Source organism: Bradyrhizobium sp. CCBAU 45384 (assembly GCF_028128665.1).
In the GTDB taxonomy this organism is placed as follows: Bacteria; Pseudomonadota; Alphaproteobacteria; order Rhizobiales; family Xanthobacteraceae; genus Bradyrhizobium; species Bradyrhizobium manausense.
In genome coordinates this window covers 1-56,684 of record NZ_LBIZ01000115.1, presented here as the reverse complement: position 1 = coordinate 56,684, position 56,684 = coordinate 1, and the positions used below count along the sequence as shown (strand labels likewise).

Genomic DNA, 56,684 nt, shown 5'->3' with positions numbered 1-56,684 from the left:
GCGGCACGTGCGGAGGCAAAGGGCGGCACAAGAAAGCTGTTCTCACTGTCGCAGGCCATGCCGAACATCGTGCACATCTTGGAAGCCTGCCGCGCCGATTTCGTCGACAAGAATCCGGACCTGGTGAAGGCCTATGTTCGCGATATCACTTCAGGCATGAAGACGGCACTGGCGAACCGTGAAGAAACCTTGAAGGTCGTCAATGAAGTCCTGAAAGCGCCCATTCCGGTGCTCGAGACCTACCTGCTCAAGGACAATGATTTTGGTCGCGATCCCGGCGCTGCGCCAAATTTCCCAGCAATTCAGAAGATGCTGGACATTTATGCGGACACAGGAATGCTGCCAAAACTGGATGTCGCGCAGTTCAAGCACCCGACCATCGTCGCGCCGCTGCAATAGGCCAGAGGTCGTTTGCAGGATCAGCGAAGTCGCAATGTCCCGCCATGTGTGGGGCAGTGCATCGAGACAGTGCAAGCATGAAGAAGTTGCGATCACGGATCACCACTGACGGGCTCGACCGCGCTCCGCATCGCGCCTTTATGCGCGCGATGGGTCTGGATGATGCCGCCATCGCCAAGCCAATGGTGGGCATTGTCAGCATGAAGGGCGAGCAGACGCCCTGCAACATGACCCACGACTTTCAAGTGGCTGCCGCCAAGACCGGGATCGAGGAGGCTGGCGGCACGCCGCGTGAATTCTCAACCGTCTCGGTGTCCGACGGGATCAGCATGAATCACGAGGGGATGAAGTTCTCTTTGTTTTCGCGCGAGCTGATCGCCGACTCGATTGAGGCTGTCGTCCACGGTCTCGCTTATGATGCACTGATCGGGTATGGCGGATGCGACAAGACGCTTCCGGGCGTGATGATGGGCATGGTTCGTTGCAATGTGCCTTCCATCTTCATTTATGGCGGCAGCTCGTTGCCGGGCCGCGTGGACGGGCGGACGCTGACGGTGCTCGACTCCTACGAAGCCGTCGGCAGCTTTATGACTGGAGAGATCGACGCCGCGACGCTCGAGCGGATCGAGCGCGCGTGCCTGCCGACCATTGGTGCCTGCGCTGGCCAGTTTACTGCGAACACCATGGGGATGGTGTCGGAGGCGATGGGCTTGACTATCCCCAACGTGTCGATGGTGCCCGGCGTCTATGCCGAGCGGGCGCAGATCTCGCGTCGCGCCGGGCGGCTGATCATGGAAATGCTGGAGCGTGGTGGACCGCTGCCGCGCGACATCGTGACGCGGAAATCGTTGGAGAACGGCGCGGCGATCGTCGCCGCGACGGGCGGATCGACCAACGCCGCTCTGCATCTGCCGGCGATTGCGAACGAGGCAGGTATTCGTTTCACGATCGATGATGTTGGCGAGGTCTTTGCCAGGACGCCCCTGATCGGAAACTTGCGGCCAGGGGGCAAACATACCGCCAAGGATGTTTACGACGTCGGTGGTGCAGCCGTGATAATCCGCGAATTGATCCAGAGCGGGCATATTGATGGCAGCTGCCTGACGATCACGGGACGTACGCTCGCGGAAGAAAATGGCGCGGCCAATGCGCCCGACGGGGAGGTCGTTTACGCGGCCCGCGCGCCGATCATGTCTGACGGCGGCGTTGCGGTGCTCAAGGGCAATCTCTGTCCCGATGGCGCCGTCATCAAGGTGGCGGGTCTGAAGAGCCAGCTCTTCGAGGGTGCGGCGCGTGTCTTCGAGGATGAGGAAGCCTGTGTCGAAGCGGTTCGCGACCGCAGTTACAAGGCCGGCGAGGTCCTGGTAATCCGCAACGAGGGGCCGGTCGGCGGTCCCGGCATGCGTGAGATGCTCGGCGTCACTGCGTTGATCTACGGCCAGGGCATGGGCGAGAAGGTCGCCCTGATCACGGATGGGCGGTTTTCCGGTGCCACGCGCGGCATGTGCATCGGGTATGTCTCGCCGGAAGCGTTTGTTGGTGGCCCGCTGGCGCTGGTCCGCGACGGCGACAAGATCCGGATCGATGCCGCTGGCCGCCGCATGGACCTGCTGGTCGGTGAGCAGGAACTCGCTGCACGCCGACGCGATTGGAAGCAACCTCCGCCGCGTCATCGCGCGGGTGCGCTTGCAAAATATGCGCGTCTGGTCGGTCAGGCCCCGGACGGAGCAGTCACGCATGAGGGCCCGGTGGAGTGGCCGTGGTTCGACTGAGTGGCAAGTTTCTTGCTAAGCTCGTTCCGCTGTTGAAGGCCATTCGGCAGATCGGCTGCGTGACGTTCGCGCGTGAGTGAGGCGAGAGGCGGGATGAAGGTAGTGCCTTCAAGATCAACCGAATGGGTGCGACCGGTGACGTTACAGCAACCGGCTTCTGCGATCATCGAGATCGAACGCGTCTCCCAGGTTTTCCAGACCTCGGCGCGCAAGGATCATTTGGCGCTATCGGACATCTCCTTGACGATTGACGAAGGTGCATTCGTCTCCATCCTCGGTCCCTCCGGCTGTGGCAAGTCGACGCTGCTTTACATCGTCGGTGGTTTCGTCAACCCAAGTAGCGGCGCGGCGAAGATGAAAGGACAGGCGATCACGGGCCCGGGTCCGGATCGTGGACCGGTCTTCCAGGAGTTCGCGCTGTTTCCCTGGAAGACCGTTCTCGGCAACGTGATGTATGGGCCGCGCCAGCAGGGCGCGCGAACCAACGAAGCCGAAGCGCAGAGCCGCGCGCTGATCGAAATGGTCGGCCTCAAGGGCTATGAGAACTTTTACCCGAAGGAGCTGTCGGGCGGTATGAAGCAGCGCGTCGCGCTGGCCCGGACGCTGGCCTATCATCCGGAAGTCCTGTTGATGGACGAGCCGTTCGGTGCACTTGATGCGCATACGCGTACGCGCCTGCAGAATGATCTCCTCAATATCTGGGAGCGCGACCGCAAGACGGTGCTGTTTGTCACCCACTCGGTCGATGAAGCCGTCTTTCTCTCGGATAAGGTCGTGATGATGTCGAAGTCTCCCGGCCGCATCCGGCAAGTCATCGATATCGACCTGCCACGACCGCGGCGCCGCAACGAGCTGTTGCTCGATCCGCGCTATCAGAAATACGTCGTTGACATCGAACGCATGTTCGACGAAAGCGACGAAGCCGGCTCGCCCTCGTGATCTCCCCGACTACCATGGCCAAACGTGCTGCGCCGGCCCTGGCCTGCATCGGATTGCTGGCAGTGTGGCAGGTTGCCTCGCTTGTGCTGAAGAGCGACAGCTTTCCAACGGCGATCGAGGCGATCCGCGCAATCCCGGATATCCTCGGCGACAGGGAATCCCTGATCAATATCCTGGCCTCGCTCCGTCGCATGGCGATCGGGTTCAGCATCGCGGTACTGGTCTCGATGCCCCTAGGCCTGTTGATGGGCCGTAGCCGGGCCGTCGCAGCCTTTTTTAATCCACTGCTGATGGTAATCTATCCGGTGCCGAAAGCGGCCTTGATGCCGATCATCATGCTGTGGCTCGGTGTCGGTGACATCACCAAAACCCTGGTGATCTTTCTCGGCGTCAGCCTGCCGGTGATCTATCACAGCTTTGAGGGGGCGAAGGCCGTGGAAGAGAAGATGCTGTGGTCGGGTGCGGCGATGGGACTTTCGCCGTTGCAGCGCTTGGTCCGGATTGTGCTGCCCGCAGCGCTGCCTGAGATTCTGACTGGATGCCGCACTGGCCTGGTGCTTGCGCTGATTACCATGATTACCAGCGAGATGATCGCGCGCCAATCGGGCGCCGGCAATATCCTGTTCAACGCGCTCGATATGGGCCAATACGACACGGTCTATGCGATGATCATCATCGTCGGCGCGATGGGCATCTGCCTTGATGCGGTCTTCGAGCGCGTCCGCGCAAGGCTTGTGCGCTGGTCCGAGCCTCAGTTCGACTTGCCGCTGAGCTTCTCATGATGTCGCGTTTCCTCTCAACGAACATCCTCTTGGGGGTCGCACCAATCGTGCTCGTGATCGCGCTCTGGCAAGGTTTGGTGTCGTTCGGCGTCGCGCCCGCCGTGTTGCTGCCGCCGCCAGGTTTGGTCTTCGGCCGACTGGTCCAGCAGCTTGAGACCTGGACTTTTCAGCAGGAAATCGCGGCGACCCTGGTCCGGTTGTTCGCCGGATTTGCTATTGCAGTCGTGCTCGGCGTCAGCATTGGGATTGCAGCTGCTGCCAGTCCCGCGATGAACGCCTTGGTTCGGCCGATCGTGCGGGTGCTTGCGCCATTGCCGAAGGTCGCGCTCTATCCAGCGCTATTACTGTTGCTTGGCTTCGGTCACGGATCGAAGATCACGCTGGTGACTGCGGACGCCCTCTTTCCGATCTTGCTTTCCACCTATTACGGGGCGTCGACGGTGGAGCAAAAGCTTATCTGGTCGGCCATGGCGGCAGGAACGCCGCGCTATGAGATCCTGTTCAAAGTCGTTTTGCCGGCGGCGATGCCGGCGATCCTGACTGGATGCCGGATAGGCCTTGTCATTTCCTGCATCGTGGTGTTTCTGGCCGAGATGATCACGTCGACGGACGGGCTTGGCCATGCGCTTGTCACGGCAGCGCGAACATTTCAGGCCGTTGACATGTTCGTGCCGCTGATCACCATCTCATTGCTTGGGTTGATCCTCAACGCGTTGTTGGGTGCGGTACGGTCGTATCTCTTGCGAGGCTTCCCCGAAGCGTGACCTGACGAAAAAGAAACCAGAGGACCGGGAGTGAACCATGCTGGCTGATCGCATCGAGGCAAAATGGATTGACGCATTTTGCGAGATCTTTGAGCGTTGCGCCGTCAAGTCCGGCGACACCGCGGCGATCCTCTCGGAAACTCAGTCGCGGGCATTGAACGTGCATTTGGCGGAGCTGGCGCTGTTGCGGATGGGCGCGCGGCCTTTTCATGTCGTGATGCCGACGCCGCGCAATCGAAATGTCGTTCCGGTTCGCTCGACGGGGGCGAGCGAGGCGATCCAGCGGTTGGGTCCTGTCATCAGCGCGCTCCAGCAGGCTGGCTTCGTGGTGGACTGCACCATCGAGGGCCTGATGCACGCGGTGGAAACACCGGAAATCCTGAAGGCCGGCGCGCGCATCCTCGTGATCTCCAACGAGCATCCCGAGGCGCTGGAGCGCATGGTGCCGGACCCCGCGCTCGAGAAGCGCGTTCGTGCGGCCGCAAAGATGCTGCGGGGAACTAAGCGAATGCGGGTCACCTCTAAAGCCGGCACGGCGCTCGATGTGGACATGGTGGGCGCTTCCACGGTCGGCGTCTGGGGGTGGACGGACAAGCCGGGTACGCTGGCGCATTGGCCAGGCGGCATCGTTGTGAGCTTTCCGAAGAGCGGGACGATCAACGGCACGCTGGTCATGGCGCCCGGCGATATCAACCTCACCTTCAAGCGCTATTTGACGTCGCCGGTCAAAATGACCTTGAAGGACGATTACGTCGTCGAGCTGGAGGGCGAGGGCACCGATGCCGCGCTGATGCGCGCCTATCTCGCCGCCTGGGGGGATCGGGAGGCCTATGCCGTGTCGCATGTCGGCTTCGGCATGAATCCGGCTGCGCGCTACGAGGCCCTCTCGATGTACGACCAGCGTGACACCAATGGCACGGAGATCCGCGCCGTCTCGGGCAACTTCCTGTTCTCGACCGGCGCGAACGAATTCGCCGGACGTTACACTGCAGGCCATTTCGACTTGCCGATGATGGGAACGACCATCGAGCTCGATGGCGTCGCGGTCGTTCTGGAGGGTGTCCTTCAGGACGTCTTCGGCTAGTTGCGGTCGAGCACAGGCGGACGAGCCAGGTCGAAATGCCGGAGCAGGTCGACCATGGCCTGGAGCCGTTTTGCGCGATATGCGTCTACGTCCATCCCTGAATAATCGAGGAAGCCTGCACCGGTGCGCAGGCCGATCCGGCCTTCACGCATGTTGCGCGAAATGACCTCTGGCGCGCGATAGCGGTCGCTGCCGAGCGCGCCTTCGAGATATCGACTGGCGTAGTACAGAATATCGCCACCGCCCCAGTCGATGAACTCGAGCAACCCGAGCACGGCATAGCGAAAGCCGAAACCATAGCGGATCGCCTTGTCGATCTCTTCGGCGCTCGCGACGCCTTCCTCGACCATGCGGGCGGCTTCGTTCATGGCTAGCGCCTGGATGCGCGGAACGATGAAGCCGGGCGTCGCCGCACAGACCACCGGCACCTTGCCGATGCCTTCGAGCAACGTCTTGACCGCGTTGATGATGGCTGGGTCGGTTGCCTTCCCGGGCGACACCTCGACCAGCGGGATCAGATAGGCCGGATTCAGCCAGTGCACGTTGAGGAAACGGCGCGGGTTCACGATGGCATCCGACAGATCGTCGACGAGGATGGTTGACGTCGTGGAAGCAATGATTGTGTCCGGGCCGATCTGCCGTGAAGCCGTCCCCAGCACGTCGCGCTTGAGCTCAACGACCTCGGGAACCCCTTCGAAGATGATTCCTGCCTCGGAAAGGGCAGGGCCGCTCTGGCTGGCCGGCACCACCGAGACTCTCGCGATCAGCGGATCAACGTCCGCCTCGGTCAGCAGTCCCAGCTTGGACAGGCTTGCGAACGTCTTTCTGATCTCTCCGAGTGCATCGGCCTCCAGCCTGGCAAATTCCTCTGCCGAGCGGGCCTTGATGTCGATCATCGTGACCGTGTGTCCCGCATAGGCAAACGCGACGGCAATGCCGCGCCCCATGCGACCGGCTCCGAGACAGGCGATCTTGGCGCGGCTGGTCATCGGCTAGAATCCTTCACGAAGCAGCGTCTGCAATTCAGCTCGGTGAAGCTTGCCAAGCCCCAAGGTCTGCAATGTTCGGCCGCCTTGCGTAAAATCCTCGCCGCAGATGGCGCCGCCGATAGCCAGGAATGCCTTGGCAAGCGGCGTGGCGACTGCAGCAACCCCCGCGACGGACACCAGCAGCGACAGCCCCAGCCGCAAATCCTCGCGCATGTAGCGGTGATCGGTCAGTACGATCCGCTCGCGCCAGTCGCCGGAATCAGTCAGCCGGTCATGCGAGCCGCGGCCATACATCCAGATCTCGCCTTCCCGCGCGTAGTGATGAGCGAGGGGAAAATGCGGGGCGCCATATCCCAGCGCCTCGCGCACGGCGATCCGCTCGGCGTCGAGCGTGTCAGTCACGCGCCGGATCGCGGCTTGGGTGCCCTCCTTGTGGATGTCCCAGCGCTCGAAATGCTCGATCGGGCCCGCGTTCATGACAATCAAAGGTGGATGAATGATGCAGCCCGCATTCATCAGCGCGCCGGAGAGCGCATCACCGCATGGCTCGATCACGTCAGGGAAGGCGCGGCCGATAATCTCAAGCGCATGCGGGGCCCGATCGAGAGGGAATACGCCGACCGGCAGCCGCTTGGCGCGGATGGTGATTGCGACTTCGAATGGCCCGTGCTTGCGGGTGAGCCATGGCAGTGTGCCGGTTTCGGCGAAGCTCGCTTTGGCGCGATTGCCAGCCTCCTGTGCGGCTTGCGCGAAGATCATCGAGCCGAATGTCCCGGGTGGCAGGAACACCACCTGGCCGTCACGCAGATGCGGCGCGAGGAGCCGGCCGATATCCGGCTGAGCGAATGCGGGGGCGGGACACAGGATCAGATCGACGCTATTGACGGCTTCGGCGATGTCGGTAGTCACCAGCGCCAACTTCACGTCGTGGCGGCCATTGTGATCCTTCACCAGGATGCGAGATCCCGCGGCACGGTGTGCTTCGACCTGCGCTGCGTCGCGACGCCAGAGCCGGACCTGATGCCCCGACAGAGCAAAATCGCCCGCGGCCGCGAAAGAGCCGTTTCCCCCACCCAGAACTGCGATCTTCAAGATGCTTCTCCTTGCGCGCGCGACTGCGCATCAAGCTGTTTCAGCAGAAAATGCTGAACCTTGCCGAGCGCCGTACGCGGCAAATCGGCAACGAAAATGATGTCGCGGGGAACCTTGTAGCGGGCAAGCTGTGTCTGAACGTGCGCTTTCAGCTCGTCTGCTTCGAGACGGCAGCCGGATCGTCGGATGACATAAGCGATGGGCACCTCGTCCCAGCGTGGGTCCGGCCGGCCGATCACGGCGCATTCGCTGACATCGGGGTGTTCCAGCAGGACGCGCTCGACTTCGGCTGGATAGATGTTCTCGCCGCCGGAAATGATCATGTTCTTCTTGCGGTCGCGGACCCAGAAATAGCCGTCGGCGTCGCACAGGCCGACATCGCCGGTGCGATACCAGCCGTCGCGCAGCGCCTCGCGCGTGGCCTCGGCATTGCCCCAATATTCGAAGAACACGTTGGGGCCGCGTACTGCGATCTCTCCGGGCGTGCCGGCCGGCGTCTCATTGCCGGCCTGATCGATCACCTTCGCTTCGCAGCACAGGCCGGCTAGTCCGGTCGATCCCGTCCGAGACAGGTCGCCGCCGAGGCGCGTATAGATTGCGATGGGAGAGGTTTCCGTCGAGCCGTAAACCTGCAGCACCGGCACACCGCGTGCGACGAAGCGCTCGATCAGGTGCGGCGGGACGATGGTCGACCCGGTGGCAACGGCTTTGAGCGACGAGAGATCGGTGGTGGCCCAGGCGGGATGCTCACTAACGGCTTGGAGGATCGTGGGCACCATGACCGTCAGGGTCGGCCGCTCCCGTTCAATGGCCGCAAGCGCCGTATCCGGTGTGAAGCGCGCGTGGATCGTAACGGTCGCACCAAGCTGGAGCGCTGCCGTCGTCTGGATGTTGAGGCCGCCGACGTGAAAGAAGGGCAGCACCGTCAGCACATGATCGTCCGACGTCATGTTGTGCATGTGCTGGCTCATGACGCCGTTCCAGAACAGCCCCTCCTGGCGCAGCACCGCGCCCTTTGGCCGTCCGGTCGTTCCTGAGGTGTAGACGATCAGCAGTGGGCTGGAGAGATCGGTGTGCGGATTGCGTGCGCTTCCCTTGCTGGCAGCCAGCAAGTTTTCGTAGCTCCTGCCGCGGGGCGGCGTAAAATCGAAGCCGACGACGGCTGTTCCGGGCGCGACCTCGGGAAGAACGCCTTCAAATGCCTGCTCGAGCACCAGCACTTTGGCGCCAGAATCGGTGAGGATGAACAGCTGCTCGGCGACCGCCAACCGCCAGTTCAGCGGCACCAGCATCGCGCCTAGACGAGCACAGGCGTAGAGCAGGACCAGATAGTCCGGCCGATTCAGGCTCAGGATCGCGACGCGGTCGCCGCGCCCGACACCGAACTCCTGCTTCAGGGCCGTGGCGGTCCGTTCAATCCGACGGGCGAGCGTCGCGTAGTCCAGCCGCTGCCGCTCGAAGGCGATGGCGGTTTTGTCTGGCGCGAACGCCGCATTGCGATCGATCAGACTGCAGAGATCCACCGTTAATCGTCCGTCTCGCCAGTCTCGTACAGCGCCTCGCGGCCGATCCGGTCGAGGCAGAGCTCGGCCGTCCAGGGCAGCATCAGCGAGCCGCACCGGCTGTCGCGATAGATCCGCTCCAGCGGAAGCGATCGCAGCATGGCCTGACCGCCGCAGGTGCGGATCGCGAGCGCAGCGAGTTCATTGGCGCCTTCCATCACCGAATATTGCGCTGCATAGGCGCGCAGCACCTGCTCCTTACTGGGATTGGCGCGCGCCTCCGTGACGGCCTGGAACCAGATCGCCTTGATCTGTTCCAGCTTGATCTGCATTTGCGCCACCGCGATCTGCTTGGTCGGATACATCCGCCGCTTAACCGCCGGCATGCCCGGCACCTCGCCGCGCAAATAGCGCACAGTGAAATCATAGGCGGCTTGGGCCAGGCCCATATAGGTCGGCGAGAGCGTCAGGAACATGTGCGGCCAGCGCATCGCCGCCTGGAAATAGACGCCGCGCGGCATCAGCGCAGCATCCTCCGGCACGAACACATCCTTGAATAGCAGCGTGCGCGAGACCGTTCCGCGCATGCCCAGCGGATCCCAATCGCCGACGACGGAGACGCCGTCCGACGCCGCGGCGATCGCTAGATAGAGTGTGTTGCGGCGCGAGGCCTTCTCGCCTTCCGGAATCTCGGTGCAGAGCACGCCGTAATAGTCAGCATGGCCTGACAGCGATGCAAAGATCTTCTTGCCGTTGACGATCCAGCCACCCTCGACAGGCTTTGCTTCCGTGCCGAATGCAACGCCGCCGGCGGCGGCCGCGCCGCCTTCCGAGAAGGGTTGCGAATAGATCGCGCCGTCTTCGACGATGCGTTTGTAGTGAACCGCCCGTCGGCGCTCGTGCTCCGCGCGGGTCTCTGCATCCATGTCGAGATCATCGGCCAAAGGCCCCGACCACAGCGTGGAGCAGACATGCATGTTCCAGGTGAGGGCGGTTGCGCCACAATAACGGCCGATCTCCGCAGCGGCCAGCGCGTAGGTTTGATAATTGGCGCCCAGCCCGCCATGCTTTTTAGGCACGGCGATGCCAAGCAGGCCGACGCGATGCAGGTCGCGATAGTTCTCGGTCGGAAAGATCGCCTCGCGATCGTAGGCCGCGGCACGACCGGCGAACACGCTCTGGCCGATCTCACGCGCTCGCGTAATTATGCTCGCCTGCTCGTCGCTCAGCCGGAACGCCACGGGATCGAAGATCGGTGCATCCAGTGCGACCTTGTCGGTCGCGCCGATCGTCTTGCTGACCTGCATGGTCATGGTGCAATCATCCGTGTTTGGCGGCAACGGAATCGACGAAGCCCCTAAGGGTTCTATCGAAGGCGTCAGGCCGCTCAAGATTGGCGAGATGTCCGACGCCAGCAAGTTCGATGTATTCCGCCGAAGGAATATAGCTCGCCATCTTCGCCATCATCGGCGCCGGTGCGTTGTTGTCTTTGGAACCGGAAAGCAACAGCGTCGGAACGCATATATCTTTGAGCGTGCTGCGTTGATCGAAACCGACTAACGCCAACATCATGGCGCGATAGCTCGCCTCCGGTACGCTTCCCATGCACTCGCGCGCAAGCTCCATTCCCCTGGGATCAGGATCGTCACCGACGAGCTCCTTCACCAACGAAGGTGCCAGCGATTTCATTGTCTCGCCGCGATCAAGCGGGCCCAGCCGCGCCGCGATGAACGACTTTTGCCAATCGCCGTCGGCCTTGCCGAAGGCCGGGCTTGTCTGTGCCAGAACCACCGCGCGCGCAAGTTTTGGCGCGTGGACGAGCCATTTCTGGACGATCATACCGCCGATCGAATGGCCGACCAGAATGGGCTTTGTCACACCGAGCTGCTCGATGAATTGCTGGAGCGCTTCGGCCAGGGCAGCGATACTGACGCTGGCGAGCGGCGCCGACCCGCCATAGCCCGGCATGTCCCACGCGATCACGCGGAAACGATCACCGAATGTCGCAAGCTGCTGCCGCCAAGCCCGCGCCGCACCGCCGATGCCATGCAGGAAAATCAGGGGTGTTGCGCCCGGATCGCCCGCGGCTTCATAGGCGAAGCGTCCGTCCTTTGTTATCATTGGCGAAGGCTGCGACACGCGACATCCTTTGGCTTGACCCCGCGATGCTAACAGGCCTGTCGCAGATGGGAAGCAATAATTTTATACTTAAAGCAATTTTCGGGCCGCTCTTCCGCGTAATGGCATGCGCAGCATCAATCGGCGCTTTCGTTGCAAAAGCTTGAAGGTTAAAATATATCGGGGGAACGATTGGCAGATCTTGAGGGAGCAAGCGCATGTCCGGATTGCCGCATTCGCCGCACGCGCTGGTGACCGGAGGCGGTCGCGGCATCGGCCGGGCGATTGCCGCGGCTCTTGTCGGCGCCGGCGCCACGGTGACCGTGCTTGGCCGGAATGCTGCGTCTCTCGAGGAAACGATCAAAGCCGGTGCTGCGCATCATTCCGCCGTTGCAGACGTCTCGGACGAAGCTGCGATGAGGGGCGCCATCGCCGCGGCGAACGCGCGAAAGCCGATCGATATCCTGATCGCGAATGCCGGCAGCGCCGAATCGGCGCCGTTCGCGAAATCCGACAGTGCCCTTTTTGCGCGGATGATGGATGTCAATTTCATGGGCGTTGTCCATGCCATTAGCGCTGTGTTGCCTGACATGAAGGACCGTCCCTATGGACGCATCGTGGCGATTGCATCGACGGCCGGCCTCAAGGGTTATGCATATGTGAGTGCGTACACGGCGGCAAAGCACGCTGTGGTCGGTCTTGTACGCTCGCTTGCGCTGGAGATCGCCGGCAGCAGCGTGACCGTGAATGCTGTCTGCCCTGGCTTCACCGACACGGATCTCGTCGCCGGCAGCATCGACAACATCATGAAGAAGACCGGGCGAACCCGCGAGCAGGCGATCGCCGAGCTCGCGAAGCACAATCCGCAGGGGCGTCTGATCACGCCGCAGGAAGTGGCGAATGCCGTGCTCTGGTTGTGCAGCGAGAACGCCGGCGCGATCACCGGGCAGGCGATCGCGGTCGCTGGGGGCGAAATCTAGCGTCGTGGCGCAGGTGCGGAACAAGGAAGCCAAGGAGATCGCATGAGCAGACCAGCCAATCCCGTCACCGTGCCGCTCGCGGACTATTCGCCGCAACACTTCCTGCTGGCCGTTGTCGAGGGCGTTGCCACCGTGACGCTCAACCGTCCGGAGCGGAAGAATCCACTGACATTCGAGAGTTATCGCGAGCTGACGGATTTTTTTCGTGCGTGCGCGTTTGACGACGCGGTGAAATCCATCGTCGTCACCGGCGCGGGCGGTAATTTCTCGTCTGGCGGCGACGTGTTCGAGATCATCGGCCCGCTGGTGAAGATGGATACAAAGGGGCTGACCGCCTTCACACGGATGACAGGTGATCTGGTCAAGGCGATGCGGGCCTGCCCGCAGCCGATCGTGGCCGCGGTCGAAGGCATTTGCGCCGGTGCCGGCGCGATCATTGCCATGGCGTCGGACATGCGGCTCGCTGCGAGCGGAGCCAAGGTGGCGTTCCTGTTCAACAAGGTCGGTCTTGCCGGCTGTGACATGGGCGCCTGCGCGATCCTGCCGCGGATCATCGGCCAGTCCCGCGCCTCCGAGCTTCTGTACACCGGCCGGTTCATGACCGCGGAAGAGGGCGAGCGCTGGGGCTTCTTCAGCCGCATTGTCACGCCTGAGCAGGTGCTGGCCCAGGCGCAGCTGCTGGCCAAGCAGGTCGCGGAAGGGCCGACCTTCGGCAACACCATGACCAAGCGCATGCTGGCGATGGAATGGGCGATGTCGGTCGAGGAGGCTATCGAAGCGGAGGCCGTTGCCCAGGCCCTGTGCATGACGACGGCCGATTTCGAGCGCGCTTTTCATGCCTTTGCCACCAAGGTCAAGCCGGTCTTCAGGGGCGACTGAGCGGCGGTTTCGGCCGCAATTAAGGCTAAGCCCAAGACCCGGGCCGAGATCGAGGCGGAGACGACAAAGCCGCTTGCGGCAGGGTGACCGGCCGTGCGACGCTAACCCGGTTGCCTGTGTATCGTGTGGAGTTGAGGGCGATGAAGGCGATTATCGTCGGTGGCGGTATCGGTGGTCTCACCACGGCTTTGATGTTGCGGGCTCGCGGCATGGGGTGTGAGATCTTCGAGCAATCCGATACGATCCGCGAGCTCGGCGTCGGCATCAACACGCTGCCGCATGCCATGCGTGAGCTTGCCGGCCTTGGTCTGCTGCAAAAGCTCGACGACGTCGCGATCCGTACTGACCAGCTCTACTACCTCAACCGCCATGGCCAGGAGGTCTGGCGCGAAGCCCGAGGCATCGATGCCGGGCACGACGTGCCGCAATTCTCCATCCATCGCGGCCGCCTCCAGGGCGTCATCCATCGCGCCGTCGAGGAGCGGCTCGGTCCGGAAGCAATTCACACCGGTTGCCGGCTCGGCGCGTTCACGCAAGACGAAGGCGGCGTGACGGCTTACTTCTTCGATCGTGCGGGCTCGCACATCCACACCGCGTGTGGCGATATCCTCATTGGTGCCGACGGCATTCATTCGCGCGTCCGCGACACGCTGTTCCCAAAGGAAGGGCCGCCCTGCTGGAACGGCCTGATGCTCTGGCGCGGTGCGCGCGATTGGCCGCTGTTCCTCACCGGAAAATCGATGATTGTAGCCGGTGGCCTCAATGCCAAGGTGGTCGTCTATCCGATAGCGGAGGGATCGAGCCCGGCGAGCCGCCTCACCAATTGGGCGGTACTGGTGAAAGTGGGTGAGGGCAATGCGCCGCCGCCACGCAAGGAAGACTGGTCAAGGCCGGGCCGGCGTGAGGAGCTGATGCCGCATGTCGCGCGCTTCTCGGTGCCCTACATCGACGTGAAGAGCCTGATCTCGGCGACGCCCGAATTCTACGAATACCCGACCTGCGACCGCGATCCATTGCCATATTGGTCGTCCGGGCGCGTCACGCTGCTTGGCGATGCAGCGCATCCCATGTATCCGGTCGGCTCCAACGGCGCCTCGCAGGCGATCCTCGATGCGCGCTGCCTCGCCGACGCGCTTATTCGCGCCGAGCATCCGCGCCAGGCGTTGATGGAATACGAGAAGAAACGCCTGCCGATGACGGCAGACATTGTTCGCTCCAATCGCCGTGGCGGCCCCGAGGGCGTCATCGACGCCGTCGAGCAGCTCGCGCCCGACGGCTTCGACAATATCGACAACGTCCTGAGCTATTCCCAGCGCGAGGCGATCGTGCGTGGCTATGCCACCAAGGCGGGCTTCGCCGCGGTCCCGGGACTCGCGGCGGTGCGTGCCTGAAGTTGCTGCTAGCCGGCGCCGGGAGGTGGTGGCAGAAAATGGATGTTGTACTCGGCGGCCATCGCCACAACGTCCTCCGGCTTCTGCTCCTTCATGTTGTGAAGGCCCCAGAACAGGTCGAACAGCTTTTTGGTCGGCGATACCCAGAACAGTACTTTTGCGGTTTGGTCCGACTTGTTGAAGATGCCGTGCGGCACGCCCATGCCGAGACGGATCAGGTCACCGGGCGTCGCTTGCGCCTCTGAATTGCCAAGCACGAAGTCGAGCTTGCCCTCCAGCATGTAGAGATATTCGTCCTGGTCGGGATGGATGTGCGGCGGCACGAATGTGCCCGGTGGCAACGTCGCGTGCCAGGAGAAGCTGTTCTCGCTGTTGCTCTTCGGCACATAGGTCTGGCCCAGGATGTTCCAGGAAATGCCCTGGATACCCTCGTTAGCCCGCGTGATGCCGGTGATTTCGCTCTTCATCGTATTCCTCCCTTGATGCGACGTGCGGCTTTAGTTCACCGCCTTGCAATCCTTGGCGTAACGGTCCCCGTAATTCTCGAAAACCTTCTGAACGATCTCGGTCTGGAACTTGCCGTCCGGACGCTTGGCGACCTTGGTCAGGTAAAAATCCTGGATCGGATAGCCATTGGTGTTGAACTTGAACGAACCGCGCAGCGACGTGAAGTCTGCCTTCTTCAGGGCAACCCCAACGGCATCCTTGTTGGAGAGGTCGCCCTTCGCTCCCTTGACCGCGCTGTCGATCAGCATCGCAGCGTCATACCCCTGCATGGCATAGGTACCAGGCACGCTGTTATAGGCGGCCTCGTAAGCGGCCACGAACTTCTTGTTCTGGGGATTGTCGAGATTGGGTGCCCAGTTCGCGCCGCCGAACATGCCGACGGCCGCATCCTGCTGCGCCGGCAGGGTGGATTCATCCACCGTGAAGGCCGAGAGCACGGGGATGCTGTCGGCGAGTCCGGCCTGCTTGTACTGCTTGACGAGGTTGACGCCGAGGCCGCCCGGCATGAACGTGAAGAGCGCATCAGGCTTCTGCGACGCAATTTTGGACAGCTCCGGTTGGAAGTCCAGCGTGTTGAGCGGCATGTAGGATTCTTCGACGATCTCGCCCTTGTAGTCGAGCTTGAAGCCGGCGACCGAATCCTTGCCCGCCTGATAGTTCGGCACCATCAGATACATCCGCTTGTAGCCGCGATCCTGCGCGACCTTGCCGAGGATCTCGTGAACCTGGTCATTCTGATAGGACGTCACATAGAAGAACGGGTTGCAGTCTTTGCCTGCAAAGGTCGACGGACCCGCATTGGGGCTGATCAGATAAGTCTTGGATTCCGTGACCGGTCGGTGGATCGCCTGGAGGATGTTAGAGAAGATCGGTCCGACCACGAAGTCGACCTTATCGCGCTCAAGCAGGCCCTTCACCTTGGTTACAGCCGCATCGGGTTTGAGTTCGTCGTCGACTACGACCACTTCGACATCACGGCCCCCCATCTTGCTGCCGAGATCCTTCACCGCGAGCGCAAAGCCGTCGCGAACTTGCTGACCAAGGGCTGCGGCGGGTCCGGAGAGGGTCACGATCACGCCCAGCTTGATCTTCTCCTGCGCGAGCGCCGGGCTCATCGCGGTGCCGAGAAGAAATGCGGCTGCGGCCAAGGTCAGTTGCGACTTCATGATTGATCCCCCGTAACGATTTGCGCCTTCAGCTGCAAGCTGCGTACTCCGAGCCAAGCTTATGCCGACGACGGCGCTCGCGGCAAGCCAAGCTCAGGCGCCGCCATCGTGCGGGCAGCGGCGCATGCAAACGGCGCGCCAATTATTTGAAGCCTAAAGAAATTCGTGTGCGATCGATTGTTGCAGCTTTGGGCTTGCGGGCGGCGTCGATTTATTTGAAGCTCAAAACGTTGGGGAATCCGGGCCGGCGCCAATGCCGGCCGCGAGTGATTGCATCAAAATGCTCGATTCCGAGACCAAGGCCGTCGAGACTCCGGAGGACCATGCCGAAGAGCTCCGGCTGTGGTTGCGTCTGCTCACCTGCACGACCCTGATCGAGGGCGAGGTCCGCGGCCGGCTGCGGCAGCGGTTCGACGTCACTCTTCCGCGTTTCGATCTGATGGCGCAGCTCGACAAGGCGCCCGACGGCATGACGCTGTCGGACGTCTCAAAGCGCATGATGGTGTCCAATGGCAATGTCACTGGCCTGGTCGAACGCCTCGTGGAATCCGGCCATCTCGACCGCCGCACCTCGGAGACTGACCGCCGCGTCCAGGTGATCCGCCTCACCAAGCTTGGTCGTGCCGAGTTTCGCAGGATGGCCTCGGAACACGAGACCTGGATCGCCGATCTCTTTGCCGACCTGACGCCCAAGGATGTGCGCGAGCTGATGCGGCTGCTGGCCAAGACCAAGGCGTCGGCGCAGAAATCTGCTGTGCGTCGCAAGCCTTAAGTCCACCGGCCGGCGCGTCCGCCCATTTCGCTTTGCCGCACGAAAATGGAGGGATGCCCAAAATCCGCTATTGCGCAAAATTGTTTTAAGCATAAAATGTTTTCCAGATGGTGCTGCCGGGTGCTTTCCATGCGCAAAGGAGCGTGCGATGGCCAACGCTGCCAAGGTTCAAGTCTCGGGCTCGCATGACGGCGATGCCACGACCGCTCATGTCGATAGGTTTGCGCGGCAGCATCTGCCGCCGTCTGAGCTCTGGCCGGAGTTCATCTTCACGCGTCCGGAGCTGCACTATCCGGCGCGATTGAACTGCGTCAGCTATTTCCTCGATCGCTGGGTCGAGCAGGGGCACGGGGATGCGCCCTGTGTCATCAGTCCCGCCGTCAGCTACACCTATCGCGAGTTGCAGGCGCTCGTGAACCGCATCGCCAATGTGCTGGTCGGCAAACTCGGACTCGTCACCGGCGGGCGCGTGCTGCTGCGCTCCGCCAACAGTCCGATGATGGTCGCGACCTATCTCGCAGTGATCAAGGCCGGCGGCATCTGCGTGGCGACAATGCCGTTGCTGCGCGCCAAGGAGCTATCCTATCCAATTCAGAAGGCGGAGATCGCGCTCGCGCTCTGTGACGGAAAGCTTGCCGATGAGATGGAGAAGGCGAAGCTGGTCGCACCAGGTCTCAAGCATGTGGTCTATTGGGGTAATGGCGCCCCGGACTCGCTAGAGGCGCTGATCGCGGATGCCAGCGCTGAGTTCACGGCGGTTGATACTGCAGCCGATGATATCTGTCTGATAGCCTTTACGTCGGGCACGACCGGCGATCCTAAGGGCACCATGCATTTCCACCGCGACATGCTGGCGGTGTGTGACGGCTATGCACGCAACATCTTGCGGGCCGAGCAGAGGGATCGCTTCGTCGGCTCAGCGCCGCTTGCGTTCACCTTCGGTTTCGGTGGCGTACTATTCCCGATGCATATCGGCGCGTCGTTTGTTGTGCTGGAGAAGACGACGCCCGATGACATCCTTTCGGCGATCGAAAAGTACAAGATCACGGTCTGCTTCACGGCGCCGACGGCTTACCGCGCCATGATCGGCAAGCTTGCAGGCCGCGACATCTCTTCACTGCGAAAGTGCGTCTCCGCCGGCGAGACGTTGCCCAAGCCGACATTCGACGCCTGGCTGAAAGCGACCGGCATCAAGCTGATGGACGGCATCGGCTCGACCGAGCTGCTTCACATCTTCATCAGCGCGACCGAGGACGAGATTCGTCCCGGCGCCACCGGCAAGCCCGTTCCCGGCTATGAGGCAAAGATCGTCGATGACGATGGCAACGAGTTGCCGCCAGGCACGATAGGGAAGCTCGCCGTGCGCGGGCCGACCGGCTGCCGTTATCTCGCCGACGAGCGACAACGCAAATACGTTCAGAACGGGTGGAACATCACCGGTGACACCTATTTGATGGATACCGACGGCTACTTCTGGTACCAGTCGCGCTCTGACGACATGATCGTGTCAGCCGGTTACAATATCGCGGGCACGGATGTGGAAGCGGCCTTGCTCACGCATCCTGCGGTTGCCGAGTGCGGGGTCGTCGGTGCGCCGGACGAGGCGCGCGGAATGATCGTGAAGGCCTATGTCATAGCCGCCCCCGGCGTGACGCCGGATGCAAAGCTCGCGGCCGAGTTGCAGGAACATGTCAAACGCGAGATCGCGCCGTACAAGTACCCGCGCGCGATCGAGTTCGTGACACAGCTGCCGAAGACCGAGACCGGCAAATTGAAGCGCTTCGCCTTGCGACAACTGGCGCAGGCGGCTGCTACGTCCTCGGGCGTCGCGGCAGAATGAGATAAAGGATCAAGAATTGTCCGTGACAACGCCGAAAGGCCCCCAGCTTGCAGTGCTACCAACTGCTGCCGAGGATGATGCCGGCCCCAGGGCGCAGGTGCTCCAGCCCTCCGGCTGGCCGATGCCGAAGGGTTATGCCAACGGTATGGCCGTTGAGGGACGCATTGTCGTCACGGGTGGTGTAATCGGTTGGGATGCCCAGGAGCGTCTCGCCGCCGGGTTTCTAGCGCAGGTGCGCCAGACCCTGACCAACATTGCCGAGATTTTGGCCGAGGCCGGTGCGCGGCCCGAGCATCTGGTGCGCTTGACCTGGTACGTCGTCGACATGGAGGAGTACCTGACAAACCTGAAGGAGCTCGGCAAGATCTACCGCGCAATCTTCGGTGCGCACTATCCAGCGATGGCGCTGGTCCAGGTCGTGCGTCTGGTCGAGAAGGCGGCGCGCGTCGAGATCGAGGCCACCGCCGTCATTCCTCGCTGAGTAGATTCTCGCGCGCAAGTTCCCTCAGCTGGCTTTGGCGAGATCATCATCCTCGGGCGAGTTCAGATAGACGCCTGACATGGTGTCGACCCAGCAGAGATGGTCATGCACCTTTTTGACGCCGTCGACGTTCTCGGCGGCGACGACCGCTGCCTGTCGTGCCCGCTCCTCGGTGATGACGCCGCTCAAGTGAACGATACCGTCGCGCACGATGACGTTCAGCCCGAACGGGCACCAGTCGTTCTTCTCCATAGCATCGATGATGCGACCGCGGATGTGATCGTCGTCGGCAGTCGGATCCGGCACCTCGCGGGCGAGGCCAGCCACTGCCTGCAGCAGGTTGGCGCGCGACACGATACCGACGACCTTGTCGCCGCGGACCACCGGCAGGCGCTTCACGTTATTCTGTTCCATCAGCTCGACGATCTCGGCGAGCGCAGTATCCTCGGTGATAGTTACGGGCGATGCGGTCATCACCTCGGAAACCTTGCGGCCGTGCTCGTGGACGAAGTCGCTGGCCGACTTGCCGGGCCCGAGGATGAACTGCAACCAGCGTCCGCGTTTGCGCCCGGTACCGATCTCGCTTCGGCGGATGAAGTCGCCCTCCGAGACCACGCCGACCAGCTTGCCACCGTCGTCGACTACGGTAAGGCCGCTGACATGACGCTTCAACATGATGTTGGCCGCTTCGACGATGCTGGTATCGGGTGTGACCGAGATAACCGACCGGGTCATGATCTGGTGGGCTCGCATGGAATGCTCCGCTAGCTTGTCAAATTGATAGCTGAAATCTAGATCGTGCACGGCGGTATGGTTTGACGCATGTCAAGTCATGAGTTCGGTACGTCAATGGCTGAGCGATTGTGATCAACCTCTGCAATTGATGCAGCTCAACGTTTCCCGGGCGGGAAGCCGTATCCTGCTGCGCAATCAGCAGAAGCGCACGAGAATCCTTGCCCATGAGCATCGTACAGACCCTTCCTCGGACGGCAGAGCCGGTGTTGCCAGCGTCATCCGTCGAGCCGGTTGTTGGCGCCGCCTCGTCTGCGACAAGCACAAATTCAACCGGCGAGACGTCGACCACCGAGCCGGCATCGGAATGCTATCCTCTAGACCGCATGTTCCATGCGATGCTGGCGCGGTTCACGGGCGGGCTTTCGCCGACCGCCTTGATGCTGGCCTGGCTCGATTGGAGTTCCCATCTCGCGTGGGCGCCGCAGCGACGGATGGAGATCGCCAACAAGGTCATTCGTGATAGCAGCCGGTTGCTGGAAGCAGCTACGCACGCGACGGCAGCGGGGCTAGCACCCTGGTCGGTAATCCGGCCGGAGAAGCGGGACCGTCGTTTCAGGGAGCCGCAATGGGAAGCGCCGCCCTTCAATCTTCTTGCGCAGGCGTTTCTGCTTGGCGAGCGCTGGTGGCACGATGCTACGTCGGGTGTGCGAGGCGTCTCGCATGCGAACGAAGCCATCGTCGAATTCTCGATGCGCCAGGTGCTCGACACGCTTGCCCCGTCGAATTTCGCCGCAACAAACCCAGAGGTGCTGGAGAGGGCGTTTCAAAGCGGCGGAGAGAATTTTGTCTTTGGCTGGCAGAATTGGTGCGGCGATCTCATGCGGATGCTCTTGGCCGCAAAGCCTGTCGGGAATGATCAGTTTGTCGTCGGCCAGACGGTTGCTGCGTCGCCTGGCAAGGTCGTCTACCGCAATGCGCTGATCGAACTGATCCAGTATCATCCGACGACGGCAAGAGTGCGGCCGGAGCCGATCCTGATCGTGCCGGCCTGGATCATGAAATACTACATCCTCGATCTGTCGCCGCAGAATTCGCTGGTCAAATTTCTCACCGAACAGGGCTTTACCGTGTTTGCAATCTCCTGGCGCAATCCGGACGCCAGAGATCGGAATGTTGCGTTTGACGACTACCGCAAGCTGGGGGTGATGGCCGCGCTGGATGCGATTGGCCGTATCCTGCCCGGGCAGAAAGCCCATGCGCTCGGTTATTGTCTTGGCGGCACTTTGCTGTCCATTGCTGCCGCTGCAATGGCGCGCGACGGCGATGATCGCCTGGGCACCATCACGCTTCTGGCGGCGCAGACCGACTTCACCGAAGCCGGCGAGCTGACGCTCTTCATCAATGAGAGCCAAGTCGCCTTCCTTGAGGACGTGATGTCGCAGCGAGGCTATCTGGATACGGCACAGATGGCCGCCGCGTTCGCGCTGCTCCGTTCCAACGACCTGATCTGGTCGCGGCTGTCTCGCGACTACCTGATGGGCGACGCGGCGCCGCCGAGCGATCTGATGGCTTGGAACGCGGACGCAACACGATTGCCCTATCGCATGCATTCGGAATATCTGCGTAAGCTGTTCCTTGACAATGATCTCGCCGAAGGACGTTACCTTGTGGAAGGCCGGAACATCTCGCTCTCCGACATTCATACGACGATGTTCGCGGTCGGTACGATCACTGATCACGTGGCGCCGTGGCGATCTGTGCACAAGCTCCACTATCAAGTCGATGCTGATCTGACCTTTCTGTTGACTAGTGGCGGCCACAACGCAGGCGTCGTCGCGCCCCCCGACGAGCCGGGGCACAGCTATCAGGTCATGACCAAGGCTGCAGACGAGCCCTATGTCGGCCCGGATGAATGGCTGAAGCTGGCGCCCCATGTCGAGGGATCGTGGTGGCCGGAGTGGACCCGCTGGCTGGTCGCGAGATCCGGCGCGCTCTGTGATCCGCCGCGGATCGGATATGGCGATCTCAGCGGCCTGCCCGATGCTCCCGGCGACTACATCCGCACCTAGTCCTCAGGCTCCGCGTCCGGCGTCAGATCGGAGGAGCGGAAGGGCTTGGCCTTGTTCAATTTGCGATACGCGGTCGAAGCAGTCTGCAACAGTTTCTTCTCCCGGTTGCGGTCGAGAAAGCGGATGCCGGCTTCGGGAACGGCCTCGTTCAACGACGCGGCCAGTGTCTGGCCGCGCGCATCGTCGTTCAGCTGTCCGAGGGACTTTTGCGCCTTGCGCAGTTGCTTGAGGATCGACTTCTGCTTCGTCTGTGACGTGCCCGCGAACAGATCCTCGAGCGACTCGATCGAATAGGTCAGCCGCTTGTTGAGAATCCGCAGCTTGTGCCGCTTCTCGACATCAAGCTTGTGTAGCCTTTTGGCCTTCCTGAGCAGCGTCCTTTCCCATTCGGTCAGCTGTGCCGTCGCGTGGTCGGCGAGCGGGCAGCGGCGTAGCCGGATGGCCACTTTGCTACGGCGCGTCGACCAGGGGCCGCTCTCGATCCAGTTCGAGGTCTGTTCGACCAGCCGACGATACCGTGCCGATTGCAGCGCACGGGCCAGCAGACGATGGCTTTCGGCGCGCTTCTCCTCCCAGTGCCGGAGTTCGGCGATGACGGCGAGCTCGCCGCCGGCCTCGGACGTAATGCGTTCAATGGCGACGTCGAGGTCACGCACCATGCCGAGCTGACTATTCAGCCACTTCAACTCGGCCCAGACTTCGGGGCGCAACGCATCGTCGATCATAGGCGAAAAGAAGCGAATTGCAGTCCGCAAATGGGTCAGCGCGATTCGGATCTCGTGCAGTGCGTCCGGATCGCCACGGCAGGTGCCGTCGTGCTGGGCAAGGACGGCTGCGAGGTGACGGCGCGCGATGATCCGGAAGGCTGTGTCGCAGGCCATGCCGGGGCTCAGGCGGCCGGGCAGCGTGCTTGCCTTCGGCTTCGCACCGGCGGTCGCCTTCGAACTCCTAGTGGGTCGCGCCATCCTAGCCCGCGCTAATCAGATTGCCTTGCTATCCTTAGCGATCGCGTCCCGGCAGCTCTGGAGCGTCTGCGCTTGCGTTCCGGACGCGTCGATGGTCGCCCAACCGATGTGGCCGATATTATAATGCTCTTGCAACGCGGCAACCTGTTGCGTGGCATCCGATGCATCACTGCTGCGACCACCGATTCGGGCCTGCCGTGTCGCCAGGTCGGCGACCAGGAAAAGGCCGGTGAAAGGCACGTGGCAATCCCGGGCTAGCTTGGCGAAAGCGTCTCTTTCGAAGTCGCGGGCAAATACGCCGTCGACGACCACGGAATGGCCCTGTGCCAATATGCGGCGGGTGTGCCCGGCCAGTGTTGCGTAGACCCGTTCGGCAAGCTCGGGCGTATAGGCAGATGGCGGCAGCCGCTCCGTCTCGGCGACCCCGAACATCTGCTTGCGAATGACGTCGCTCCGCAACACGACGGCCCCCGGCTGCGGCGCGATGCGAGTGCGCGCGCTAGAACTGACTTGCCGGTGCCAGACAGTCCGCCCACCGCGATCAGGCGGGGAGCGGCAGGCTGGATCAGCTTACGCGCAAGGTCGAAATAGCGGCGAGCATCATCGAGGATATCGGGCTCGCTGGCATGCGGGCGCTTCAACCGCGCCACGGCTACCTGGGCGCGGATTGCAGCCCGGATCGACATGAACAACGGCAAGGCGGCAAGCGCGTCCAGATTTCCGGGCGGTGTCGCGGCAAGATACCCGTTCAAGACGGCGTTGGCGGCAACGGGCTGGTCGTGACGGAGCAGGTCCATCAGCGTGAATGCCAGGTCGTAGAGCACGTCGACTGTTGCCATCCGTGCGTCGAATTCGATGGCGTCGAACAGCACGGGGCGCTGGTCGATCAGCACGATATTGGCGAGATGCAGATCGCCATGGCAGCGCCGTACGAAGCCCTGACGATGGCGTTCCTCGAGCAGGGGACGTACGCGCACAAATGCCTCGTGCGAAGCTTTGCCGAGTTGTTCGATCGCTGCCGCGTCGAAATGGTTGTCGCTTCGCAGGCCGTCGCTGTTGCCATCGATCAGCGCGGGGATGGAGGAGACCCACTCTTCCCGGTTGGCGGGCGATGTCGCGGTGTGCGAAGCTGCGATCGCCGCGGCGACGGCCATGGAGAGGTCTGCATCCAGCGGACCGGCCTTGGCCAGATGGTCCAGCGTCCGGTTTTCGTCGAAGCGCGACATGTCGACCGCATACTCGATCGGTCGTCCACGGCCGTCGACCGCCACCGAACCGTCGGGCTCCTCGGTGATCGCGATGACGCCGTGATAGATCTGCGGCGCCAATGGCCGGTTGATCCGGATTTCCTCCTCGCAGGCCGCCTTGCGCTTCTCGAGCGTCGAATAGTCGAGGAAGGGAAATCGCACGGCTCGTTTGATCTTTAACGCGCGATCGCCGTCGAGAAAGACCGAGGCGCCGTGCGTATCGATCCGCGTCACGCCTGGATGCCCAGCCAGTGCTTGGAAGATCCGTTCCTGGATGGTTGTTTGATCTTTCGTCGAGGCAGGCATTCGAAGCACCCTCAGGGCGTCAGGACGGCCGCACCCAGAATCTGGCCATTCCGTAGCATGCTGAGGACGTCGTTGGCTTGATCCAGCGGAAATGCCGTCGTCTCGGTGCGCACGCCGGCCTGCGGTGCGATCCTGAGAAAATCCAGGCCATCTTGCCGGGTCAGATTGGCAACCGAGACCAACTGCCGTTCCTCCCAGAGCAAACCATACGGGAAGCTCGGGATGTCGGTCATGTGGATGCCGGCGCACACGACGCGTCCGCCTTTTCGAACGGCGCGCAACGCGGCCGGAACGAGTTCGCCGGCTGGTGCGTAAATGATCGCGGCGTCGAGCGGTTCGGCGGGCATCTCGTCAGACGCCCCCGCCCAGACCGCACCAAGACGTCGCGCGAGGGTTTGTGCGGCATCATCGCCGCGCCGCGTGAATGCATAGACAGATCGTCTCTGCCAGACCGCGACTTGCGCGATGATATGGCCGGCCGCGCCAAAACCATAGAGACCGAGCTTCTCCGCAGGACCAGCCAGCACCAGCGAGCGCCAGCCGATCAGCCCAGCGCACAGCAGAGGGGCGATCTCCACGTCATTGCTGCCTTCGTCCAGTGGAAACGCGTAGCGCGCGTCGGCGATGGTGTGCGTTGCGTAGCCGCCGTCGCGCGTGTAGCCGGTGAACAGCGGAGTGTCGCAGAGGTTTTCCATGCCGTCCCGGCAGAATCGACAGATTCCGCACGTAGAGCCGAGCCAGGGAATGCCGACCCGATCACCAGGCGCATGTGTTGTAACATTGGGGCCGACGAGGTCGACCCGGCCAATGATCTCATGCCCAGGCACAATCGGATAACGAATACCAGGCAACTCGGCGTCGACGACGTGCAGGTCGGTCCGGCACACCCCGCAAGCGCTGATCTTCACCCGGATCTGGCCATTACCGGGGACGGGGTCAGGCCGCTCCTCCATTCGGAGTCGCGCCCGTGGGGCCGGCAACACCATTGCACGCATAAGTCTCTCCGGGGCGAACCGCTCCGATTGAATATCCATAGAATGACGGAGTGGCTAGTCCTTGACCTCGGTCAACGTCTGCCGCTGCCCGACCGGGCGGAGTTCCCGCCTTGACCAGAATCAAGAGGCCTAACGAAAACCAGCCTATTTTGGTTGCCAAGGAGAATCCCGATGCCCATCAAAGACGTCTTTCTGCCGCTTTTTGGCGAGCCGCGCGCCCCCACGTTGGCCGCGATCGAGAAGTGCGTCGCCGTTGCCGCCGATCTCGGCGCCAGGATCACCGGGCTCGCGCTCGAGGAAGACGCCTTCGTGCGGCCGAAGGTGGTGCTCCCCGATGACCCGGAGTCCGCCGAACTCGATCATGTGGGCAAGGCGGGCGAGTTGCAGCAACTCTTGAACGCCTTCACCAACGCGGCCTCACGTGTCGGCATTCGAGCTCAAAGCCGATCGGGCAGGGTGCCGCCGGACCAGATCGCATCGACCTTGGCCGAACATGCGCGCTTCAGCGATCTCGCTTTGATCCCCGTGAGGCCGCACGACAGCCGAACCGAAAATCTCATTGAAACGTTCCTGTTCCAATCCGGGCGGCCGCTGCTGCTGTGTCCGGAAGAGCCCGCGGCGACGTTACGGCCCGAATTCGAGAATGTCATGATTGCCTGGGACCACTCGGCGTGCGCCGCACGCGCTGTCGGCGACGCATTGCCGATCCTGCAAGCGGCAACCGTGGTACACGTCGTCACCGTGGCAGACGATCAGGACGAAGCGATTGCGCAATCCGGCGATAGTCTCGTCCACCATCTCAGGGAACATGGGATTTATGCGTCCTTCGCGACGGTGAAGGGCGACGGGAGTTCGACCGGCAAGGTGCTCGGGAGCTGGGCACAATCTCATGCCGTCGACGCCATCGTCATGGGTGCCTATCACCATTCGCGCCTGAACGAGACTGTCTGGGGTGGCGTGACCAAGACCGTCATCGGCCAGCCACCATGCTGGGTGATGATGTCGCACTAGGTGGGTTTCAACTCATATCCTATCGGGCTAGCTTCTGTCGGACCCTTTGCCCGATCGGACGATTGTGATCATGTCGACTTACCGCCTGAAAAACCTGTTGTCGCCCCGGTCGGTCGCGCTGGTCGGCGCAAGCTCCCGCCCGGTCTCTGTCGGACGTGCGATCCTGGAGAACATTCGCAAGGCGGGGTTCAAGGGGCTGTTCGGCTTGGTGAACCCGCGCCATGCGGAGATCGACGGCATGACTGCCGTAGCCAGCCTGGCGCAACTGTCCTTCGTGCCTGAGCTCATCGTCGTCACCGCGCCGGCACGCGAGATTCCCGACATCATCGATCAGGCCGGCCGTCTTGGCGCGGCCGGGGCCCTGATCGTTTCAGCGGGGCTCGGCCAGGGACCGGGTTCGCTCGAGGACGCCACCATCGTCGCCGCCCGCAAATATGGCATGCGACTGATCGGACCCAACTGCCTCGGCATCATGATGCCTGGCACAAGCCTCAATGCGACCTTCGCGGCGCACATGCCGGCGGCAGGCAACCTCGCGCTGATCTCCCAATCGGGCGCAATCGCAGCCGGCATGGTGGACTGGGCCGCGCAGCGTGGCGTGGGCTTCTCGGGCATCGTTACGATCGGCGATCAGATCGACGTCGACATCGCGGATCTGCTCGACTATTTCGCGATGGACCACAAGACGCGGGCGATCCTGCTCTACATCGAGGCCATCAAGGACGCGCGGAAATTCATGTCGGCGGCGCGCGCCGCGGCGCGTGTGAAGCCGGTCGTCGTCGTGAAGTCTGGCCGCATGGCGCAGGGGGCGAAGGCGGCTGCCACGCATACAGGCGCGCTCGCTGGCGCCGACGCGGTCTATGATGCGGCCTTCCGCCGCGCCGGCGTCCTTCGGGTATCCGATCTGCGCGAGTTGTTCGATTGTGCCGAGACCCTGGGCCGGGTCGGGTCGCCGGCGGGAAAGCGCCTTGCGATTCTGACCAATGGTGGTGGCATCGGCGTCCTCGCGGTCGATCGGCTCGCGGACCTTGGCGGAATTCCCGCGCCCATGACACCGGAGGCGCGCCAGAGGCTCGACGCGGTGCTGCCGCCGACCTGGTCCGGCGCAAATCCCGTCGACATCGTCGGTGACGCCGACGCGCCGCGTTACGCTGCTGCGCTGGAGGTGCTGCTCGACGATCCCGGCAATGATGCGGTCCTGGTGCTCAATGTGCAGACTGCGATCGCATCGGCCGCCCAGATCGCGACGACTGTGACCGATCTCATCGGCAAATATCGCGAGAAGCACCGCAGTTGGGCCAAGCCTGTGCTTGCGGCCTGGGTCGGGGCTGATCAGGAGATCATCGCGACGCTATCCGCCGCCGGCATTCCGAACTATCCGACTGAAGATGATGCCGTGCGCGGCTTCATGCACATGGTCCGACATCGCGAAGTGGTCGACGAGCTGAGCCAGGTTCCCCCGGCGATGCCCGACACTTTCGTGCCCGACGTTGCGGCCGCGAAGCAGATCGTCACGGCGGTCATCGCCGACGGGCGCAAATGGCTGGAGCCTGTCGAGATCAAGCATCTGCTTGGGTGTTATGATATCGCCATGGTGCCGACCTACGCGGCCGAAGATGTCGAGCAGGCGGTCGCCTGCGCGGATGAGATATTCGCACGGGGGGCCACCGTCGTGCTCAAGATCCTGTCGCGCGACATCGTGCACAAGTCCGACGTCGGCGGTGTCGTGCTCAATCTGACGACGCCGGCCGCGGTACGCGCGGCCGCCGCCGAGATTCTCGCGCGGGCGAAGAGGTTGCGGCCCGAAGCCCGCATCGATGGCATCATTGTGCAGGCAATGGTGGTCAAGGCCAAGGCGCGAGAGCTGATCTTGGGTCTCGCCGATGATCCGACGTTCGGCACCGTCGTCGTGTTCGGCCGCGGCGGGACGGCGGTTGAGATCATCAATGACAAGGCTCTGGCGCTGCCGCCGCTTGATTTACAGCTTGCCCGCGATCTGATTGAGCGTACGCGCGTGTCACGGTTGCTACGTGCCTACCGGGACGTGCCGGCTGTCAAGCAGGACGCCGTCCCTTTGGCCTTGGTCAAGCTGGCGCAGATGGCGGCGGACATTCCCGAGATCCGTGAGCTCGATATCAACCCTCTGCTCGCCGACGAAACCGGCGTAACGGCGGTCGACGCCCGCGTGGCCGTGGGGCCGCCGCAGCGGAAATTCGCGGGCTCCGGGCCTGCAAATTTCGCCGTCCGTGCCTATCCGTCGCAATGGGAGCGTCGCCTTACGCTCAAGGATGGCTGGCGCATCTCGGTGCGTCCCCTGCGCCCCGAGGACGAGCCGACCATTCACGAATTCCTGCGTCACGTCACGCCGCACGATCTTCGCCTCCGGTTCTTCGCGCCGATGAAGGAGTTCACCCACGAGTTCATCGCGCGCCTGACCCAGCTCGACTATGCGCGGGCCATGGCGTTCATCGCGTTCGACGACAGCAATGAGATGGTCGGAGTGGTGCGGTTGCACTCGGACTCGATCTACGAGAGAGGCGAATACGCGATCCTGCTGCGCTCCGACCTCAAGGGCAGGGGCCTCGGCTGGGCCTTGATGCAGCTGATCATCGACTATGCCAGATCGGAAGGCCTCAAGACCATCTCGGGCGACGTGCTCAAGGAGAACGTCGTGATGCTCGAGATGTGCCGGCAACTCGGCTTCGAGATCAAGCCGGATCCGACCGAGCCTGACCTCTGCGACGTCCGGCTGAAGCTCTGAGGCGGCTCGCTACGAACGCGCTTCGGAACTTACGTCCGGTGCGCTCTCTCTCGCGGTCTTCCGCATGTTCCTGACGATGATCGCAATGAGCGGCACCAGCACCGGCACGATTGTGCTCAGCGGATGATGGACTGCGCCGGTCAATTCGGCCTGAAACGCTCGGGCTTCGACCTGAAGCGCCTCGATCGATGTGCCGTGGATCTCATTGGCGAGCTCAATGTCGCGGCCGGATGGCGGGCGCCCGGCGACGATGAACAGGGCCGCCGCGATAGCGAAATTGATCGCTCCGAGGACCGCCGCCGCGGTGATCGCGCTCCAGATCTGGACCAGGGCGAAATAGGCCGACAGCTCCAGCATCAAGAGACCGAATGCGGCGATCAGCGCGGCGAAGGCCCGCAGGCCAAGTCCGACCAGCAGGTGGCGCAGCCGGATATCCGCGATGATCCTGTCGGTGCGCCACAAGGCGCGCAGATGCTTGATCACATTCTCGCTATTCACCTAGTGCCTCCGCAGCATGAAGCCGACCACCACGCCGAGCGCAAAAGCGGACGCGAGCGAGGCGACCGGGCGCCCCGTGATGAGGTCATGGAGCTGCTCTTGATCTTCGCTCACGGTTTCGCCGAGTTCGGCCAGCGCCGCCTTGATCTGATCGGCGAGAATCTCGGCACGGCCCTTCGAACTCTCGAACATCCCCTCGCCAGCCGTGCTCAGCAGCCGGGTAACGTCCACCTTCAACGTCCGCAGTTCTTCGCTCACCCTGTCGCTGTCGAACATGGACTTGATGTCTCCATTGAATGGAGCAAAACCTAAGTCGCGCCGGTGCGCCCGTGCTTGATTTGCGTCAAGCGGCGCGTGGTAGCAGTCTTGAGACAGGTCAAACCCGCCGCCACATGCTGGCCTAGATATAGCAGCTCAATGGGACCAAATCGTCCCGATGAGGTGGAAGCGTGAACCCAGAACCGCTGTTGCTGGCGACGTCGTCTGGCGATGTGCTGAAATTGCGCCCGGAAGGGCCCTGGACCGCGGCGAATGTGACGACGCTCGAGACTTTGTCCCGCTCGGTCGACGCAGAGGTCGATCGATCAAGAGCCGTGACGCTGGACATGTCGGGAATCAGCGCGCTCGATACGCTCGGGGCCTGGATCCTGGAGAAGTTGTCGCGCAAAGCCGCCTCATCGGGCAGGCCAGCCAAGATCATGGGCGTGGCCGATCATTTCAGTGGCCTGCTGGAGGAGGTGCGGCAGGTCAATCGTCACATGCCGCCGCCGGCGGCCGCCTCCAACCCGGTTCTGCTCAGGCTGAACGACCTCGGCAAGGCCACGATCGGTGCGCGTGAAGATATCGCGATTTTTCTGCAAATGCTGGGTACCCTGTTCATGGCGGTGGCCGGCATCTTGCGGCGGCCCCGCTCGCTGCGGCTGACGTCGCTGGTCTATCAGCTCAACCGGATCGGGCTGCAGGCGATTCCTATCGTCGTACTGATCACCTTCCTGATCGGCGCCATCATCGCCCAGCAGGGATTCTTTCATTTCCGCAGGTTCGGTGCGGAGTCCTACACAGTCGACATGGTCGGCATCCTCGTCTTGCGCGAGCTCGGCGTGCTGATCGTCGCCATCATGGTCGCTGGACGTTCGGGAAGCGCCTATACGGCCGAGCTTGGCTCGATGAAAATGCGTGAAGAGATCGACGCGCTCTCCACCATGGGGCTAGATCCCGTCGACGTCCTGATCTTGCCGCGCGTGGCTGCCCTCGTCATCGCGCTGCCCATTCTCGCCTTCATTGGATCGATGGCCGCGCTCTATGGCGGCGGTCTGGTTGCGCAATTCTACGGCGACATGGGGCCTGCGATCTACATCGCGCGGCTGCATGAAGCCATTTCCGTCACCCACTTCGAGGTCGGGATTCTGAAAGCGCCGTTCATGGCTCTGGTGATCGGGATCGTTGCCTGCAGCGAGGGATTGCGGGTCAAGGGCAGCGCGGAGTCGCTGGGACGGCAGACGACCACGTCGGTGGTCAAGTCGATCTTTCTGGTGATCGTGCTGGACGGCCTGTTCGCGATCTTCTTCGCGTCGATCGGAATGTGACGATGCCCGAGCCGCAAGCAGAGTTCGCGATCCGGGTCCGTGACCTCGTCGTTGGTTTCGGCCGTCAGACCGTGCTCGACCATCTATCGCTCGATGTCCGCTGCGGCGAGATTCTTGGGCTGGTGGGCGCATCTGGCGGCGGCAAGTCGGTGCTGATGCGTACCATCATCGGTCTTATCCCGCGTCGCAGCGGCACTATCGAAGTCATGGGGCAGACGATTGGTGCCCCGCATGATCGCAGCCGCGCAGCGACATGGGGCATTCTGTTCCAGCACGGCGCGCTGTTCTCTTCGCTGACCGTCAGGCAGAATGTACAATTTCCGTTTCGCGAAAATCTCGTGTTGTCACAGGAGCTGATGGACGAGATCGCGATCGCCAAGCTCGAGATGGTTGGGCTACGCGCGCAGGATGGCGACAAATATCCATCCGAACTGTCGGGCGGAATGACCAAACGCGTGGCGCTGGCGCGCGCGCTCGCGCTCGATCCACCGATCCTCTTCCTCGACGAGCCGACGTCCGGCCTCGACCCGATCGCAGCGGGCGATTTCGATGCGCTGATCCGGACGTTGCAAAAGACCCTCGGGCTCACTGTCTTCATGGTCACCCATGATCTCGCGAGCCTTACCACGGTCTGCGACCGCGTCGCCGCGCTTGCCGACGGCAAGATCGTGGCTATCGGGCCGATGCGCGACCTGCTGCAATCCGAGCATCCCTGGGTGCGGGCCTATTTCCACGGCAAGCGCTCGCAGATGCTGCAACCACAGATGAGATGATACATGGAAACCCGCGCTCCCTACGTGCTGATCGGCACCTTCGTGCTGGCTGCGATCCTCGCGGTATTCGGGTTCGTCTATTGGCTGAACAACAGCGGTGGCATCGGGCCGCGCACGACCTATCATGTGCAATTCCAGGGGCCGGTGCCTGGTCTTCTGGTCGGCGCCGGCGTCCTGTTCAACGGCATCCGCGTCGGTGAGGTAACCCAGCTCGGCCTTGCACCCGACAATCCGCGCTTCGTCGACGCGACGATCTCGGTCGCTTCGGCAACGCCGGTGCGCGCCGACACCAAGGTCGGGCTCGATTTCCAGGGGCTGACGGGCGTGCCGGTGGTGACGCTGGAGGGCGGCATGATCGCCGCGAAGCCCGGCGAACCCCTGACTTTGATCGCCGAGGCCGGCGCGGGCCAGAGCATGACGCAGGCGGCGCGCGAGGCGCTGCGACGCGTCGATTCCGTGCTTGAGGACAATTCCGGCCCACTCAAGGACACCATCGCCAATTTCAAGGCGTTCTCGGATGGCCTTGCGCGCAACACGGGTAAGATTGACGGCATCCTGGCGGGCCTCGAGAAAATGACCGGCGGCGGCGCGCCTGCACAGAAGATCACCTATGATCTCCGCACGCCACAAGATCTCGGAGGTGCCGGCAAGATGCTCTCGGCATCGCTGGCCATTCCCGAGCCGACCGCCGTCGCGATGCTACAGACGCAGCGCATGCTGTTCTCGCCGGTTGGCGATATCAAAGGCTTCGCCGACTTCCTCTGGGCCGACAGCATTCCAAAGCTGGTGCAGGCGCGGCTGATCGACAGCTTCGAGAATTACGATATTGCGCACGCCCCGTTGCGAACGACAGAATTGGGGCAGGCGGAATATCAGCTTCTGATCGACATAAGGCGTTTCCGCATTGCCACGGACGGCGAGCCGCGGGTCGAGATTGGACTGTCGGCACGGATCGTCGACAAGAATGGCAAGGTAATCGCATCCCGCCTGGTCGAGACCAGCGAGAAGCTCGACAAGGTCGAGCCGGCCGCCGCGGTCGCAGCGTTCGACGCAGCGTTCGCACGCATCGCCAGGGAGCTGATTGGCTGGACTGTCCAGGCGGTGTGATGCTTCCAAAGCTACTCGAGCGTCTTGAGATAGGACAGGAGGTCGTGGATCTGGTCGGGCTCGAGCTCGAAAGCGGGCATGTCGGCGTGGCCGGTATAGATACCTTCAGCGAGTGCTTCCTCGAGGGAATCGATCGCGTAGCGCCGGTGCAAGGTTCTGAACGGCGGTGCGATCTTGAGCGGGCTTTCGGAACGACGGTCGATCGCGTGGCAGCGCGCGCAATTGGCGCGCGCATAGGCCTTGCCGCGTTGTTCGGCTGTTTGCGCGGCGAGCGCGGGAGTGATCAGGAGCAGCCCAATCAGGCCGTAGCGCAGCGCGGCGTGCAGCATGGAAATCGGTCCCGTTGAATTCTCGGCGCAGAGTAGGGCGGGGATGCGCATCAAATTTGATCTGGGTCAATCGGCTTTGGCGGGTTGCAGTAAAATGCATTTGGCGCGGTTTCTGTCGGGTGCGGAGATTCGATGACGCCTGGGCGATGGATGAAGGCTTCCGTAACGATGATTGAGCCAAACGATCATTTTTGCAGCGACTGCGCGGTCCGCGGCATCGCGGTTTGTGCGTCGCTAGACCCGGCCGAGCTCGGAGAGTTCGAACATCTCGGGCGACGCGTTCATTTCGGAGCGGGAGAGACGGTGTTTTCCGAGGAGGATATTACGACCTCGTTCTACAACCTCCTCGAAGGCGTGATGCGGCTCTACAAGCTGCTGCCTGACGGTCGCCGGCAGATCGTGGGCTTCGCTTTGCCCGGCGATTTCCTCGGGATGAATCTGTCCGGCCGCCACAATTTTTCGGCCGATGCGATTGGTACCGTGACCGTGTGCCAATTCGCCAAGATGGCTTTTGGCCGCTTCATGGAGGACCGGCCGCATCTGCTCAAGCGCATCAACGAGCTGGCGATTCGAGAGCTGAGCCAGGCGCGTGACCACATGGTCCTGCTCGGCCGTCGCTCGGCAGATGAAAAGGTCGCGACTTTTCTGCTCGGCTGGCGGGAGCGACTGGTCCCGCTGAAGGGCTCGTCGAATACTGTCCCCTTGCCGATGAGCCGGCAGGACATTGCGGATTACCTTGGCCTGACCATCGAAACCGTCAGCCGCACCTTCACAAAGCTGGAACGGCACGGTGCGATCGAGATCATCCATGGCGGAATCAGCCTGCGCGACCCCGCCCGGATCGAAGCCTTGGCCGCGGCCTGAATCCCGACACGACCTGGCCCTCGCTGATTTTTGATCCGGATCAATGACGGCAGTCGCGCTTCGCCAATAATGCCCCCACAACAAGGTCCGGGAGGGGATGATGCCGACTGACGCGCTGCTTGTGACCATGGCCGTGGTGGCCGTCTTTGTGGCATTTGCCTGGGCGCTGGCTTGGGCGGACCGACAGACGAGTGCTCGCAGGCTCGGTTCGGACACAAAGCGCTGAAGTTCCCAAGATCATTTTGATGCGCCTTCCGCGGCAGCTATCCGCCATTCCGCCGTGACCCGGGCCTGATCGCGATCCGCCTTCTCTGCAACTCTGCATGGTCTGCATTGCATCCACGCACCCTGCGGGTGCGGATTGGTGGCGCTACCGCGACATTTTAACGGCACTTGCCTCAAACTGTCCCGTGCTTTCCGGTTGAAAAGACGGGCAACACTGACTACGCAGGAACTCCAGCGCTCGCAGTCTTAGGAGTCCCGGCGTGCCTCAGGACAAGACCGGCGACCCCCGGCACTCGTCGGGTAACAAATTGTCGGTCCTGCGCAAGCATCCGATCTTCGCGGATCTTGAGCCGGACGCGCTCGATCAACTGTGCCGCTATGCCAAACACACCACGGTCAAGCGCGGCGCGACGATCGCCGCGAAGGGCGACCCCGGAAACAATCTGTTCGCGGTGATCACGGGAACAGTGAAAATTTCTTCCTCGTCGCCCGATGGCCGGAATGCCATTCTCAACCTGATCGGTCCGGGAGAGATCTTCGGTGAGATCGCAGTGCTCGATGGTGCGCCACGGTCGGCCGATGCGACTGCCAACACCAATTGCGAACTCTACATCATCGATCGCCGCGACTTCCTCCCCTTCGTGAAGAGTCAGCCGGCGCTGGCAATGAAATTCATCGAATTGCTCTGCGCGCGGCTGCGCTGGACCAGCCAACAGGTCGAGCAGGTGATCCTGCAGAATCTGCCGGGCCGGCTCGCGAGCGCATTGCTCGGTCTCACCGAGGAGCGCAAGCTCGATTCCGGCAGTGGCACCCTCGCGATCACCCAGCAGGAGATCAGTGAAATGGTGGGGATGACGCGCGAGAGCATCAACAAACAATTGCGCGCATGGGCGGGCCGCAACTGGGTCCGCCTTGAGCATGGCGCCATCGTTGTGCTCGACACCGATGCACTGCGCGAGCTGGCTGAGAGCGGCCTCGACGGCGAGTGATTTTGCGGTCTAGCCGTCGATGATCCCGACTGCCGCCGGGCGCGGGGTATTTCGTAAAAGAAGAATTATGTGATTGTCCCGCCGGGTGCCGCCTGGCGGATCAATGCAAGTCCAGCATCGATCGATGCCGCATTTGGCTTGGACTCAGAATGTCGCCCGCCCTAGGGACGACGTTGGCGAAGGGGCGCGTTCATAATAGACGAGGCGATCGTCTCGCCCAAACTCCAAGCCGCAACCAATAGCGGTCGAGCACAAAGCAGAGGAACGTCTATGGATACGATGAGCATCGTTACCGCGCATCCAGCATTGGCCGACGGCGCGGCCCGATTGCCGGGGAGCCGGCACCTGACGCACGGGTCCCCCGCAGGAGCGGGCGCGATGAGCACCGCACGGTCGCGGGCAGAGATCGTTAACCAGCCAGATTTACTCGACCCCGCCGCGCTATCCTACGAAGGTGGTGCAGTTGTAGCGCTTGACTTCACACCTGAAGTGGAGCGACGCAAGGCGGTCTGTAGCACCAGCCCAACGACGACATAATCAACTCAGGAGGAAAGCCCAGATGAAGACACTCATCGGTATCATCGCAGCCGCTACACTGGCTGTCTCGGCGCCGTTCGCGACTGCACGCGATTTCCGCTCGGCCGACGTCCATCCGGCCGACTATCCGACCGTCGAAGCCGTCAAGTTCATGGGCAAGCAGCTTGCGACCGCGAGCGGCGGCAAGCTCGGCGTCAAGGTATTTCCGAACGGGGCCTTGGGCTCCGAGAAGGACACCATCGAGCAGCTCAAGATCGGCGCGCTCGACATGATGCGGATCAACGCATCGCCGTTGAACAACTTCGTGCCGGAAACCGTCGCCCTGTGCCTGCCCTTCGTCTTCCGCGACACGCAGCATATGCGCACCGTTCTCGACGGGCCGATCGGCGACGAGATCCTTGCGGCCATGGAGCCTGCGGGGTTGATCGGCCTCGCTTACTATGACAGCGGCGCCCGTTCGATTTACACCGTCAAGGCACCGATCAAGTCGCTGGCCGACGTCAAGGGCCTGAAGATTCGCGTCCAGCAATCGGACCTCTGGGTCGGCATGATCCAGAGCCTCGGCGCCAATCCGACACCGATGCCGTATGGCGAGGTCTACACCGCGCTCAAGACCGGCCTGGTCGACGCTGCCGAGAACAACTGGCCCTCCTACGAGTCCTCGCGTCATTTCGAGGCTGCCAAATTCTATAACGTCACCGAGCACTCGCTGGCGCCTGAGGTCCTCGTGATGTCCAAGAAGGTCTGGGATACGCTGAGCAAGGAGGATCAGGCGATGGTCCGCAAGGCGGCGAAGGAATCGGTGCCGGTCATGCGCAAGCTCTGGGACGAGCGCGAGCAGGCGTCCCGCAAGACCGTCGAAGCCGCCGGCGTTCAGGTCGTCACGGTCGCGAACAAGCAGGAGTTTGTCGACGCGATGAAGCCGGTGTACCAGAAGTTCGCCGGTGACGAGAAGCTCCAGAGCCTCGTCAAGCGCATCCAGGACACCAAGTAAAAGCACGAGGGGACCAGATCCGGCGCTGCGCCTGCGCGGCGCCGGATCCTGACAAGGAGGGGCGGGATGACAGACCCACACGTCGCAGACAATGAGCAGGAGGCGGGCCGTCCGTCCACCAGTTTGCTGTCGCGGATCAATGCGCCTATCGCCCGTGCAGGCATGTACCTGTCCGTGAGCGGGTTGCTCGTCATCGTCACCATCGTGTTCTACCAGGTGTTCGGACGCTACGTGCTCAACTCCAGCCCAACCTGGACCGAAAACCTCGCGCTCGTCCTGATCCTCTATGTCACGCTGATCGGCGCCGCCGTCGGCGTGCGCGATGCCGGACATATCGGCATGGACAGTCTCTTGGTGATGCTTCCGGATCACCTGCGAGAGAAGGTCGAGCTCCTGATCCACGTCCTGGTGGCTCTGTTCGGTGTTGCCATGGCCTACAACGGCTGGATCCTCGGCGCGTCGGTCGGGACGGTGCATATCCCCAATCTCGGTTTCCCAGAGGTCGTTCGCTACGTGCCGCTGGTCGCCTCCGGCATCCTGATCGTCTCCTTTTCAATCGAGCACATCATCGCTCTCCTGCGCGGCGAAGAGGTTGTCCCCTCATGGAACTGATTATTCTCGGCGCCACGTTCTTCGGCTTTCTGGTTCTCGGCGTACCGGTCGCCTTCGCGATCGGCCTCTCGGCGATCTGCACCATTCTCTACGAAGGCCTGCCCGTCGCCGTCATCTTCCAGCAGATGATGTCGGGAATGAATATCTTCTCGTTCCTTGCCATTCCGTTCTTCGTCTTCAGCGGTGAGTTGATGCTCCATGGCGGCGTTGCCGACAAGATCGTGCAGCTCGCCAAAAATCTCGTCGGTCATATCCGCGGCGGCCTCGGCATGTCGAACGTGGTCGCCTGCACGCTGTTCGGCGGTGTCTCCGGCTCGCCCGTGGCCGACGTGTCGGCGATGGGCGCGGTGATGATCCCGATGATGAAGAAGGAGGGCTTCGACACCGACTACGCCGTCAACGTTACCACGCATGCCTCGCTCGTCGGCGCCTTGATGCCGACCAGTCACAACATGATCATTTATGCGCTCGCCGCCGGCGGCAAGGTCTCGATTGGGGCGCTGATCGCAGCGGGCCTGCTGCCGGCGCTGGTGCTGATGATTTGTATGCTGGTCGCCGCTTACGCGGTTGCAGTGAAGCGCGGCTATCCCGCCGGCAAGTTCCCCGGCTGGACCGAGGTGGTCCGCTCGTTTGCGGCCGCTTTGCCCGGCCTTCTGATCGTCGGCATCATCCTGACGGGTATCTTGTCGGGGGTTTTCACGGCAACTGAATCCGCCGCCGTCGCTGTCACCTATACGATCGTGCTGACGTTCTTCATCTATCGAACCATGACCTGGAATAACTTCCTGCATGCGGCGGCCAAGGCGGTGAAGACCACGGGCGTGGTGCTGCTGTTGATCGGCGTCTCCACCATGTTCCAGTACCTGATGGGCCTCTATGAAGTCGCCGATTTCGCCGGCGACCTGATGGGCAAAGTGTCCACGCAGCCCTGGATGATCTTGCTGCTCATCAACATCATCCTGTTCCTGCTTGGCACCTTCATGGACATGGCGGCGACCATCCTGATCTGCACCCCGATCTTCCTGCCGATCGCGATGAAGGCGGGCATGGATCCGGTGCAGTTCGGCATGCTGATGCTGATCAACTGCGCCCTGGGGCTGAACACTCCGCCGGTCGGAACCACGCAATTCGTCGGCTGCGCCATTGGCGGCATCTCGGTAGGCGCGGTGATGCGCACCATCCTGCCGTTCTACGCGGCCCTGATCGCCGCGCTGATGTTCGTGACCTACGTCCCGGCCTTCTCGCTGTGGCTGCCTCGTCTGCTGATGGGGTACAAAGGATAGCTGTCGTGCGTCCGCCGGCATTGGCCGGCGAACCGCGCTTGCGATAGTTTGCGTCACAGCAACAGGGAGAATCTGTCCGTGACTGATTATCGCAAGCTCTTTGATCTCACCGGCAAGACCGCCGTGGTGCTTGGCGCCGCATCAGGCATCGGCAAATCGTCGGCCGAGGCGATGGCGGGGCTCGGCGCCCGCGTGGTCTGTGCCGATCGCGCGCTTGACGCGGCAGAGGCGACGGCTGCGGGCATTCGCGACACGGGTGGCTGGGCCGAGGCGGCAAACTGCGATGCTTCGAGCGCTATTGACGTCAATGCGCTCGCCAAGTTCGTGATGCAGAAATTTTCCCGGCTCGACATCGCCGTGACGACGCCCGGGCTCAACATCCGCAAGACCATTCTCGACTACACCGAGGAGGATCTCGACCGCGTCCTCAACCTCAACGTCAAGGGCACGGTCTGGTTCTTCCAGGCGTTCGGCCGCATCATGGTCGAGCAGAAGGGCGGCAGCATCATAGCCTGCTCCTCGGTGCGTGCGGTAACCATCGAGCCGGGCCTTGGAATCTACGGCTCGACCAAGGCGGCGATCGGTTTGCTGGTGAAGGGCTTTGCCTCCGAGGTCGGCGATGCCGGCGTGCGCGTCAACGCGATTGCGCCGAGCATCGTCGAGACTGCGCTGACCAGCCCGTTCAAGCAGCGCCCCGACATCTACAATCTCTATGCCGGCCACACCGTGTTCAACCGCTGGAGCAGCGCCGACGAAGTCGCCACGGCCGTTGCCTATCTCGCCTCGGATGCCGCGAGCTATGTCAGCGGCAGCACGCTGTTCGTCGACGGCGGCTGGACCGGGATCGACGGGCCGCCGACCGGTCTCACCCAGCTGCACAAATAAGCTCCGTTTCTAGCTCGCAAAACCCATGCGCTGGCGCAGATCTTTCTGGTCTGCGCCGGTCAGCAGCGCGATCAGCGCCGCCGCTTCCTTCGGATGCACCGCTCGCGCGGCGATGCCGGCCGTGTACATCGTCACCAGCTCGCATCCCGGCGGCAACGAACCCGATAGGGCAATGCCGTCGGTCGCGATGATCTCGGTCGCCTGCGTGCATCCGATTGGCCGCGCGGCGGTGGACATCGCCAGCTCGCGCATTGCCGTTGCGCCGTTCGGAAAAATCCTCAGGCGCGACGTGACCTCATAGGCGATGCCGAGCTGATCCAGGACTTTTGCAACGTGTCGGCCCGCGGTGGAGGCCTTGGTATCAGGAACGTAGATGGCGTCTGCGGACCGCAGGATGTCGCGCAAATCGGCCTCCGTCTTCACGGTCACCTTGGGGTCGCGGCTGCGGACCGCCAACGCGGTCTCGACCCGGCCGACATCGGAGACCGAGGAGGGCGCCACAAGCTTCGCCGCGGCAAGATTAGCAAGCAGAGCCTGCGTCAGGATCACGAGGTCAGCCGGCGTGCCTGCACGCAGCTTGTCCGCCATCACGCCGACCGCGCCGAATTCGCCGTCGATGCCAAAGCCGGTCTGTGCCTTGAAAGCCTCGGCAAGGCCGCGCACCAGCCCCTGCGCCGCACCGCCGCTCAAAATGTTCACTGTCGTCACGATGCAAGCTCCATGGCCGCGATGATCCTGTCGCGCGTAATCGGAAGGTCGCGCACGCGCACGCCGAGGCAATCGTGAACCGCATTCGCGATCGCTGCCGTCACCGGGCCGTGTGCGGCCTCGCCGGCGCCGGCCGGCTCGATGTCCGGCCGCTGGATGATCTCGACATCCACGGCCGGGACCTCGCTGAAGGTGAGGATCGGGTACTCCGCCCACGAGGTCGAGGTAATGTGGGTCGGATCGAAGCGGACGCGCTCCTTCAGCACCCAGCTCGTCGCCTGGATCGCACCGCCTTCGATCTGGTTGATGACGCCATCAGGATTGATGGCCTCGCCGACGTCGATCGCAAGCGTCAGCCGTCTCACGCGGATATCGTCGGCGCCCTCGATCTCGGCAATCGCCGCGCAATAAGCGCCGGTGTTCTTGTAGCGGGCAAAGCCGACGCCGTAGCCGATGCCGGATTGCTTCTGCGGTTTCCAGCCTGCGCGACGTGCGACGGCGCGGATGACCTCACGGGCCCGCTCGTCGCGGAGATGTCGCAGGCGGAATGTGATCGGGTCTTCGCCGCGCAGGACCGCGATCTCGTCGAGCAGGGATTCGATCGCGAACACGTTGCCCTGCGCGCCGAGGGTCCGCAGCGCTGAGGTCCGCACCGGCATGGTCAGCAGGCGATGGCTGGTAATGGTCCAGGCCGGAAAGTCGTAGAGCGGGACCGAGTTGCGATCCCCGCCGCCACCATTGGCGGGCGGCGGATTTGTGGAGATCAGGCGTGGATAGGGATTGACGATCTCGCTTGCTGCCAACAGTGCGGGCTGGGCCGCGCGTCCAGGCCGTGCTGTATGACCATTGCTCCAGATCGCATGGCGCCAGCCGACGATCTCGTTGCCGGCATCGAGATCGGCCTCGATCTCGATGGCCATCGCGGCACCAAAGGGTGCGTGGAACATCTCGTCGTGGCGCGACCACTGCACCCGAACCGGGCGGCCACTGGCGGCTCTTGCCAGCAGCACGGCATCGAGGGCGACGTCGTCGGCAGCATTGTGCCCATAGCAGCCGGCGCCTTCCATGTGCTCGACGACGATGTTCTCGGCCGGCAGCTTGAGCACGATCGCGAGGTCAGCGCGGAGCAGATAGACGCCCTGGCTGTGCGTCCAGACATGGACATGGTCGCCGTCCCATCGCGCCATCGCGCAGGACGGCGCGATCGAGGCATGCGCGATGTAAGGGCGGGTATATTGCCGGCGGAGCGTACGTGCAGCTTTTGTCGCAGCCGCCGTCCTGGTGTCGATGATTGTTGTCTCGATCGGTTGGCGTCTCAGGAAACCAGCCAGATCGTTCTCATCCGGGAGCGGCTCCCCCGGCGACCATGTCGCGCCCTTGCGCAGGGCTTTCAGCGTGGCTTCGGCCGCAGCCTCGCTGTCGGCGACGACGCCGGCAAAGCCGCCGTCGCGGACGATCGCGATGAGTCCGGAGACGCTGCGTGCACGTACCTCGTCGAGCCCGATCAACCTGGCGCCCGAGACGTTCGGCCGCAGCGCGCGCCCGTGCACCAGCTCAGGCAGCGCATGATCATGGATGAAGCGCGGCCGCGCGAATACCTTGTCGGGAATGTCGACGCGATGGATGGAATGCCCGGCGAGGCTGCGCGCAGCGGCGGACTTGACGACAGCGCCCGCCGTCGCATCGTGATCGAGCGAGACGTCGCCTGCAAGCTCCCAATAGCTGGTCGCGACATTGCCGGGGCCGGAGATCATGCCATCCGCGACACCGAGCAGCGCCGGATCGACGCCGAGACGATCCGACGCTGCTGCGAGAAAGCACAGGCGCACCTCGGCGCAGACGTGGCGCAGTGCGCGGCCGGATTGCTGGATCGACAGGCTGCCGGAGGTGACGCCTTCGTTCGGACTCGCGGCCGTCGAGGCGCGGATCATCTCAATACGGCCGATCTCGACGTCGAGCTCGTCCGCCGCGATTTGCGCCAGCGCCGTGACGATGCCCTGGCCGATTTCGACCTTGCCGGGTGAGATCGCGACGCGGCCTTCGGCGGTGAACCGCACCCACGACGACAGTCTTGGGTTGGCGGCAAGGCTCTGCGGCAGATTCGGGCCGGGAGGCGGCGCGCTCATGATGTCGCCATTTCCGATGCCGCGCGCAGCACGGCGCGGACCATGCGGTTATGCGACCCGCAGCGACACAAATTGCGATCGAGCGCCGCTCTGACCTCCGCTTCCGTCGGCGACGGATTGCGGTTCAGCAGCGCCGCCGCGCTGATCAGGATGCCTGGGACGCAATAGCCGCATTGCATCGCTTGTTCGGAGATGAAGGCGCGCTGTAGCGGATGCGGTTGCTCGGCCGTGCCGAGACCCTCCAACGTGACGACGTCCCTGTCAGCCACGGACCACATCGGCATGTCGCAGGATGTCATCGCCTGGCCGTCGACCATCACGCAACAGGCTCCGCATTCGCCGGCGCCGCAGCCGAAATGCGCACCGGTGATGCCAAGCGGGCCACGCAGCACATCGAGCAGCGTCTGGTCCGGATCGGCATCGACTGCCACCGTCGCGCCGTTGAGCTGGAATTGAATGGTGGGCATGACCTGCTAGCCTCAGGACTTGTTGAACTTCTTGACGACATCGGCCCATTTCGCGATGTCGCCGCGCAGGAATTTTGCGAACTCCTCTGCCGTCATCGACATCGGCACGGCACCTTGCTCCTTCCAGAGCTTGACGATATCGGGCCGCGTCACCATTGCGTTCACGGCTGAGTTGAGCTTCTCGATGACGCCCTTGGGCGTGCCTGCTGGGGCCATCAGGCCGAGCCAGATCGTCGCTTCGTAGCCGGGAAGGCCGGCCTCGCCGGCGGTCGGCACGTTCGGCAGCACCGCGGAGCGCTGCTGGCCAGTGGTCGCGAGTGCGCGGACCTGGTTCTCGCCAATGTTCGGTGCCATCGCCGGCACCGCGTCGATCATCATCTGGACCTGGCCGCCGATCACGCCGCTGCGGGCCTCGCCGCTGTTGCGGTAGGGAACGTGGACGACGTCGGTGCCTGCCATGGCTTTGAACAGCTCGCCGGCCATGTGATAGGGCGTGCCTTGACCTGATGAGGCGTAGTTGAGCTTGCCAGGCTGCGCCTTGGCGAGAGCGATGAACTCGGCAAGCGTCTTCGCTGGAACTTGCGGGTTCACCACGATGACGAGATCGGAGGAGTTCACCGGCGCGATCGGCGCGAGATCGCGCATCAAATCGTATTTGCGCTGCTCCGCCGTCAGCAGCGATTCATTTGCGGTTTGAGTGTTGGACATCATCAGCAAAGTGTAGCCGTCGGCCGGCGACTTCGCGGCCTCGACGGTGCCGATGACGCCGCCCGCGCCGGTGCGGTTCTCGACCACGAAGGGCTGGCCGAAGCGCTCCTGGAGCGCCTGGCCAATCAGCCGGGCTGCGACGTCGGCCGGGCCGCCTGCGCCGAACGGCACAACGATGCGGACCGCGTGCGCGGGATAATCCTGCGCCGGGGACGGGCTTGCGGAGAATGCAGCGAGCAGGCCGGCGGCCAGCGCCAGCGAAATGTGTCGGGCCGTCACACCCACCTCCCTGAACTCGTTTTTGTTGACCGGCACTGTAGAGGCAGCGGACGCAGGCTGTCGACGCCTCACAAAGTCGATTTGATCGGGAATATCGACCCGCTTTCGGTGTGACTGCAGGGCATTTCGCGGTCGCGGCAGGAACAGGCCGCGCGCGGGCTTTGACCATTTTGCATGGGCACTGCCGGATAAATGCCCTCGGCTCGCAGGTCTTTTGATGTTACGAAATTGCCATGAACCAGCACGCCAAGATCGAGATCCGCCACTCCACCTGTCCGCATGATTGCCCATCGGCCTGCGCGCTCGATGTCGAGGTGGTGGAAGGCCGCAGCATCGGCCGGGTTCGTGGTTCGAAGAAACAGACCTATACGGCCGGCGTCGTCTGCGCCAAGGTCGCCCGCTATGCCGAGCGCATCCATCATCCTGAAAGGGTGATGTATCCGATGCGCCGGACTGGACCGAAGGGCTCCGGCCAGTTCGCACGGATCTCCTGGGACGAGGCGCTCGACGAGATCGCCGATCGCTTCAACCAGGCGGAGCGGGAGTTCGGCGCGGAGTCGATCTGGCCCTACTACTACGCCGGCACGATGGGCCTGGTGATGCGCGACGGCCTCAATCGCCTCACGCATGTGAAAAAATATTCGCGCTTCTACCAGACCATCTGCGCCAATGTCGGGCGCATCGGTTTTGCGATCGGTACCGGCAAGATCGCTGGCGTCGATCCGCGCGAGATGGCGCTGTCCGATCTCATCGTGATCTGGGGTACCAACCCCGTCAACACCCAGGTCAACGTGATGACGCATGCCGCGCGTGCGAGAAAGGAGCGCGGCGCGCGGATCGCGGCTGTCGATATCTACGACAACGAGACCATGAAGCAGGCTGATATCAAGATTCTGCTGCGGCCCGGCACCGACGGCGCGTTTGCTTGCGGCGTGATGCATGTGCTGTTTCGCGATGCCTACGCCGACCGCGCCTACATGGACAAGTACACCGACTGCCCCGCCGAGCTCGAAGCGCATTTGAAGTCGCGCACCCCGGAATGGGCCTCCGCCATCTGCGGCGTGCCGGTGGCGGAGATCGAGGCCTTTGCCAAGGCCATCGGCGAGACCAAGCGGACCTTCTTTCGCCTCGGCTATGGCTTCACGCGTTCGCGCAACGGCGCGACACAAATGCATGCGGCGAACTGTATTCCCGCTGTAACCGGCGCCTGGCAATATGAAGGCGGCGGCGCCTTCTTCAACAATTACGCGCTTTGGCACTTCAACGAATCCATCATCGAGGGCCAGGACGCCCTCGACAAGACGGTTCGCGCGCTCGACCAGTCGCAGATCGGTCGCATCCTTACCGGTGATGCCGAGGCTTTGCTTGGCAAGGGTCCGGTCAAGGCGATGCTGATCCAGAACACCAATCCGATGACGGTGGCGCCGGAGCAGGCGCTGGTACGGCAGGGCTTTGCGCGCGAGGATCTGTTCGTCGCGGTGCATGAGCAGTTCATGACCGAGACGGCGCTGATGGCCGACATCGTGCTGCCGGCGACGATGTTCATGGAGCATGACGACCTCTATTACGGCGGCGGCCACCAGCACATCTCGGTCGGTCCCAAGCTGATTGACCCGCCCGGCGAGTGCCGCTCCAACCATGAGGTGTTGCAGGCGCTGGCGCCGCGGCTTGACGCCAGGCACCCGGGCTTCGAGATGACGCCGCGCGAGCTGATCGACACAACCTTGAGGCTCAGCGACCACGGCGACATCGCCGGCCTCGAGGCCGATATCTGGCGCGATCTGCAGCCGGATTTTCGCACCTCGCATTATCTCGATGGCTTCGCGCATCCCGACAACAAGTTTCACTTCAAGGCCGATTGGGCGCATCCGCCGTTCGGCCAGACCATGGGCGATTTCGACAAGATGCCATCGTTGCCGGACCATTGGGCCGTCATCGAGCATAGCGATCAGGCCCATCCGTTCCGGCTCGCGACCAGTCCCTCGCGCAGCTTCCTCAACACCACCTTCAACGAGACCCCGTCCTCGCAGGCGCGCGAGGGACGAGCGAGCGTGATGATCCATCCGCTGGATGCCGCCGCGCTCGACATCGCCGATGGCGATGCGGTGACGTTGGGGAATACCCGCGGCGAGACCACGCTGATCGCGGTGCTGTTCGACGGCGTGCGGCGCGGCGTGCTGATCGCTGAGTCCGTGCATCCGAACAAGAATCATATCGGCGGCCGCGGCATCAACGTGCTGACCGGCGCTGATACGATCGCGCCGATCGGCGGCGCGGCGTTCCATGACAACAAAGTCTGGATCCGGAAAGCGGCTGCCGCCTGAGCTGCGTTCGCACTTTGATGCTCCGTAATTTTGTGTCGAGGCGCTAAAGCGGCGCCTCCCGACAGATTGCCCTTGCACCTCACGCCGAAGCTGCCGCAAATGGCTGCAAACCGGGAGCAAGGTAGCCTCATGACCGACACCACAGCCGTCATCACCGAGAAGCGCGGGCAGGCGTTCTGGATCACCATCAACCGGCCGGAGAAGCGCAACGCGCTGAACGGCGACGTGATCGCCGGCATCACCAAGGGCTATCGTGACGCCCATGACGACAAGGATGTCCGTGTCATCGTGCTGACTGGTGCGGGCGACAAGGCGTTCTGTGCCGGCGCCGATTTGCAGAATTCAGGCGCGGCCTTCGCGATGGATTATTCCAGGCCGAATGTCGATTATGCCGATCTGTTGCGGCTGTCGCAGAACGCCACCAAGCCCGCGATCGCGCGTGTCGACGGTGTTTGCATGGCCGGTGGCATGGGCCTTCTGTGCATGACCGACATGGCAGTTGCGGCCGATCATGTCATCTTTGGCCTGCCGGAGGTGAAGGTCGGCGTGTTTCCGATGCAGGTGCTGAGCCTGTTGCAGGAGATCGCGCCGCGGCGCCTCGTCAACGAATGGGCGCTGACCGGCGAGCCGTTCGATGCGAAGGCGGCAAAGGACGCGGGTCTACTCAACTATGTTGTGCCCGCGGCGGAGCTCGATGCCAAGGTCGACTGGCTGATCAGCCGCATCGTCGACAAATCGCCGACCGCAATCCGCCGCGGCAAATATGCCATGCGCGCCATCGCCGCGATGTCATTCGACGAGAGCATCGCCTACACCGAAAGCCAGATCGCGCTGCTCGCGATGACCGAGGACGCCAAGGAGGGGCTGAAGGCATTCAGCGAAAAGCGGAAGCCGGTCTGGACGGGGCGGTAGATCTAATGTGGCAGAAGGCCATACCCCTTACCTCGTTCTGGCCACGAGCGGATCGTCCAAGAGAGTTGTTCCAGAGCGCTGCGAGCGACGCTTTTTAGAGGCCGTAATCAGCTGCTTCCGGGTGCGCTTGGCATAAGTTGGCAATTGGTACTTTGAGCGATGACGGCCGGCGGTGCGCAACTCAGCGTCCGTGAGGTCGCTGTCGGCACCTTCGGTAAAGCCGCCGTGGCGAAATGATGTGAAGGAAAGCTCGTCGCGAAGCCCCGCTGCGGAGATGATCTTCTTGACCACGAAGCGGAGATAACGCAGATCTTTGCGTTGGGTAATCCATGGGAGCTGAATGCTCGATCTTCGATGGGGATGATCGCGCCGGAAAGCCAATCCGGAAATCCCCCTTGCTTTGATAGCGTCGAGTTCTGTCATTAGCTCAGGGAAAAGCGGCGTGCCACTTTCGTCGAAGAGAGGCCACCATGCTTCTTCGCCATTCTTTGGATGTACAATCCTCACGCTATCTGGCCGTCCCTCCGGGCGATAGTGCGCTATTTCGAAGGCTCCGAACACATGTTCTTCGCGCTGTAGCCACTCCCAGCTGAGCAAAGCGGCTGTCCCGACCGAGTGAAACCCGAGCTTCTTGGCTGCGCGCCTAAACGCGACAAGCTCGTCCCAGCTAGCAGTAGGCGTTTCCCGCGCTGGTTGGCCAGGGGCCCGAGACTTTAGACCCATTCGGGAGAATGGATTCAATTCGGGGACCTTTGCCTCGTGGGCGCGCTGGCCAACAAACCAAGCGCGCCTGCAAGCCGTCATGGCCGCATTTGCGAAGCGCCGACGTTCGCGCTTGATGGTGTTGCCGTCCGCTTCCTTGCGTTCTACGACCAGCAACTTCGCATAGACGGCGTCGACAAATCCTCTGGTGAAGGTTGCAATCTGTTTCGAGCCCGCCCGACTGCCATCCTTCAGCTCGTGATTAGCAAAGAGTGCCAATCCTTGATCGTAGAGTCGCTGCGTTTTGTGATCGACTTCTTTCCACTTTTGGTGCGTTTTGAAAATCCATACGAGCCAATCGAAAGTGCCAGATACAGGCGAAGCCGGAGACATGTCGGTTAGGCCCCCGGAACGCCAGCTGTCAAAAGCGGGTAACAGGACATTCTTGACTCGGTCTTGAGCCACCGCAAGATCCTCGCCCAGGGCTTCGGATGAGATGGTGCAGCCTTGTTTTCGCGCCCAGGTGGGCGGCTCGAAAAAGTATGCCCAGCCGCCACGCTTCAATGCCTTTCGCCGACAGTAACGAGGAAGTATCGGTGTGGTGTGAGGCATCTTCATACGAGCGAGGCCAAGTCTTGTCCGTCTGAGTTATCCGTGATCGCGGTCCCGTGCGGTGAGGTAAAGTGGTCAATGACTGCTCTCGACCAAACTGGCTGTCGTGAGCGACCAGTTCCATGATAACAGCTCGGGCGAGGAGCTTCCCCACGGGCTACCGCGCGTGCAAGTTCGGCTGTGTCGCGGTAATCTAAATAGGCTGCGACCATATCCGCCCGCATAACTGCGGGCCATGTGCCGACTGGTGGGTAACGAGCAGGAAGTGCAACGCGGGATGCCATTAGTCTCCATCCGCCTATATAAATCGCGACAGTCTAAGCGTTCATGATTCTTCGCACTCGTCGCTCGCTGGTGCATGCATAATGGTGCGCAATTGTTTGTCTCGGTGTGCGCCATGCCAGGCCCGACTAGCTCTAGCCAAGAAACTGCTCGAATCCGAACTCGAAAATTGACTGAGAAACAAGGGGCGACGATAGCTGGTGCGGCAATCGGCTGGCCTGGAGCGAAATTGGGTTGGAATGTACGAGCGAGTAGATCGGACCGGTGAAGCGCTCGGAACCAAGCAGCGATAGCGGCCGCTTAGCTTGAGAGCTGCTTGGGAAAAGTATGATCGAAATCGACCGCAAGACAGCTCAACAGGTGGTCATCTGCTCTGGATACTCTTCGGCAGGGTGGTGTGTGCCCGCTGGTCGAGAGGCACCTGACTCCCTTTAGCCATGAGCCCTTATTCCGATAATCTGTCGTTAAAGTCGCTCGGAAAGCAGGGTTAGGAGCTCCAATTGTCGGAATGGCAAACACGTCTGAATCCGACGAACGACGGCGCCACTGCGTGGGTGAGCTAGCCTGTGATCTGGCGCAGTTGCGAGGAAAATTCAGTTCCGCCTCTTCCGTTTGAGCGCGTGCGGCGTTCGCCGCAGCGGGCTCTCGTGTTGAACCGAGCCGCTTTGCGTCTCGGCCATCCGGCGTTGATCCCTCGCGCAAGGACTCGCGGAGCTCTGCGCCGGGGGCACTCGGAAAAGGGGCCCGCCTGCGGCGATCGCTATCACTGCCCCGTTCCCGGGTGCCCTCTTAACCGGTCTCATCGCTGCACTCGGACCCGCGTGTCCCTTCGGGTCGCTATGCTCACGCTCTCCGGGTGCCATTGTTTCAAGGTGATGCGCCAATGGCGCACACCTGATCTTGCTTCCCGAGGCCTCTCAAGACCAACTCTCATGAAGAATCGGGCGGAAGGCGGGCGCATCGCATTTTCCGGACTCTCTCGCTTATAAGGTGAGTGTAAGAGTGTCGTGTAGGTTTTGCCGGATGGGCTATGGGCTGCAGGAGAGGCTCGCGGGTCCTTGTGCGGGAAGCATGAGGCGAATCTTCCGCGCAACTGACCGACCACTTGAAAAAGGCCGACATGGCCAAGGAGGCCGAGCGTCTTCTCGATAGTGCAGGCTGGTTGCCGGAGCCGCTGCGTCTCGTCGATCGCAACGCGGCGCCGGTGGAGCAGAAGGGGGAAGCGGGCCCGCTGCCCGAATTCCTCGCCGACGATGAGGATCGGGAGAACGCCGGCGACGATGGCCCGCAACAGCTCGACGCGGCTGAGTGACACAGCGCGGGATGGCCTCTTGCCGTCTCGCAGTTGCTTGGGGGCCAGTGTGTAGCGCCGGTCTCCATTTTAATGGGCTAGCACTGAGAGGGAGAGCTGGGCCGGGAAGGGTTTGAATCGCCCTGGTCTTAAGGAGAGCGCTGGGCGGTTCGACCCGTTCCTGCTCTCCCGAGAAATCCCGTCATGACTGAATCTCTCGCGGGCGGCGCTGCCGCCGCGCCGCTCTCAATGCGTGCCGCTCCCACTCTCACCTCTGCCGCTCTCAAGGTCGCCCGACAGATATTGACTGATCTCGAACGCGGCCGTCGCATCGATGCCGCCGTCCTGCGAAGCGCCATGGAAGCGGCCTTCGGCGCCTCGGACGCGGCCGGCGCATGGAGCTGGAAGACAGCCTATGACATCTGCGGGACGGCAATCGATCATCATCTCGACGCGAACGTGGTGCCGAGCGTCGTTCTGATGAACCTGCCGTTCTCCGTGGTGGTTAATGTCGATCGACGGATGGCGGATGCCGCTCTTCGGCACATTGCCTCTTCACTTCCGCGTCTTTGCGACGGTGGGCGCCTCGTCGCCATCGCTGGCGTGCGTTTTGCTCCGGATAACCCGGCGTGGCACGAGGCCTTTGTTCGCCTCCGGGAGCGGGGACGGGTGGCGTTTTCTGCCGCGATCGACAGCGCCGTCTACGCCAAGGGGCTCCATCTTCGCCGCATCCGGATGATGGGCGCATACCGCATCGCGCTATCGGGATTCATCGCCGCGATGCGCGATCGCCTCCGCGCTTACGGCCTCTTTGGAGAGATTATATCCTGGAAGCTGCTGATGTTCGTGGCCACGGATGCAAGCGGCGTCAGGATATCAAGAAGGGTGCTCGACATCTATCCGGTGGCGCGCGTCAGTGAGCGGGAGGCCGCGTGATGTCTCGCAGGGCTTCCGAATTGGCACGCCGTCTCGCGCGCGAGGCGGAGGCGGTATGTCGACACTATCTCTCCCACGGCAAGCGGGCGGGGCGGTACTGGGTGGTCGGCGATGTTCACAATACCCCGGGCCGCTCGATGTTCGTACGGCTCCAGGAATCGCCGAAGGGACCCGCAGGCAAATGGACCGATGCTGCGACCGCCCAGGGAGCGCGTCTGATCGGAATCTACGATAGTCAGGTCACTTTCGGCCAGTCCCGCGTCCTGCTCGTTTGGACTCGGCTGATCATGCCGAATGGACGTTCCATCGTTCTCGAGCGACAGCCTGGGGCTGATACCGCAGGCTATGCAGGTCTCGAAGACCAGGTCGACAATCACTGGGGCGAGCTATTCAAGGCCGCTGCGCTATCGACGTTCCTGGCTGTCGGGACAGAGCTAGGTTCAGGTTCCGACACGAATAGCAACGACAGCGCCATCATCCAGGCGTTGCGACACGGCGCCTCCGACACACTGAACCAAACCGGACAGCAGGTGGTTCGGCGCAGTCTCAGTATTCAGCCGACGCTGACCATCCGTCCGGGATTTCCGGTGCGCGTTATCGTAAATCGCGATCTCGTTCTCGAGCCATACAGAGGGTGAAATGACCAAGCTTAAGATTGGGGCACTTCCAGACGAGAGACCAGTCAAGGTCAGTGTTGAATTGCCGGCTTCCGTGCATACAGATCTGCTTGCGTACGCGAAAGCGCTTGCAGGCGAATCCGGTCAGCCCATCAGCGATCCGGGCAAGCTTATCGCGCCGATGCTGGCGCGGTTCATGGCAACCGATCGCGGCTTCGCGAAGTTGAGGCGCGCCTCTCAATCGCGAGCCGGCGACGGATAGCGTTCAGCCAAGAGTTTGAGAAAATTGACGAGGGCGGGATTGTCGTTATCTTCTCGCCAATGTGCCGAAAAGCCAACGCGTGTCGGCCCCGTCCCATCGCGCAATTCGCGATAGACCAAACCAGCGAAGCTCGCGCCGATATCTGATTCTAGTACTAACCCGATTCCGAGCCTCATGCTGATAAGGCTCTTGATGATACCTCGGCTAACGTCATGATGTTCGATCTTTGGTCGTTCCGCGGGAGAAACAAGCCTCGATATCACAAGATCCTCAAGTTCGCGTCCGGGATCGTGCTGGCTTAATAGGACAGTCTCGTTTCGGAGGTCCGTCCAGTAAACCACTTCTCGTGCCGCCAATGCATGATCTTCCGGCAGAGAAAGGAGGACCCGCTCACTCCAAAGCGGGCGAATGTTATTGTCCGGCAGCGGCACGTCACCAGTCACAATGAGAACATCCGCCGTGCCATTTCGCAGCGACGTTGCGAGACGTGTTCGCGAGCGCTCGATCGTCGCGAGTTCGATTCGAGGATGCCGGTTCTTGAATTCGGTCAGCGTCGCTCGCAGATTTCCAGCGGAAATTGAGGTGCAAAATCCGATCGAGAGACGGCCAGCTTCACCTCGCCCATTCGACTTTGCTGTTGCGACCAGCACATCGATTTGCTCTAGAATCAATCTAGCCATTCTCAAAATGCGTCGCCCAGCCGGCGTTGGCTGCACCCCTCGGCCTGAGCGCTCGAATACGGTAGTACCGATCCGGTGTTCGAACTGACGAATAGATCGGCTCAGGATCGAGTGTGGAATGGAGAATACCGCGGCGGCTTGCCGAAGGCTCCCGTAATCAGCGGCTGCGATCGCAAACCGCAGTTGCTGCAAATCGACAGCGAGCTCGCGAGACATGCGTGGCTTGTCCATTGTCGCGCTTCTCACAATTTTTGAGGTGGGCGAGTTCCCGGCGTCATTGGCCTGAATTTCGTCAGGCGACCGCGAGAACAACTGGCTCCCAAAGGACAGGGCCTTCGAAAACATCACCGTTACGGATCCTGGCCAGCGCCTCGGTGGATATCTCGAGATAAACTGCGACCGGCAAGGTGCTTCCGAGACGGGGCAGGTTGCTTAAGCGTCGGAACGGCCAGCTGGCGCGTCTTAGGATTCGTTTCATTCGAGCATCGGTTATCGTGACGATATCGGTAAGTCGTCGCGAGAGCCCGAACTCGATCATGCCCGCGAACAATTCATATGTTGCTCGAGCGATACCGTTCTTTCCCTTTGGAATATTGGTCGTGAGGTCAAGCGTGAATCGTCTACTTTCCCAAATCGAGCGCTCTGATGGTGCGTCGTGACCTGCGAGAAGAACGGAATACGTATCGCGCACCATCGTAGGCCCCACAGAAGGAACCAGGCGAACGCAGCCCTCTATCCGGTCGTTGGTCCCCAACTGTTCCAGGTAGGCAGGATGATGCGTATCAAAACTATCAACCTCCGTCTCTCCGCTCCTATGGACATCCCAGTCGAGCCGCTCCTTAAAAACTCGATAGCGTCGTTGGTGCATGGCGATGAGAGTTTCCGCAAGGTGGCCGCAGGACCGTTCGGTAATAAGTTGAATCATGATGGCCTCTAGGAAAACTTGTCGCGCCTCATGGAAGCTTGCGACGATTCGTCGCTCATCTTGGATGGCTAGGTCACCGCGTCTGGTACATGCCGATCGCGACAGCCAGACGCCAACTTGCCTGACTACACCTGTTAGCTGCTCAAATAGACGCTATGTAGCTTCAATGCGGCAAGTGACGTTGAATGCGATGGCGCCCGATTTCGCGGCCCTTTCTGTCAACGACTGTTAGTTCAGCGTCATCGTAGTCCCGGTCGTCGGTGCCGATTTCGAAGGCGACGCGTGCCCCGTAAATGTTGGCCTCGCGCGGTGTCGCGAAATCCATTCCCTCGTCGTCCACCGATACGAAGTTGCCATTCCGGATATGAAAGAAGTAGCGTTGTGACATCTTTGCTATTTAGCCCCCTGGAATCAGAGTGCACCTGTCATTATTGTCAGGGTGGAGTCGACGTAGTTCGGGGAATGGGAAGTGCAGCGGTTCGCATTCATAGCTGCGTTCATGACGCTGGTTACCGCTTGTGCTACCGCAGAGCCAATCGGAGCCGATGGCAAACAACGTTGGGGAATCCCCGATGCCGGCAGTGATTTTGGCCCCCAGCAGATCGATGCCCGCAAGGGGCACGGCTCTCCGATATCCTTCGCGAAACCGGCGCCAAGAGGATCCATTATCTCTGTGACCTTGGCGACAGCTTTGATCATGTGATCAAACTCGAAAAGTGGTTCGACAACACGTCGACAGACGGTCTTCCATTCTTGCTCGATGCCGCCGGTCGTTCTCGTCCGGAATAGGCGGTGCGCCAGGCTATGCCGAATACCTCGATGCCATTGGCGATGCCGCCCATCCGGAGCACGAATAAATGCGCCTCTGGGATCCGGTGCAGTTCGATCCCAATGTTGTCGACCGGAAGGCGATCGAGGCCGCCTTCAACGCTTTGTCCGACAAATGGAAGCCGCAGCGTCGCGTCACGCGGTCAAAATAGTCGTCACGCGCCAATCGAAAGGGCCGCAGCGCCACGTTCACGGCGGCTAAAAGCCCAATCGCTGCTCTCCGACTCGGAGCCGCGACACAGACTTGATGATGTCACCGCTGCCCCATCCGTCTGGGCTTTGGCTCAAGTTCAACATCGAGTCGCCAACGAGCCGGCTCGCCCTCTGCTGCCACCCCATCCGCTCTAGGGTTCGCAATCGTCCCACCCGCGCGGTTTGCCACCCAGGTTCCTGTCCCGACAACGCGCGCAATTGGAGAACCCCGTCAGGTGCATTGCAATGGCGCGGGTGAAGCGATCGGGCGCGCCCTCCTGCCGAAGCTGTCGGCCGCCTCGATCTCGGTCTCAGGGCCATCCCCAGATGATTTGCGGTCGGGTACCAGGCGTCATATTTTGGCCGCTGGCGTCGCGAGTTCCTCTGCCTCTTATAGAGCCGAGATGTGGCACGGTGGTCGTAGGTCGGAGATCCGTTCCCACCGCCTCCGTCTGGCGGGGCCTTGGTGGTTCCACCAGGACTTCGTTTCCACATCTCACTCGTAGGAAGGTGCGCAATCGCTATCGAGAATCACCACCACGAGGCGGAATAGCGAGACCAATGGCCCCACAAATCGCGCGTTCAGTCGAGAGCAGCAGCAGCCGGTAGCCATCCTCCTCGTAAAGGGGGTACCGGCCAACTTCGTAACACTCACGCACATACTTTAACGCCGCGGCCGCTCCTTTGAGGCTTGCTGGCACGGTGCCGGCGAGCTGACGCGAGGCCTTCATCTCAGCACGACCGAGTGCGCCTTCCGCCTCGCAGAGGCCACTTAACTTGGCCTCCAGCTCGGCCCGCCTGCCGCACGGCGCACGGCGCAGCTCGCGCTCGGCAGCATCCTGCTCGGCGAGCAGGCGCCCCAGTTCCTCAAAGGCTCGGCGGTGGCCTTCGATGGCATCGAGGATTGGGTCGGGGGCGGTCGAAACACCGACGCTTTCAGCCCATGAGGGAGTGATGACCCCGGCCAGGATGGCGGCGCCGGCGGTAACGAACTGCCGGCGCCGAGCGGCCGGGCCGGCAGGAAAGAGTAAACGACTCGTGGTATAGGCAGAATCAGCCTGAGACATGGCTTGCTCCATGTTGAGGGTTAGGCTCGCGCAGGTGTTCCACCATCTGTGCGGGCCGCTTGGCTGGCCTGTTGTGGCCAGTACCTTGAATCGAATCACGGCCGAGTCATTGCGTCAATGGATATGCGCAGCTTTCAGCGCGGGACGTGTAGGAAAAGACGGCTTCTGAAATAGTGGGTTTGACGATGTAACGGACCAGGGACTCGACCCCGACAATCCCGCGGGGGGCCGTGTCTGCGACTATATAGAATGCGTACCCCTTCAGTAGAGTGATAGGGCTACCCAGCGTTGGCCCTGAGGCCGGCCGCCTGGATTCCCGCCACGGCGCAGGCCTCGTCATTGTCGGATGTATCGCCGGAGATGCCCACCGCCCCAAGCAACGTCGTGCCGTCCATGATCAGCACGCCGCCGGGGACCGGCACCAGCGCGCCCTTGGCGATCGTGTTCATGGCGTTGATGAAATAAGGCTGCTCCTGCGCCCGCTGGAACAGGGCGCGCGAGCCGAGGCCCATGGCGAGCGCGCCAAAAGCCTTGCCGT

The 56,684-nt window shown here is 62.3% G+C and carries 52 protein-coding genes and 4 pseudogenes (1 of these 56 running past the window's edge); 32 read left to right on the top strand and 24 right to left on the bottom strand.

All coding sequences use genetic code 11. The features are described 5' to 3' along the window. From XH80_RS28100 to XH80_RS28075, 6 genes are all read left to right on the top strand, one after another. A protein-coding gene (locus XH80_RS28100; RefSeq protein WP_271601374.1) for an ABC transporter substrate-binding protein crosses the window boundary here: on the top strand, positions 1–399 show its 3' end. The gene continues 585 nt to the left of window position 1, outside the view; the window shows 399 of its 984 coding nt (coding positions 586–984); its start codon lies beyond the left edge, outside the window; it ends in the stop codon at positions 397–399. A gap of 77 nt (positions 400–476) precedes the next feature. After that, the gene (ilvD, locus tag XH80_RS28095; RefSeq protein WP_271601373.1) at positions 477–2,171 is read left to right on the top strand and encodes a dihydroxy-acid dehydratase; all 1,695 of its coding nucleotides are present in this window, start codon (positions 477–479) and stop codon (positions 2,169–2,171) included. 93 nt (positions 2,172–2,264) lie between these two features. Further along, entirely contained in the window at positions 2,265–3,110 is an 846-nt protein-coding gene (locus XH80_RS28090) for an ABC transporter ATP-binding protein (RefSeq protein ID WP_271601372.1), read from the top strand. A gap of 14 nt (positions 3,111–3,124) precedes the next feature. Continuing rightward, positions 3,125–3,892 carry an ABC transporter permease gene (locus XH80_RS28085; RefSeq protein WP_057749596.1) on the top strand — a complete coding sequence of 256 codons (768 nt, stop codon included), beginning with the start codon at positions 3,125–3,127 and terminating at the stop codon, positions 3,890–3,892. Beyond that, positions 3,889–4,656 (top strand): ABC transporter permease, encoded by a 768-nt coding sequence (locus XH80_RS28080; protein WP_271601371.1) that lies wholly within the window; start codon positions 3,889–3,891, stop codon positions 4,654–4,656. Before XH80_RS28085 ends, XH80_RS28080 begins: the two co-directional genes overlap by 4 nt. A 37-nt stretch (positions 4,657–4,693) precedes the next feature. After that, complete coding sequence (locus XH80_RS28075) at positions 4,694–5,740, top strand: hypothetical protein (RefSeq protein WP_057749590.1); 1,047 nt, start codon at positions 4,694–4,696, stop codon at positions 5,738–5,740. Here the strand turns inward: XH80_RS28075 and XH80_RS28070 are convergent. Genes XH80_RS28070 through XH80_RS28050 form a run of 5 tightly spaced genes read right to left on the bottom strand, consistent with a single transcriptional unit; the run spans position 5,737 to position 11,462 of the window. Further along, positions 5,737–6,729 carry a 3-hydroxybutyryl-CoA dehydrogenase gene (locus tag XH80_RS28070; protein ID WP_271601370.1) on the bottom strand — a complete coding sequence of 331 codons (993 nt, stop codon included), beginning with the start codon at positions 6,727–6,729 and terminating at the stop codon, positions 5,737–5,739. The two genes, XH80_RS28075 and XH80_RS28070, sit on opposite strands and share 4 nt — an antisense overlap. A 3-nt stretch (positions 6,730–6,732) precedes the next feature. After that, on the bottom strand, positions 6,733–7,821 hold the full coding sequence (locus XH80_RS28065) for an NAD/NADP-dependent octopine/nopaline dehydrogenase family protein (RefSeq protein ID WP_271601369.1): 1,089 nt from the start codon (positions 7,819–7,821) through the stop codon (positions 6,733–6,735). After that, positions 7,818–9,344, bottom strand: coding sequence for a class I adenylate-forming enzyme family protein (locus XH80_RS28060; protein WP_271601368.1), 1,527 nt, complete (start codon positions 9,342–9,344; stop codon positions 7,818–7,820). Before XH80_RS28060 ends, XH80_RS28065 begins: the two co-directional genes overlap by 4 nt. Before the next feature lie 2 nt (positions 9,345–9,346). After that, positions 9,347–10,636 (bottom strand): acyl-CoA dehydrogenase family protein, encoded by a 1,290-nt coding sequence (locus XH80_RS28055; protein ID WP_271601367.1) that lies wholly within the window; start codon positions 10,634–10,636, stop codon positions 9,347–9,349. A 7-nt stretch (positions 10,637–10,643) separates the two neighbouring features. Continuing rightward, positions 10,644–11,462 carry an alpha/beta fold hydrolase gene (locus tag XH80_RS28050; protein WP_271601366.1) on the bottom strand — a complete coding sequence of 273 codons (819 nt, stop codon included), beginning with the start codon at positions 11,460–11,462 and terminating at the stop codon, positions 10,644–10,646. A 197-nt stretch (positions 11,463–11,659) separates the two neighbouring features. Here XH80_RS28050 and XH80_RS28045 point away from each other — a divergent pair, with 197 nt between their 5' ends. The 3 genes from XH80_RS28045 to XH80_RS28035 all read left to right on the top strand — a co-directional run bounded on the left by XH80_RS28045 (position 11,660) and on the right by XH80_RS28035 (position 14,691). Continuing rightward, positions 11,660–12,421: an SDR family NAD(P)-dependent oxidoreductase gene (locus tag XH80_RS28045; protein ID WP_271601365.1), complete on the top strand. Its 762-nt coding sequence runs from the start codon at positions 11,660–11,662 to the stop codon at positions 12,419–12,421. Positions 12,422–12,463: 42 nt separating this feature from the next. Next, positions 12,464–13,300 (top strand): enoyl-CoA hydratase family protein, encoded by an 837-nt coding sequence (locus tag XH80_RS28040; RefSeq protein WP_271601364.1) that lies wholly within the window; start codon positions 12,464–12,466, stop codon positions 13,298–13,300. A 140-nt stretch (positions 13,301–13,440) separates the two neighbouring features. Beyond that, on the top strand, positions 13,441–14,691 hold the full coding sequence (locus XH80_RS28035; protein ID WP_271601363.1) for a flavin-dependent oxidoreductase: 1,251 nt from the start codon (positions 13,441–13,443) through the stop codon (positions 14,689–14,691). Between the two features lie 8 nt (positions 14,692–14,699). Here the strand turns inward: XH80_RS28035 and XH80_RS28030 are convergent, their stop codons facing one another. Together XH80_RS28030 and XH80_RS28025 are read right to left on the bottom strand one after the other, a co-directional pair. Continuing rightward, positions 14,700–15,158, bottom strand: coding sequence for a cupin domain-containing protein (locus tag XH80_RS28030; protein ID WP_057749561.1), 459 nt, complete (start codon positions 15,156–15,158; stop codon positions 14,700–14,702). A gap of 30 nt (positions 15,159–15,188) precedes the next feature. Next, the gene (locus tag XH80_RS28025; protein ID WP_271601362.1) at positions 15,189–16,364 is read right to left on the bottom strand and encodes an ABC transporter substrate-binding protein; all 1,176 of its coding nucleotides are present in this window, start codon (positions 16,362–16,364) and stop codon (positions 15,189–15,191) included. Positions 16,365–16,617: 253 nt separating this feature from the next. Here XH80_RS28025 and XH80_RS28020 point away from each other — a divergent pair, with 253 nt between their 5' ends. The 3 genes from XH80_RS28020 to XH80_RS28010 all read left to right on the top strand — a co-directional run bounded on the left by XH80_RS28020 (position 16,618) and on the right by XH80_RS28010 (position 19,457). Then, a complete protein-coding gene (locus XH80_RS28020) occupies positions 16,618–17,136 on the top strand; it encodes a MarR family winged helix-turn-helix transcriptional regulator (protein WP_271601361.1) in 519 nt (172 codons plus the stop codon). Positions 17,137–17,284: 148 nt separating this feature from the next. Continuing rightward, on the top strand, positions 17,285–18,976 hold the full coding sequence (locus XH80_RS28015; RefSeq protein WP_271601360.1) for a benzoate-CoA ligase family protein: 1,692 nt from the start codon (positions 17,285–17,287) through the stop codon (positions 18,974–18,976). Between the two features lie 22 nt (positions 18,977–18,998). Then, positions 18,999–19,457, top strand: a complete 459-nt coding sequence (locus XH80_RS28010; protein WP_271601359.1) for a RidA family protein — start codon at positions 18,999–19,001, stop codon at positions 19,455–19,457. Between the two features lie 24 nt (positions 19,458–19,481). Here XH80_RS28010 and XH80_RS28005 read toward each other — a convergent pair whose 3' ends face one another. After that, the gene (locus XH80_RS28005; protein WP_271601358.1) at positions 19,482–20,210 is read right to left on the bottom strand and encodes a CBS domain-containing protein; all 729 of its coding nucleotides are present in this window, start codon (positions 20,208–20,210) and stop codon (positions 19,482–19,484) included. A gap of 206 nt (positions 20,211–20,416) precedes the next feature. Between XH80_RS28005 and XH80_RS28000 the strand changes: the two genes are divergently transcribed. Continuing rightward, on the top strand, positions 20,417–22,261 hold the full coding sequence (locus XH80_RS28000; protein ID WP_271601357.1) for a PHA/PHB synthase family protein: 1,845 nt from the start codon (positions 20,417–20,419) through the stop codon (positions 22,259–22,261). Here the strand turns inward: XH80_RS28000 and XH80_RS27995 are convergent. The 3 genes and pseudogenes from XH80_RS27995 to XH80_RS27985 form a co-directional block, all read right to left on the bottom strand. Continuing rightward, complete coding sequence (locus XH80_RS27995; protein ID WP_271601356.1) at positions 22,258–23,226, bottom strand: CHAD domain-containing protein; 969 nt, start codon at positions 23,224–23,226, stop codon at positions 22,258–22,260. The genes XH80_RS28000 and XH80_RS27995 overlap by 4 nt on opposite strands. A 15-nt stretch (positions 23,227–23,241) precedes the next feature. Further along, positions 23,242–24,779: pseudogene (locus XH80_RS27990) on the bottom strand (bifunctional aminoglycoside phosphotransferase/ATP-binding protein). Positions 24,780–24,790: 11 nt separating this feature from the next. Next, the gene (locus XH80_RS27985) at positions 24,791–25,774 is read right to left on the bottom strand and encodes a zinc-dependent alcohol dehydrogenase family protein (protein ID WP_271601355.1); all 984 of its coding nucleotides are present in this window, start codon (positions 25,772–25,774) and stop codon (positions 24,791–24,793) included. Positions 25,775–25,945: 171 nt separating this feature from the next. Here XH80_RS27985 and XH80_RS27980 point away from each other — a divergent pair, with 171 nt between their 5' ends. Both XH80_RS27980 and XH80_RS27975 read left to right on the top strand, forming a co-directional pair. Further along, on the top strand, positions 25,946–26,785 hold the full coding sequence (locus tag XH80_RS27980) for a universal stress protein (RefSeq protein WP_271601354.1): 840 nt from the start codon (positions 25,946–25,948) through the stop codon (positions 26,783–26,785). A gap of 70 nt (positions 26,786–26,855) precedes the next feature. Continuing rightward, complete coding sequence (locus tag XH80_RS27975; RefSeq protein WP_271601353.1) at positions 26,856–29,546, top strand: bifunctional acetate--CoA ligase family protein/GNAT family N-acetyltransferase; 2,691 nt, start codon at positions 26,856–26,858, stop codon at positions 29,544–29,546. A 9-nt stretch (positions 29,547–29,555) separates the two neighbouring features. Here XH80_RS27975 and XH80_RS27970 read toward each other — a convergent pair whose 3' ends face one another. Then, a complete protein-coding gene (locus XH80_RS27970; protein ID WP_271601352.1) occupies positions 29,556–30,044 on the bottom strand; it encodes a phage holin family protein in 489 nt (162 codons plus the stop codon). Next, entirely contained in the window at positions 30,045–30,320 is a 276-nt protein-coding gene (locus XH80_RS27965) for a hypothetical protein (RefSeq protein ID WP_271601351.1), read from the bottom strand. 173 nt (positions 30,321–30,493) lie between these two features. Between XH80_RS27965 and XH80_RS27960 the strand changes: the two genes are divergently transcribed. Genes XH80_RS27960 through XH80_RS27950 form a run of 3 tightly spaced genes read left to right on the top strand, consistent with a single transcriptional unit; the run spans position 30,494 to position 33,510 of the window. Next, a complete protein-coding gene (locus tag XH80_RS27960) occupies positions 30,494–31,630 on the top strand; it encodes an ABC transporter permease (protein ID WP_271601350.1) in 1,137 nt (378 codons plus the stop codon). Between the two features lie 2 nt (positions 31,631–31,632). Then, positions 31,633–32,403, top strand: coding sequence for an ABC transporter ATP-binding protein (locus tag XH80_RS27955; protein ID WP_271601349.1), 771 nt, complete (start codon positions 31,633–31,635; stop codon positions 32,401–32,403). Between the two features lie 3 nt (positions 32,404–32,406). Beyond that, positions 32,407–33,510: an ABC-type transport auxiliary lipoprotein family protein gene (locus XH80_RS27950; protein WP_271601348.1), complete on the top strand. Its 1,104-nt coding sequence runs from the start codon at positions 32,407–32,409 to the stop codon at positions 33,508–33,510. Between the two features lie 11 nt (positions 33,511–33,521). Here the strand turns inward: XH80_RS27950 and XH80_RS27945 are convergent, their stop codons facing one another. Beyond that, complete coding sequence (locus tag XH80_RS27945; RefSeq protein WP_057749514.1) at positions 33,522–33,839, bottom strand: c-type cytochrome; 318 nt, start codon at positions 33,837–33,839, stop codon at positions 33,522–33,524. A gap of 150 nt (positions 33,840–33,989) precedes the next feature. Between XH80_RS27945 and XH80_RS27940 the strand changes: the two genes are divergently transcribed. The 6 genes from XH80_RS27940 (at position 33,990) to XH80_RS27915 (ending at position 40,228) form a co-directional block, all read left to right on the top strand. Continuing rightward, entirely contained in the window at positions 33,990–34,703 is a 714-nt protein-coding gene (locus tag XH80_RS27940; RefSeq protein WP_333968870.1) for a helix-turn-helix domain-containing protein, read from the top strand. Between the two features lie 485 nt (positions 34,704–35,188). Continuing rightward, positions 35,189–35,917, top strand: a complete 729-nt coding sequence (locus tag XH80_RS27935; RefSeq protein ID WP_057749508.1) for a Crp/Fnr family transcriptional regulator — start codon at positions 35,189–35,191, stop codon at positions 35,915–35,917. Positions 35,918–36,476: 559 nt separating this feature from the next. Then, positions 36,477–37,448: a TRAP transporter substrate-binding protein gene (locus XH80_RS27930; RefSeq protein ID WP_057749505.1), complete on the top strand. Its 972-nt coding sequence runs from the start codon at positions 36,477–36,479 to the stop codon at positions 37,446–37,448. A gap of 66 nt (positions 37,449–37,514) precedes the next feature. Continuing rightward, on the top strand, positions 37,515–38,060 hold the full coding sequence (locus XH80_RS27925; RefSeq protein ID WP_057749503.1) for a TRAP transporter small permease: 546 nt from the start codon (positions 37,515–37,517) through the stop codon (positions 38,058–38,060). Further along, positions 38,051–39,343: a TRAP transporter large permease gene (locus XH80_RS27920; protein ID WP_271601346.1), complete on the top strand. Its 1,293-nt coding sequence runs from the start codon at positions 38,051–38,053 to the stop codon at positions 39,341–39,343. The genes XH80_RS27925 and XH80_RS27920 overlap by 10 nt, the downstream gene beginning before the upstream one ends. 78 nt (positions 39,344–39,421) lie before the next feature. Then, on the top strand, positions 39,422–40,228 hold the full coding sequence (locus XH80_RS27915; protein WP_271601345.1) for an SDR family NAD(P)-dependent oxidoreductase: 807 nt from the start codon (positions 39,422–39,424) through the stop codon (positions 40,226–40,228). A gap of 9 nt (positions 40,229–40,237) precedes the next feature. Here the strand turns inward: XH80_RS27915 and XH80_RS27910 are convergent, their stop codons facing one another. Genes XH80_RS27910 through XH80_RS27895 form a run of 4 tightly spaced genes read right to left on the bottom strand, consistent with a single transcriptional unit; the run spans position 40,238 to position 44,516 of the window. Next, complete coding sequence (locus XH80_RS27910) at positions 40,238–40,936, bottom strand: molybdate ABC transporter substrate-binding protein (protein ID WP_271601344.1); 699 nt, start codon at positions 40,934–40,936, stop codon at positions 40,238–40,240. Beyond that, positions 40,933–43,062: a xanthine dehydrogenase family protein molybdopterin-binding subunit gene (locus XH80_RS27905; RefSeq protein WP_271601343.1), complete on the bottom strand. Its 2,130-nt coding sequence runs from the start codon at positions 43,060–43,062 to the stop codon at positions 40,933–40,935. The genes XH80_RS27910 and XH80_RS27905 overlap by 4 nt, the downstream gene beginning before the upstream one ends. After that, positions 43,059–43,529 (bottom strand): (2Fe-2S)-binding protein, encoded by a 471-nt coding sequence (locus tag XH80_RS27900; protein ID WP_271601342.1) that lies wholly within the window; start codon positions 43,527–43,529, stop codon positions 43,059–43,061. The genes XH80_RS27905 and XH80_RS27900 overlap by 4 nt, the downstream gene beginning before the upstream one ends. Before the next feature lie 12 nt (positions 43,530–43,541). Beyond that, positions 43,542–44,516: a tripartite tricarboxylate transporter substrate binding protein gene (locus XH80_RS27895; RefSeq protein ID WP_271601341.1), complete on the bottom strand. Its 975-nt coding sequence runs from the start codon at positions 44,514–44,516 to the stop codon at positions 43,542–43,544. Between the two features lie 233 nt (positions 44,517–44,749). Between XH80_RS27895 and XH80_RS27890 the strand changes: the two genes are divergently transcribed. Both XH80_RS27890 and XH80_RS27885 read left to right on the top strand, forming a co-directional pair. After that, positions 44,750–46,840 carry a molybdopterin oxidoreductase family protein gene (locus tag XH80_RS27890; protein ID WP_271601340.1) on the top strand — a complete coding sequence of 697 codons (2,091 nt, stop codon included), beginning with the start codon at positions 44,750–44,752 and terminating at the stop codon, positions 46,838–46,840. Positions 46,841–46,969: 129 nt separating this feature from the next. After that, entirely contained in the window at positions 46,970–47,752 is a 783-nt protein-coding gene (locus tag XH80_RS27885) for an enoyl-CoA hydratase/isomerase family protein (protein WP_271601339.1), read from the top strand. A gap of 27 nt (positions 47,753–47,779) precedes the next feature. Here XH80_RS27885 and XH80_RS27880 read toward each other — a convergent pair whose 3' ends face one another. Beyond that, positions 47,780–49,018 (bottom strand): hypothetical protein, encoded by a 1,239-nt coding sequence (locus XH80_RS27880; protein ID WP_271601338.1) that lies wholly within the window; start codon positions 49,016–49,018, stop codon positions 47,780–47,782. A 1,405-nt stretch (positions 49,019–50,423) separates the two neighbouring features. Between XH80_RS27880 and XH80_RS27875 the strand changes: the two are divergent. The 4 genes and pseudogenes from XH80_RS27875 to XH80_RS27860 form a co-directional block, all read left to right on the top strand. Beyond that, a pseudogene (locus XH80_RS27875) lies at positions 50,424–50,660 on the top strand (DNA-binding protein); the annotation flags it as partial. 183 nt (positions 50,661–50,843) lie between these two features. Continuing rightward, positions 50,844–51,350: pseudogene (locus tag XH80_RS27870) on the top strand (hypothetical protein); the annotation flags it as partial. A 425-nt stretch (positions 51,351–51,775) separates the two neighbouring features. Further along, positions 51,776–52,213 (top strand): annotated as a pseudogene (locus XH80_RS27865) (TrbI/VirB10 family protein); the annotation flags it as partial. 1 nt (position 52,214) lies between these two features. Further along, the gene (locus XH80_RS27860) at positions 52,215–52,454 is read left to right on the top strand and encodes a DUF2274 domain-containing protein (protein WP_271601337.1); all 240 of its coding nucleotides are present in this window, start codon (positions 52,215–52,217) and stop codon (positions 52,452–52,454) included. On the opposite strand, the gene XH80_RS27855 is transcribed toward XH80_RS27860, so the two are convergent. From XH80_RS27855 to XH80_RS27845, 3 genes are all read right to left on the bottom strand, one after another. After that, positions 52,430–53,365: a LysR family transcriptional regulator gene (locus XH80_RS27855; protein ID WP_271601336.1), complete on the bottom strand. Its 936-nt coding sequence runs from the start codon at positions 53,363–53,365 to the stop codon at positions 52,430–52,432. The two genes, XH80_RS27860 and XH80_RS27855, sit on opposite strands and share 25 nt — an antisense overlap. Positions 53,366–53,426: 61 nt before the next feature. Beyond that, entirely contained in the window at positions 53,427–54,059 is a 633-nt protein-coding gene (locus XH80_RS27850; protein WP_271601335.1) for an acyl-homoserine-lactone synthase, read from the bottom strand. A gap of 163 nt (positions 54,060–54,222) precedes the next feature. Beyond that, entirely contained in the window at positions 54,223–54,447 is a 225-nt protein-coding gene (locus XH80_RS27845; protein ID WP_271601334.1) for a DUF6894 family protein, read from the bottom strand. A gap of 245 nt (positions 54,448–54,692) precedes the next feature. Between XH80_RS27845 and XH80_RS27840 the strand changes: the two genes are divergently transcribed. Together XH80_RS27840 and XH80_RS27835 are read left to right on the top strand one after the other, a co-directional pair. Then, positions 54,693–54,848: an IS1096 element passenger TnpR family protein gene (locus XH80_RS27840; RefSeq protein WP_333968869.1), complete on the top strand. Its 156-nt coding sequence runs from the start codon at positions 54,693–54,695 to the stop codon at positions 54,846–54,848. 68 nt (positions 54,849–54,916) lie between these two features. Continuing rightward, positions 54,917–55,039, top strand: a complete 123-nt coding sequence (locus XH80_RS27835; RefSeq protein ID WP_271601333.1) for a hypothetical protein — start codon at positions 54,917–54,919, stop codon at positions 55,037–55,039. Between the two features lie 561 nt (positions 55,040–55,600). Here the strand turns inward: XH80_RS27835 and XH80_RS27830 are convergent. Both XH80_RS27830 and XH80_RS27825 read right to left on the bottom strand, forming a co-directional pair. Next, a complete protein-coding gene (locus tag XH80_RS27830) occupies positions 55,601–56,146 on the bottom strand; it encodes a hypothetical protein (RefSeq protein WP_271601332.1) in 546 nt (181 codons plus the stop codon). A 278-nt stretch (positions 56,147–56,424) separates the two neighbouring features. After that, positions 56,425–56,684 (bottom strand): GlcG/HbpS family heme-binding protein (locus XH80_RS27825; RefSeq protein WP_271601331.1); only part of this gene is annotated, 260 nt, incomplete at its 5' end.

Excerpts from the sequence above, each read along its gene's own strand:
- XH80_RS27830 (WP_271601332.1), bottom strand. The coding sequence starts at position 56,146 with ATGTCTCAGGCTGATTCTGCCTATACCACGAGTCGTTTACTCTTTCCT.
- XH80_RS27950 (WP_271601348.1), top strand. The coding sequence starts at position 32,407 with ATGGAAACCCGCGCTCCCTACGTGCTGATCGGCACCTTCGTGCTGGCT.
- XH80_RS28045 (WP_271601365.1), top strand. The coding sequence starts at position 11,660 with ATGTCCGGATTGCCGCATTCGCCGCACGCGCTGGTGACCGGAGGCGGT.
- XH80_RS28055 (WP_271601367.1), bottom strand. The coding sequence starts at position 10,636 with ATGACCATGCAGGTCAGCAAGACGATCGGCGCGACCGACAAGGTCGCA.
- XH80_RS27905 (WP_271601343.1), bottom strand. The coding sequence starts at position 43,062 with ATGAGCGCGCCGCCTCCCGGCCCGAATCTGCCGCAGAGCCTTGCCGCC.
- XH80_RS27940 (WP_333968870.1), top strand. The coding sequence starts at position 33,990 with ATGAAGGCTTCCGTAACGATGATTGAGCCAAACGATCATTTTTGCAGC.
- XH80_RS28015 (WP_271601360.1), top strand. The coding sequence starts at position 17,285 with ATGGCCAACGCTGCCAAGGTTCAAGTCTCGGGCTCGCATGACGGCGAT.
- XH80_RS27985 (WP_271601355.1), bottom strand. The coding sequence starts at position 25,774 with ATGCGTGCAATGGTGTTGCCGGCCCCACGGGCGCGACTCCGAATGGAG.
- ilvD (WP_271601373.1), top strand. The coding sequence starts at position 477 with ATGAAGAAGTTGCGATCACGGATCACCACTGACGGGCTCGACCGCGCT.
- XH80_RS27890 (WP_271601340.1), top strand. The coding sequence starts at position 44,750 with ATGAACCAGCACGCCAAGATCGAGATCCGCCACTCCACCTGTCCGCAT.
- XH80_RS27850 (WP_271601335.1), bottom strand. The coding sequence starts at position 54,059 with ATGATTCAACTTATTACCGAACGGTCCTGCGGCCACCTTGCGGAAACT.
- XH80_RS27885 (WP_271601339.1), top strand. The coding sequence starts at position 46,970 with ATGACCGACACCACAGCCGTCATCACCGAGAAGCGCGGGCAGGCGTTC.
- XH80_RS28030 (WP_057749561.1), bottom strand. The coding sequence starts at position 15,158 with ATGAAGAGCGAAATCACCGGCATCACGCGGGCTAACGAGGGTATCCAG.
- XH80_RS27920 (WP_271601346.1), top strand. The coding sequence starts at position 38,051 with ATGGAACTGATTATTCTCGGCGCCACGTTCTTCGGCTTTCTGGTTCTC.
- XH80_RS28040 (WP_271601364.1), top strand. The coding sequence starts at position 12,464 with ATGAGCAGACCAGCCAATCCCGTCACCGTGCCGCTCGCGGACTATTCG.
- XH80_RS27860 (WP_271601337.1), top strand. The coding sequence starts at position 52,215 with ATGACCAAGCTTAAGATTGGGGCACTTCCAGACGAGAGACCAGTCAAG.
- XH80_RS28025 (WP_271601362.1), bottom strand. The coding sequence starts at position 16,364 with ATGAAGTCGCAACTGACCTTGGCCGCAGCCGCATTTCTTCTCGGCACC.
- XH80_RS28005 (WP_271601358.1), bottom strand. The coding sequence starts at position 20,210 with ATGCGAGCCCACCAGATCATGACCCGGTCGGTTATCTCGGTCACACCC.
- XH80_RS27945 (WP_057749514.1), bottom strand. The coding sequence starts at position 33,839 with ATGCTGCACGCCGCGCTGCGCTACGGCCTGATTGGGCTGCTCCTGATC.
- XH80_RS28080 (WP_271601371.1), top strand. The coding sequence starts at position 3,889 with ATGATGTCGCGTTTCCTCTCAACGAACATCCTCTTGGGGGTCGCACCA.
- XH80_RS27845 (WP_271601334.1), bottom strand. The coding sequence starts at position 54,447 with ATGTCACAACGCTACTTCTTTCATATCCGGAATGGCAACTTCGTATCG.
- XH80_RS27980 (WP_271601354.1), top strand. The coding sequence starts at position 25,946 with ATGCCCATCAAAGACGTCTTTCTGCCGCTTTTTGGCGAGCCGCGCGCC.
- XH80_RS27975 (WP_271601353.1), top strand. The coding sequence starts at position 26,856 with ATGTCGACTTACCGCCTGAAAAACCTGTTGTCGCCCCGGTCGGTCGCG.
- XH80_RS27900 (WP_271601342.1), bottom strand. The coding sequence starts at position 43,529 with ATGCCCACCATTCAATTCCAGCTCAACGGCGCGACGGTGGCAGTCGAT.
- XH80_RS27955 (WP_271601349.1), top strand. The coding sequence starts at position 31,633 with ATGCCCGAGCCGCAAGCAGAGTTCGCGATCCGGGTCCGTGACCTCGTC.
- XH80_RS28075 (WP_057749590.1), top strand. The coding sequence starts at position 4,694 with ATGCTGGCTGATCGCATCGAGGCAAAATGGATTGACGCATTTTGCGAG.
- XH80_RS28000 (WP_271601357.1), top strand. The coding sequence starts at position 20,417 with ATGAGCATCGTACAGACCCTTCCTCGGACGGCAGAGCCGGTGTTGCCA.
- XH80_RS27995 (WP_271601356.1), bottom strand. The coding sequence starts at position 23,226 with ATGGCGCGACCCACTAGGAGTTCGAAGGCGACCGCCGGTGCGAAGCCG.
- XH80_RS27965 (WP_271601351.1), bottom strand. The coding sequence starts at position 30,320 with ATGTTCGACAGCGACAGGGTGAGCGAAGAACTGCGGACGTTGAAGGTG.
- XH80_RS28085 (WP_057749596.1), top strand. The coding sequence starts at position 3,125 with ATGGCCAAACGTGCTGCGCCGGCCCTGGCCTGCATCGGATTGCTGGCA.
- XH80_RS27930 (WP_057749505.1), top strand. The coding sequence starts at position 36,477 with ATGAAGACACTCATCGGTATCATCGCAGCCGCTACACTGGCTGTCTCG.
- XH80_RS27855 (WP_271601336.1), bottom strand. The coding sequence starts at position 53,365 with ATGGACAAGCCACGCATGTCTCGCGAGCTCGCTGTCGATTTGCAGCAA.
- XH80_RS27925 (WP_057749503.1), top strand. The coding sequence starts at position 37,515 with ATGACAGACCCACACGTCGCAGACAATGAGCAGGAGGCGGGCCGTCCG.
- XH80_RS28090 (WP_271601372.1), top strand. The coding sequence starts at position 2,265 with ATGAAGGTAGTGCCTTCAAGATCAACCGAATGGGTGCGACCGGTGACG.
- XH80_RS28035 (WP_271601363.1), top strand. The coding sequence starts at position 13,441 with ATGAAGGCGATTATCGTCGGTGGCGGTATCGGTGGTCTCACCACGGCT.
- XH80_RS27835 (WP_271601333.1), top strand. The coding sequence starts at position 54,917 with ATGCGCCTCTGGGATCCGGTGCAGTTCGATCCCAATGTTGTCGACCGG.
- XH80_RS28020 (WP_271601361.1), top strand. The coding sequence starts at position 16,618 with ATGCCGGCCGCGAGTGATTGCATCAAAATGCTCGATTCCGAGACCAAG.
- XH80_RS28070 (WP_271601370.1), bottom strand. The coding sequence starts at position 6,729 with ATGACCAGCCGCGCCAAGATCGCCTGTCTCGGAGCCGGTCGCATGGGG.